We start from the raw sequence: 57,671 nt of genomic DNA on the forward strand, positions 1-57,671 counted from the left end.
TTTGTCCAACTATAGCTTGTATCCTACTAAAGTGGGTGGATATTTTATGCCCTAAATTTATTTAGGACGCTATTGGTTTGACACAATATATCGAAGAATTTTATCCCAATCACGAAAAATTTTTAATTGGTCATAGTATCGGTGGAATTATGATTGGTTTGACACGCGCTTACAAAGTTTATGATAAAATTGTAACAATTGGTTCTCAATATGGTTATATCAAAAATTTTCATCAAAAAGATAAACCAAAAGTAAATTTCTTTTTTCGTATTGCAATTCCTATTTTATCTGCTTTTTACGGATTTTTTCCTTCTCAAAAGGTTGGAATGGGTTAACCAGTTCCAATCGGAATTGCGAAAGATTGGCGAAAGTTAATTCTGAATGAAACTTCGATTTTAGGTTATGCAGATGAAACACAGAATTTATATGATGAGATTACAAAACCTGTTTTAATCATTAGTTTGGATGATGATTTTATGGCAACGCCAAAATCTGTAGATTTATTTGCTGAATTAGTTTTGAAAAATGTGAGGAAAAACGTTTGAATATCATTCCTAAAGAATATGGATTGGATGAAATTGGACATTTGGATTTCTTTCGAGAAAAAAATAAAACCGAAATTTGGCATATTCCTCTTGATTATATTGAAGAATAAAAAAAACTCGAGAAGTTCTCGAGCTTTTAGCTTTTTATAAACGAATTCCAACTCCGCCCAAAACATTAATTCCGGCTTGTGGAAAATAATATCCTCCTCCATAATAATAACCGTTTGATTCGTATTCTACATCAAATAAGTTATTAATCAAGAACGAAAATTCAAGGTTTTTAATTCCTTTTACTTTTGTCGAATATCGAATCAAAAGATCCGAAACCAAATAACTATCTAATTTACCATCTGCTGGTTCTGTATTTGATAAATATTGTTCACCAACATACTTATTCGTCAAATTAATCAATACATTTTTGAAAGGAACAGCTTCAAAACCGAAAGCAGAAATCACATCTGGTGAAAGCGAAATTTTTGTTTTTCCATAATTTTTTATAGAAGAAATTCCTTTTTCATCCCAAACCTCCTCTTCGTAATTTATATTTCTATTTTGACTTAAAGTTAAATTTCCAAAAATATTCAAGTGATTCGGAATAACTTTATAATTCGCATCCAACTCTATTCCTCTTCTATAGCTATTTCCAGAGTTAACACGCTTTCTTGCACCTACTTCATTTAACTCTCCTGTTGCAACCAACTGATTCTGGTAGTCCATATAATACAAATTTGCATTCAAAGAAAGTTGTCCTACTTTTCTATAACCAAATTCATAATCTTGTAGAAATTCTTCTTTTGGTTTAGATTTAGAATCTACATAATCATTTCTCAAAGGCTCACGATGTGAAATACCATAAGAAGCATACAATACATTTGAAGAATTGATTTTAAAATTTATTCCAGCTTTTGGATTCACAAAATTGAATGTATCCGAAAATGGTCTGAAATCTTCCTCATCATTTTTCCCATTTGGCAAATATTTCGCATCATATTCAACATAACGGTATTGCAAATCACCAAACAATTCAAATTTATTCAATTGATACAATACTTTTGCATAAGCAGCCAATTGCTTTTTCACAGAACGATTGTTGTAATATTTGAAATCTTTATCCTTAAAATCTGTGCCTTTTACCCATAAGACATTTCCATAATGATCGCCATCATATTCGTTTGCAGATAATCCGAAAAATACTTTAAAATCATTTAGACGTTGATTTTCAACTTCAAGATTAAAACCATAAAAATCATTATCAAGATATTCACGATTAATTAAATTTCTTTTTTCTGAAGTTAAATAATCCAATTTATAACGTTTCAAACTGCGATTATTTTTATAGCTCTCGTAATAACCTTTACCTTTTGTGTAATGAAGTGTTAAATTTGATTTCCAATTATTCCCAAAATCTTGTAACCACGAAAGAAAATAATGATTTTGACGGTAATTATCGGTGTGATTTTTATAAAAACCTTCAACTTTTCCATTTTCGTCTAAAATTTCTCCTTCAAAATTATATGTTCTATCTTTTTTTAAAGTTTCAGCATCTACACCACTCCATGCCTGATACGTTTGTTCTTTTCCAAACATATTCTGAAATCTAAACTTTGTTTTTTCATTCAATTCATATAAGGCAGTAAAATCATAAGAGATTAAATCTGACCAAGATCTGTCTACATATCCATCCGAATTTATCTTAGAAAAACGTCCATCAATACTCAACTTATTATTTAGTATTTTTCCCGTACCAGCCTGAACTGTATATTTTTGCGTTTTATAATTTCCGAAAGAAACATTTGCTTCTGCAAAAGGAACGGTAGACGGATTTTGAGATTCGATATTAACACTTGCTCCAAAAGAAGCCATTCCGTTTGATGAAGTTCCAACTCCTCTCTGAATTATCATAGAGCTTGTAGATGAAGCCAAGTCTGGCATATTCACCCAAAAAACACCTTGAGACTCAGGATTATTAAGCGGAATTCCATTTAATGTAACGTTGATTGATTGTTCATTAAGTCCACGAATTTTGATAGACGAATAACCAATTCCTGTTCCTGTATCGGAAGTTATAGAAACAGACGTAGCAGAATTTAACAAAGTTGGAACATCTTGTCCCAAATTCTTCTTTTGTAACATTTTATCAGTTACCTTTTCAACTGTAATCGGAAGTTTTTCGACAATTGAAACTTCTCCTAATTGAATTTCTTCTTTTTGAATAGAATCTTTTTCTTGTGCATAAAGAATAGATGCACCAAAAAATGACAATAAAAAAATCGACCTTTTCATAATTAATTTTAAAAAATATTATGAAAGGAGCCATCTTACACTTTTATAATTTACGCGCGAATGTAATTTGGTGAAGTACCAGTTCCCTTAGCAGCATTACCTGCCCAGGTTCTTTGGGTATAATCTCAGCCTCTTAAAGAAGCACCCCTTTCGATTGAACTTCAAAGGTAATCTTTTTTTTGAAATTTAAAAATTAACCCAAATTCTTAATCTATTTTCAGTTCTGCAACAATCGGAAAATGATCTGATTTTATGTCATCTCCACGATAAAAATTGGTCACTTTTATTTTCTTTGAAACCCAACATTGGTCAATATTTGTACGGAAAATTGGAATAAAAGCATTCCAAGAATTATTCAATCCAAAACCAGAGCGCGCATCTTTCATTTTATCTGATTGCACCAATTTGAAATTCGGTGAATAAACTGTTGAATTCAAATCTCCAACTAAAATGATATTTTCATTCGGTAAAGCATCAATTTCCTGCTTCATCAATTCGTATTGTTTATTTCGTCTTTCAAAACGCGCCTGATTTGGTAAAGGCGGAACAGGATGCGTTACCAAAATGCTTAATGGTTTAGCGTCTACAATAATTTCCGCTAAAATAGAAGGATGCATTTCATCAATATAATTTTTTGTTGATACTTTAGAGAATGGAATTTTAGAATAAATCGCAATTCCAAAATTGTTACTTCTCACCTCTTCTTTATAATATGGATATTCTTTTCGGATAAACTCTACATGTTTTTGCCAAGCAGGCGTTAATTCTTGTAAAACAATTACATCACTTTTATCTTTACTTAAATATTTTTTCAAGTGTTGAAACTCTTCATTTTGAGAAAAAATATTGATTGACGTAATTTTAAAATTCGATTTTTCTCCTTTTGCATTTTCTCCAAAATAGAAATTCCCTATGTTTTTGTACGTAATAATTGGAATCGCAACCAAAGGAATCAACCATAAAATATTTTTCTTTTCTTCTTTACGAATCGAATAATTGTAAATCATACACAAGAAAAAGGCAATAATCAACGCATAAATAGAATATTGTGCCAACATATCGAAGACGAAATATTGATAAAAACTTTTACTTGTTAAATAAATTCCTAAAAATACAAAGAATAAAACTCTGCTCCATTTTGTTAACATCTCGTCAATACTTTTTTTGTTCTCGTAAAAATAGAAATTATATTATTCATTAACTTCGCAATATGATAAAAATCGGAATTTTAGGAGGAGGACAATTGGGGTATATGTTTTTGCAAAATGCATTGCAATATCCTTGCGAGATTAGTATTTTAGATCCAGCTGCTGATGCACCTTGCGGGCCACATGCGCATCATTTTGTACAAGGCGATTTCAAAGATTATGAAACGGTTGTTGCATTTGGAAAAGATTTAGATGCAATCGGGATTGAAATTGAACACGTAAATGTTGAAGCATTACGTTATCTAAAATCAATCGGAAAACGCATTGTTCCAGATCCTGAAGCTTTAGCTATTATTCAAGACAAAGGAATTCAAAAAGAATTTTATGTCAATAATAATATTCCGACTGCGCCTTATTTTGGATTAGATAATTGGGAAGATTTAAAATCAAAACAAGATATCAATTATCCGATTTTTCAAAAATCTCGAAAAGATGGTTATGATGGAAAAGGTGTACAATTCTTAAAATCTGAAGCTGATTTGGATAAAATGCTTCAATCTCCTTCAATTTTCGAAACGCCCGCCGATTTAGATCGTGAAATTGCGGTTGTTACGGTTGCCGATCATTTAGGAAATATTGTCACCTATCCAACCGTAGAATTTGTCATCAACGAAGAATATAATTTATTAGATTATTTATTGATGCCTTCTACACTTTCGAAAGAAATCACTGATCGAGCGGAACAAATTGCGCGTGATGTTGTAAAAGCATTGAAATCTCCAGGAGTTTTCGCAGTTGAATTATTCTTGAACAAAGATCAATCGATTTGGGTAAACGAAACCGCTTCTCGTGTTCACAATTCTGGACATTCAACAATTGAAGCTGCTTATTCATCACAATTCGATCAAATGTTAAGAACGTTAATGCAATTACCACTTGGTTCTACAAAATTGTTTACTACTTCTGCTATGGTTAACTTAATTGGTGCTGAAGGACAAACTGGACAAGCAGAAATCGAAAATATTGAAGAATTATTGACGATTCCAGGAACATTTTTGCATTGGTACGCAAAAACTATCACAAAACCAGGTCGAAAAATGGGACACGTTACATTGGTGAATGATGATTTAGAACAATTAAAACAAAACATAAAACAAGTTAATGCAACGGTTAAAGTCGTGGCAAAAAAGTAACAACTATGGTAGGAATTATAATGGGAAGTGATAGCGATTTGCCTATCATGAAACAAGCTGCTGATCTATTAACAGAATTAAATATCCCTTTCGAATTGACAATTGTTTCGGCGCATCGTACGCCAAAACGTATGTTTGATTATGCAAAAACAGCGCACGAACGTGGAATAAATGTTATTATTGCTGGTGCAGGAGGTGCTGCGCATTTACCAGGAATGGTTGCATCTATTACGCCTCTTCCTGTTGTTGGTGTTCCTATTAAATCGTCAAATTCTATTGACGGTTGGGATTCTATTTTATCTATTTTACAAATGCCAAATGGTATTCCAGTTGCTACAGTTGCAGTGAATGCGGCGAAGAATGCAGGGATTTTGGCAGCGCGTATTTTAGGTGCGACTAATCCTACTTTACAAGAAAGATTAATCAAATATCAAGAAGATTTACAAAAAGCTGTAGAAGCGAAAATTGAAATCGTGAAAGGCGAATATCCGAATGAGTTTGATAGGTAAGTTAATTTATTAAAAAATATGGAAGAAAATAATTTTTGGATATATTCAACTTATTTTAGTGAATTTATCAAACTCCTTATACAAGAATTTTATTTTCAAAAGGATTTAGATTTAATAAAATATAATCTTTTTCAAACTAATTTTGATAAAGATATATGGTTTGAATTATCGGAACCCGAATCTTATCATAAAATTGAAATTTCTAAAGACAATGATGATCGCGATATTATTTTCTTCAAAATCATAACAACTAAAGATAAAATGGATTTCGTTCAATCTTTTTTATCAGAAATTGAAAAAGAATAAATAATTATTTCCATAAACAAAAACTCCCAAACTATACAACTTGGGAGTTTTTTTTATAAAAAGAAATTTTTTAAATCTTAACGTAAAGCTCTATCGCGGTTATCAACCACATCAGCAGCTTGAATCAATGATTGTAACAATGTTTGTTGAAATTTACCTTGTAATTGACGGTTTAAATTATCCAAAATCATTGAACCTTTTTGATTCTTTTGAATTTGTTGGTTTGAAGGAATAATGTAGAAAACTCCAGCATTTCCTGCAATCGCCTTAGAAGATTGATTTGGTTTTACACCAAACGCAGCTCCTACAACTTTAGGTTCTAAACCAATTCCAGTTAAATTAGAATTAGAGAAGTTAACCGTAGCATTTCCTTTTTTCGCTCCGAATTTAGATGCAAAAGCATTCAATCCACCGTTTGCAACTTGCTCATCAACCAATTTAGCAACTTTTTCGTGCATCAAAACTGGCTCTACATATTGACGAACAACACTTGGATGTGCTAAACCTTTGTCAAATTTTTCAACTAAATGAACAACAATGTAATCTCCTGTAGAAGATGTAAACAAGTTTGTTGCTCCTTTATCTGTTTTCTTGTCAAAAGCCCATTTTAAGATATCTCCGTCCTGATCGTTTGGAATATCTTGACCAATCGCAGCATAACGCTCAATTCCTTCTGTTGTATTATTTAAATAACCACCTTTTTTCGCAGTATTTTTGAAATCATTCAATGATTTTCCTTCAACATTCTGAACATACGTTCTTGCATTTGTAAATGCTTTTTCTGTTGTCGCTTTAGAAGGCTCAATTGTTTTTACAATATTTGCAACTTGATAAGCTGTTTTGTTTTTCGCGTCATCAACTTTGATGATATGAAACCCAAATTGAGATTCTACCAAATCAACTGTACCAACTGGTTTTGTAAAAATAAATCCGTTGTAAGTTTGATCTAATTGATTGTTTTTTCCAACCCAACCAATGCTTCCTTTTTGTACAGCAGATGATTTATCATCCGATTTTGTTGAAGCAACTTCTCCAAAAGAAGCTGGATTAGCTTTTACCTCAGCTAAAATTTGTTCAGCTAATTTTTTTGCTTCGTCTTTTGTACGTTTTACTCCGTTTCCAGCAGCGCTTCCTGTATAAGAAACTAAGATGTGACTAGATTTTACAGAATCTTTTACTTCTTTCGATTTCGAAAGTTTGTATAATTGGTATGTATTTCCAATTTTGAAAGGTCCACCAATTTGTCCAACTGTAGCAGTTTTCAAGAAGTTTGTTGCTTCTGGTCCTAATTGAGCTTGTTCCAATTCTGCTTTTGTAAAATAATTTGGAATAAATGGTTTCTCAGAATTTTGAGTCACATAAACCGAATCACTTTTTGCAGAACCAAATGCTGCAATTGTATCTGTAACATTGTTTACTTCGTCATGAACAATTTGAGTTGACAAATACTTTTTGATGTTTGCTAAAGCAACAGCGTCATCAGCAGTCGAAGCTCCAGCAGGGAAATAAGTGTAGCTTAATTTTACTAAACCTTCTGCTTTGAACAATTTTGGATATTTCGCTTCGTAAGCAGAAATTTCTTCGTCTGTTACTTTTACATTTAATTTTTTAGCCAAAGTTGCGTAATCTACAAATGCATACTGAATATTTGCATTCGAAATATTGTATCCTTGTTGAATATCCGCTTCTTTACTTGTAACCGCTGTACCAGCCATTACATAACCAAAATATTTTTGAGATAAAATCTGTAATTTTATTTGTTCAGCAGTTTGCAACCAACCTCTATATTGTTGTTGCGCTTCTGGGCTTGATGCCGCATTCGCTTCTAATTGAGCAATCTGTTGTTGTGCTTCTGCACCAGATGCCATTCCGAAGTTTTGAGCTGTATAGCTCCAAAATTCATCATCAGAAACTTTTAAACCTAATTTTTCAGCATGTTGTTTCAACACTTTCTGACTAACTAAGCTGTTCCAAGTTTGTTGAGCAATTTGATTTGGAGTTGCAGTTTGACCTTGATTTTCGTACATCTTTTGTGTTTGATCGTACGCACTCTGATATTCTGCAATACCAATAGGTTCTCCGTTCACTGTACCAACTACAGACGGATCTCCAGTAAATAATTGTTTTATTTTTGAATTCTCTCCGAATAAATCTCCTGCAACGAAAGCTAACATTGCAACTCCGATTACCACGAAGATCAGCCAAGTTTTTTTACGAATTTCTCCTAAAACTGCCATTGTTTTATTTTAATGTTATTTCTATAATAGGTGGCGAAAATACGACAATACATTGAATAATAAAATAGAAGAAGCGACAAGTATGCGCTTTTTTGTTAATTTTTTTAACGCTCTTTAGAATTTTTGATTATCATCAACATACTTAAATCCTTGATTATTGAATAAAGTATAGGTTTCTAAATCGTCAGTAGCTTGCAAACCGTTTTTCGCTGTTAACGAATCGCCTTCCTTGCTAATTAAGTAAACTTCTTTCGATGTATAAACTGTTTTATTTTTCTTATTCCAAAATAATTGCTCGCTTTTCAACGAATCACCTTTCTCATTTACGATAATTACATTTCCTCTACCTTCGTAGATTCCTGTTACATCACTTAATCTTCCCCAATCTGCTTGAAAATAACCTGGTTTTACGCTTCCTTTTTGATAAAAATCAAGGTTTAAACCTTTTCTAAAAATCGTGTAAGGAGAATCTACCGTTTCGTATATTTCAATCAAAGGAGAACGCAAATTACCCGAAATTCTTCCAGAATCTTTGTTGATAATATTTGCATTGATAAGTGTTCGTGTTGGGAATTCTACCTTCTTTTTACTGATAGGTGGAAGTTCTTTTTTACAAGAAAAAAGCAAAACGAAAACGCTAATCAGACCAAATACAATACTCGGTTTAATTAAAAATTTTTCGTTTGCTTTTTTATACAATTTTTGTTTGTCCAAAATTAGTCAATAACTCTTTTTCTAAACCAAATATCGTTAATATCAAATCCAACTTTAACTCCGAAATAATTTTCTTTGATTAAGTTGTTTGTTGTTTTTCCTTTTTGTCCGTACTCTAACGAAATATTCATCATAGAACCATCATTTTGTTTTCCAATTGGAAATCCAAAACCTAAAGTTGCTCCATAAGCATTAATATCTGTTCCGTGAATAGAATACTGAGCTGATTGATAATACATACCAGCGCGATACGTTACACGATTAAAATAACTTTTGTAACTGTTATAATCTGGAATCCAATATCCTCCAACTGCCAAACGTACATTATTTTTGTAATCTACTGCAGAAGACATTGTAGTATTTTGACCTTCTAATGGTTGAGAGAAATCGTTCCAATTATTATATTTCGCTTCTACAGCTAACGACCACGTATTATCTTTAGAATATGATGCTCCTAAAGTAAATTGTTGTGGAATCTTAGTTTTTCCTTTATCAATTCTAATAATAGAAATTGTATCTACAGAAGATTGTGTTGTTCCGATATATGTGTAAGAAGTTGTAAGATCTGTAACATCTGTTCTTAACTCAGTTCCTAATGTATAAGTAGCACCAATGTTTAAATTGTTATTTTTTCCAATTTTCTTCGTATACATAGATCCTAACGTAAATTGAGCACCACGATAGTTCGATTTATCGCTATAATCTACAGCTAAACTTGCTCCATCTACAGCTAAAATCTCGTTACGTTGCAACTCTCCGAAAAGATAATTAACACGCAAACCTAAAGAAAATCCTTTTGAAAGATTTCTTGAATAAAAAGCATGAAGACTATTTAACCCTCCATCACCTTTCATCTGTACAGTTTGTTTGATATTATTTATCTCAGAAGTATTCATAATATCATATCCCAACGCTGTGTAAGGTTGAAAACCAACTCCGAAACTTCCTTTTTCACCAACTGGAAAAGCCAATGAAATATTAGAAACATTGAAACGACCTGCATTTTCTTTATCTGTTCCAGATTTGAAATTATAATTAGTTCCACTTCCACTTGCATTGAAAGTTGTCATACGCAAGTTTTGGTTTGCCGCCGGATTCGAAAAATTCGCACTTTGTCCAAAAGGATTCGTAGGAACCGTTGAGATACCGCCCATACCAGCTTGTTCAGTATTATTATCAAACAATTGCTCCCCTACTCCGTATGCCGAATAAGGTGAAACTGATATTGACTGAGCTTTTATTGTTACCACGCTAAATAGTGATAAACTACAAATAATCCACTTCATTATGAATGTATAATAGAATTCTAAGACGCAAATATGATGATTTGTTGCGAATTGTAAAAATTAGATTGCAAAAATGAGTTGTTAAATCTCTATTAAAATATTAAAACCGCTCTTTTTTTGCAAAGATAAAAATATTTTAAAATTTATTTCTCGGTAAATGAACAAGATAGCTTTTTCGTCTAAAAAATATTTTAAATAATGTTTGGTAGAACAGATTTTCGCTCTATATTTGCATCACAATTAAGGCGGTGCCTTAGCTCAGTTGGTAGAGCAAAGGACTGAAAATCCTTGTGTCCCTGGTTCGATTCCTGGAGGCACCACTGCTTAAAACCTCAATCATTTGATTGAGGTTTTTTTAGTTTTAATTTTTAAATGTTAATAATATATTAAAAAATATTTTCAATTAAAAAAAGCCGATGTAGAAATACATCGGCTTTTACTTTTTATGTTGAAATAATTATTACGCTTGTTGCGCTTTAATTAAATTTAATGCTGAACCAGCTTTGAACCATTCAATTTGTTGTGTATTGTATGTATGATTTGCTACAACTAAATCTTTAGATCCATCTGCATGAACAAACTCGATTGTTAAAGGTTTTTCTGGCGCAAATTCCGTTAAATCAATAAAGTTGATTGTATCATCTTCTTGTACTTTATCATAATCTGCTTTGTCAGCAAATGTCAACGCTAACATTCCTTGCTTTTTAAGATTTGTTTCGTGGATACGTGCAAAAGAACGTACTAAAACTGCAACAGCTCCTAAATGACGTGGTTGCATCGCCGCATGCTCACGAGAAGAACCTTCTCCATAGTTTTCGTCACCAACAATTACAGAAGGTACACCTGCCGCTTTATATGCACGTGCAGTATCTGGAACTGGTCCGTATTCTCCTGTTAATTGATTTTTAACTGAATTTGTTTCTTGGTTGAATGCATTTACGGCACCAATCAATGTATTATTCGAAATATTATCTAAGTGTCCACGGAAACGTAACCAAGGTCCAGCCATAGAAATATGGTCAGTTGTACATTTACCAAATGCTTTGATTAATAATTTAGCTCCAGTAATATTTTCACCATTCCAAGGTTTGAAACCTTCTAATAATTGTAAACGCTCAGAATTTGGATTTACGATCACTTCTACACGAGAACCATCTTCTACAGGTGCTTGATATCCATTATCTTCATAAGCATAACCTTTTGTTGGTAATTCCTCTCCTTTTGGAGCATCTAACATTACTTCTTCACCAAATTTATTGATTAATTTATCTGTTAATGGATTAAAATCTAAACGTCCAGAAATTGCAATCGCCGCAACCATTTCAGGCGATGTTACGAAAGCATATGTATTTGGATTTCCGTCCGCACGTTTTTTGAAATTACGGTTGAATGAATGAACGATTGTATTTTTTTCTTCTTTATCCGCACCTTCACGATCCCATTGACCAATACAAGGTCCACAAGCATTTGTAAAGATAACCGCATCTAAATCCTCGAAAGTTTTTAATAAACCATCACGATCCGCAGTATAACGAACTACCTCAGAACCAGGATTAATTCCAAAAGATGATTTCACTTCTAAACCTTTATCTAAAGCTTGTTGCGCAATCGAAGCTGCACGTGTTAAATCTTCGTAAGAAGAGTTTGTACAAGACCCTATTAATCCCCATTCTACATCTAAAGGCCAACCATTAGCTGCAGCAGTTTCTTTCATTTTAGAAACTGGTGTCATTAAATCTGGCGTAAAAGGACCATTCAAACGAGGCTCTAATTCAGATAAGTTAATTTCAATTAATTGATCATAGAAGTTTTCTGGATTTGCATAAACTTCATCATCAGAACGTAAATAAGATTTGTGAGCATTTGCAGCATCAGCAACATCATTACGATCAGTCGCTCTTAAATATCTTTCTGAAGCATCATCATAAGCGAAGATTGAAGTTGTTGCTCCAATTTCTGCACCCATATTACAAATTGTTCCTTTACCTGTTGCAGATAAAGACTCTGCTCCTTCTCCAAAATACTCTACAATTGCTCCTGTTCCACCTTTTACAGTTAAACGTCCAGCAACTTCTAAAATAACGTCTTTTGGAGCAGCCCAACCAGATAATTTACCCGTTAATTTAACTCCGATTAATTTTGGCATTTTTAATTCCCAAGCCATTCCAGACATTACATCAACAGCATCAGCACCACCAACACCAATTGCTACCATTCCTAATCCACCTGCATTTGGCGTGTGAGAATCGGTACCAATCATCATTCCTCCTGGAAATGCATAGTTTTCTAAAACTACTTGGTGAATAATTCCTGCTCCTGGTTTCCAGAATCCAATTCCATATTTATTAGAAACTGATTCTAAGAAATTAAATACTTCTGAAGATTTATTGATTGCCTCTTGTAGATCGGTTTTTGCACCAACTTTAGCTTGAATCAAGTGATCACAGTGAACCGTAGAAGGAACAGCCGTTTTGGTTTTTCCAGCTTGCATAAATTGCAACAAAGCCATTTGAGCAGTTGCATCTTGCATTGCTACACGATCTGGCGCAAAATCTACATAAGATTCTCCTCTTGTATACGCTTGTGTAGGTTTTCCGTCAAACAAGTGAGCATATAAAATTTTCTCTGAATAAGTCAAAGGGCGACCTACGATGGCTTTCGCAGCATCTACACGTTCTTGCATTTTTGCATAAACGCCTTTAATCATATTTATATCAAATGCCATAATAATTGATTTATTTAATTGGTTTTAATTTATCAAAAAACATACCCCAATATACTGAATTATTTGTAAACTACTAACTCTTTACCGTGCTAATAATCTTATTTAAAACAATTCTAACTTATTTATTTGCAATATTATATATTTATCACAAAAAAAGGCTAACACCGAAATGTTAGCCTTTATTATATCATTTTCTACAAACAATTAGTTCATTGAAATTGGTTTAAACTTTGTTAAGTTAATACCTTCAACTGCAGTTTTGTACTCTTCGATAGAAGGAATACGTCCTAAAATCGCTGATAAAACAACTACTGGAGTTGATGCTAATAAAGATTCTCCTTTTTTACCATCACGGTCCTCAACCACACGACCTTGGAATAAACGTGTAGATGTAGCCATTACTGTATCTCCTTTTTCTGCTTTTTCTTGGTTCCCCATACAAAGGTTACAACCAGGACGCTCTAAGTACATAATGTTTTCGTATTCTGTACGTGCAGTAGATTTTGGCAATAAGTCGCTAAACTCAAATCCTGAGTATTTTTGTAACATTTCCCAATCACCTTCTGCTTTTAATTCGTCGATGATGTTGTAAGTAGGTGCCGCAACAACTAAAGGAGCTTTAAACTCAACTTTACCATTTGCTTTTTCTACATTACGTAACATTTGAGAAACGATTTTTAAATCGTCTTTGTGTACCATACAAGACCCTACGAAACCTAAATCTACGTGTTTATCACCACCATAGTAAGTTAAATCGCGGATTGTATCGTGTGTATAACGTTTAGAAACATCAGCATTATTCACGTCTGGATCGGCAATCATTGGCTCTTCGATAATATCTAAGTCAATTACTACTTCAGCGTAATATTTAGCGTTAGCATCTGGTTGTAAAGCTGGTTTTTCACAAGATTTAATTTCCTCGATACGTTTGTTTGCTTTGTTGATTAAACCTTGTAAAACTGCATTTTTGTTATCCATACCTTTATCAATCATGATTTGGATACGAGATTTAGCAATTTCTAAAGATTCAATTAAGGTATCATCTTGAGAAATACAGATAGAAGCTTTCGCTTTCATTTCTGCAGTCCAGTCAGTAAATGTGAAGGCTTGGTCAGCTAATAAAGTTCCGATATGAACCTCGATTACACGTCCTTGGAATACGTTTTCACCGTCAAATTGTTTTAACATTTGAGCTTGAGTAGCGTGAACCACATCACGGAAATCCATAAATGGTTTCATTTCACCTTTGAATGTTACTTTAACAGATTCTGGAATTGGCATAGACGCTTCACCAGTTGCTAAAGCTAAAGCTACCGTACCTGAATCGGCACCGAAAGCAACACCTTTTGACATACGTGTGTGTGAGTCACCACCAATAATGATAGCCCATTCGTCAATCGTGATATCATTTAAAACTTTGTGAATAACGTCAGTCATTGCATGATATTCACCTTTAGGGTCACGTGCTGTGATTACCCCAAATTCGTTCATGAATTTCATTAATTTAGGGATGTTAGCTTGCGCTTTTTTATCCCATACAGAAGCAGTATGACAACCAGATTGGTAAGCACCATCAAGAATTGGAGAAATAACTGTAGCAGCCATAGACTCTAATTCTTGCACAGTCATTAAACCAGTTGTATCTTGAGAACCAACGATATTAACTTCAACACGAACGTCTGAACCTGCGTGTAATACTTTTCCATCTGCAACACCAACTGCATTTTTGTTGAAGATTTTTTCAACAGCAGTTAATCCTTGTCCTTCGATAGAAACTTCTTTTGAAGGAGCGAAAACTACAGGAGCTTCAATTCCTAAAGTTTTAGCTGCGAAAGTTTGGATTTTTTTACCAAATACGATAGCGTAAGAACCACCAGCCTTGATAAATTCCATTTTTTGTGGAGTTAAAGCTTTAGAGATATCAATTAATTCTTGATCTCCGTTGTATAACTTTTTCTCTCTTGTATTGATAGTTAATACAGTACCTGTTGCTACTGAATAAACTTCTTCTAAAATTGGGTCACCGTTTTCGTTACGAACAACTTCTCCGTTAGCGTCAACTTTTTTAGTCCAGTTTTTTAAATCGATACCGATACCACCAGTTACATCAACAGTAGTTAAGAAGATAGGAGAAATACCATTTGTACCCGCTACAATTGGAGCAATATTTACGAATGGAATATATGGAGATGCTTGTTTACCTGTCCATAAAGCCACGTTATTTACACCCGACATACGAGAAGACCCAACTCCCATTGTACCTTTTTCAGCGATTAACATTACTGAAGCGTCTGGATGTTTCGCTTGTAAAGCTTTAATTTCAGCTTGAGCTTCAGGAGTAATCATACATTTCCCGTGTAATTCTCTATCAGAACGAGAGTGTGCTTGGTTACCTGGAGATAATAAATCTGTAGAAATATCACCCTCAGCAGCAATGTAAGTCACAACTTTTATTTCTTCAGCAACAGCTGGCAATTCTGTAAAGAACTCTGCTTTTGCATAACTTTCTAAAATATCTTTTGCAATTGCATTTCCTGCTTTGTAAGCATCAGCTAAACGAGCTGTATCTGCATCGTATAAGAAAACTTGTGTTTTTAAAACTTCAGCAGCTTGTTTTGCAATTGCTTCATCATTTCCTAAAGCTAAGTCTAAAAGAACCTCAATAGATGGTCCTCCTTTCATGTGAGATAACAATTCGAATGCAAATGTTGGTGTAATTTCAGCAACTGTTGCTTCTCCTAAAATAATCTCTTTTAAAAATTTTGCTTTTACACCTGCAGCAGAAGTTGTTCCTGGCAACGTGTTATAGATAAAGAATTTAACAGAATCCTCGCGGTATTCGTTGTTAACATCTTTAATTTGATTAATGATTTCACTTAGTAATTCTGCACCATCAATTGGTTTTGGATGTAAACCTTGACCTTTTCTTTCTTCAATCTCGTTAAGATACTCTTGGTAAAGACTCATAATTATCTATCTTTTCTTTTTAATATTAAAGATTGTTTAAAACCAAGCTACTTACACCTGATTTCATCCAATCAAAATGAATTATATAATAACACTTCGCTGTATCGTCACATCTTATGCAAAAATTATTTTCAACAAAAATCATTTTTGGCATAGGTAACCACTGTTATCAGAATACAAACTAAGTATGTAATTTTTTCGAAGGGTAATTTTTAATAATTTAACTCACACAAACTCAACACTCATAAGCATTTGAGTCAGAGTTTTATTCTAAAACTTACATTAACAATCATCTAAACAAATACGCGTTTAGCTATAAATTGGTACACAAAATTACGTTTATAGTAAAGATTTTTCATCAAAGAATGATATATTTTAGTTATATTTCAATAATTTAGAATTATTATAAAAAAGGTCTAAATTTCACTTTAACAATGTTTTAAACGTAAATAAATAGAAGTTAAAAATTAAAAGGTTCTTAAAATATCAACTCCATAATTTTTGGGTCATTTTTTTACGAAATTGAATTATTTCGAAATATTAATAAACATTCAATAATCAATCTTTCAAAATGCTATCAATCGTCTAAACATTCTCAAAAAACAATCAAAAATATTCAATATGAATAAATATTTATGATTATTAATAATTATACAAGTTTAATGAGATATTATGCAACTTTTTACTAACTTTGCGCCCTTAATTCATTATTATAGATATGAAACTTTGGGATAAAGGTTTTACCATTAATGATAAAATCGAAAAATTTACTGTTGGAAAAGACAGAGAATTAGATGCTCATCTTGCGAAATACGATGCATTAGCGTCGAAAGCGCAGGCAAATATGCTGGCAAAAACAGGTTTGATTACCAATGAAGAAAATGATGCGTTGCAAATTGCTTTGGATGAAGTTTTGGTTCTGATTGCGGAAAATAATTTCGAAGTCGACGAAAATTTCGAAGATATACATTCAAAAATTGAAGCTTATTTAATTGAAAAAACTGGCGATGCTGGAAAAAAAATTCACGTTGCACGTTCTCGAAATGATCAAGTTTTGGTTGCAATTCAACTTTTTAAGAAAGAGTATTTAAAACATACAACTGAAAAAATTGTCAATTTAATTGAGATTTTCTTACAAAAAGCAGACGAATTCAAGAATCATCAATTACCAGGATACACACATTTTCAGGCGGCAATGCCAAGTAGTTTTGGAATGTGGTTTTCGGCATATGCAGAAAGTTTGTTGACGGATTTATACTTTTTTGAGGCTGCATATAAAATTTCTGATCAAAATCCTTTGGGTTCTGGTGCAGGTTTCGGAACAAGTTTCCCAATTGATCGTTTGCAAACAACACAAGAATTAGGTTTTTCAGAAATCTTAGTTTCTTCTGTTGGTGCACAAATGCTTCGTGGAAAAACAGAAAAATCTGTCGCAACAGCTTTGGCAATGATTTGTGGAACGTTGTCTAAAATGTCGTACGATTTGGTTTTATACAATTCACAAGATTTAGCTTTTGTGAAGTTGCCAAACGAAATGACAACAGGTTCATCGATTATGCCGCACAAGAAAAACCCAGATGTGTTTGAGTTAACTCGTGCGCATTGCAATAGAATTCAGGCGTTGCCGAATGATATTATGATGACGATCAATAATCTTCCAAGTGGATATCACCGTGATTATCAAATATTGAAAGAAATATTATTCGAACCAATGATGCAATTTGATAATATTATTGACATCTTAACATTTGCGATTCCTCAACTTCAGATTAAAGATAACTATATGAATCAGGATAAATATGATCCGATTTATACCGTTGAAAATATTAATGAAGCGATTAAGAATGGAACACCTTTCCGTGATGCTTACAAAGAAGTTGGTTTATCTGTAGAAAATGGAACATATATACCACACAAAGAATTTCAGACTTCGCATATCGGAAGTATTCATAATTTGAGATTGGATTTAATTTCAAATAAAATCGAAAAATTCAAATTAGAAGCACAAGTTTTAAAATAAACACTTGTAATAAGTCAAAAATCATCCTCAAAATTATAGAATTTGAGGATTTTTTTGTCTTATAAATTTTATAATTTCGGAAAATATAAACGTTTAAATAATTGTAATTCTATATTTTGTAAAATAAAAAATGTTTTACAAAATAATTACAATCATTTTTTATTATATCAGGTCAAAATCATTCTAACTTTGACATATCAAATTAATCGATTAAAATTTAAAAAGATGAAAAAATTTTTCGCAGTAGTTGCAGTAGCAGCTTTATCATTAGGAGCAGTATCTTGTGGAGAGAAAACTGAAGAAGCACCAGTAGAAGAAGCACCAGCAGTTGATTCTTTAGCTACAGCAGCTAACGATTCTACAGCAGTTGATTCTACAGCAGTTGCTCCAACTGATTCTACAGCAGTTGCTCCAGTAGCTGATTCTACAGCAGTTGCTAAATAATTTATAGCGAAGCTAAAATATAAATGCGCTCAACTAGGTTGAGCGCATTTTTTATGTTATAAATTCATCATGAATCTTAAAGTAGATTTCCGTCAAATTTTCCTGATTGTATTTTTTTATCAAGTTCTGCTTGAATATCCTCTAAAACAGGGCGAACAGTAGATTCTGGAATATCAGAAACTCTAATATACATTAAGCCATCAATTGCATCATTAAATTTTGGATCAACATTGAAAGCAATCACTTTTGCGTTTTGTTTGATGTATTTCTTAATCAAAACAGGTAATCTCAACATATTTGGCTCAAGCTCATCAATTAACTTATCAAATTTATTCAAATCAGCTTCAGATTCATCGAAAATAAATTCTTTATCTTCCTCTTTCAGCTTAACCTTAAACTCATTTTTTGCTCTCACATACTGCGCTACAGTAGAATCGTAATAATGAGATTTCATAAATTCGATCATCAAAGATTTTGAGAAATCAGAAAACTGATTACTAATACTCACTCCTCCAATAATAAATTTCTGATTTGGATTTCTCAACGTTACATGCACAATTCCTCTCCATAATAAGAACAATGGCATCGGCTTTTGTTGATATTCAGCTGAAACGAAAGCACGTCCCATTTCGATACATTTCTTGAAAAATGGATGAATTTCTGGATCAAAATTGAATAATTCATGAACATAAAATCCATTAATTCCATATTTTTCATACACTTCCGAACCAATCGCCATACGATATGCTCCAACAATTTTATTCGTATCCTTATCCCACAAAAATAAATGGTGATAATGATTATCAAATCGATCAAGGTCAATTTCATCATTTGTACCTTCACCTATCGCACGGAATGTTATCTCGCGTAAACGACCAATTTCCCTTAATATATTTGGAATTTGTTGAGCTGTAGAAAAGAAACATTCGTAATTATTATTTGTAAACAATAATGCTTGTTCATCTTTTCGTAAAGTTTCAATATCTTGAATTAATAAGTCTAAAGCTGTTTCCGAAATAATCGGCTTAACCTTTTTACTAGAAGAAGATAAGCTTGGTAAATTCGGCATTTTCAACTCAATATTCGAAGGGTTTTTCAATACTTGAGTTAAACTTCTTTTTTGTTTGTAATAAGACGAAAGCATGTATGTTTTCTTTCTCAAAAACTCAGAATAATCTTCTATAGACACATGCTCGTCTTGTTGTTTTTGTAAAATTGGTTTTCCAATACGAATCTGAATTGGTCGTGTTCTTTTCTTCATCATTTCAGCTGGCAACATTGCCGTTTGAAAATCTGGATGAATCTTCGCTACACGGTAAAAAATATTACTATTTCGCGCTCTAAAAAACATTGGAACAACAGGAACTTTCGCTTTTTTGATCAACTTCATCGCTGATTCTTGCCATTCTCTGTCAATAATTCTACTTTCGTCATCTCGATAAGAAACTTCTCCCGCAGGAAAAATCCCTAAACAACCTCCAGCTCTTAACAATTTTAATGCATCGCGCATTCCTGAAAGGCTACTGTATGCATCTTTACGTGTTTCGAAAGGATTAACTGGAATAATCATAGGTTCTAATGGTTTAATTTTTTGCAATAAAAAATTACCCATTACCTTGAAATCAGGACGAATTTTTGACATAAAATGCATCAAAATAATTCCATCCAACGCTCCAAGCGGATGATTAGAAATAATAATAAAAGGTCCTTCTTTTGGAATACGTTTTAAATCTTCTTCATGGATTTCGTAATCCATTCCCAAATCATCAATCAAATAATCCAAAAAAGGTTCGCATTGCAAATGCTTTCCACGATTGTACAAATCGTTTAACTGATCTATACTGAAAATTTTTTTCAATGCCCAAGCCACAGGTTTTCCTAAAACACCAATTTTAGAAAGACCCGAAGCTGAATAGATATCTTGTGTCGTGATTAAACTCATTTAAGCTTTAACAACTATTTGTAATGTTTCGCGCACTGTTTGTCGCAATAATTCTTTTTCTTTTGAAACAACTTTGTCAGAATCTGCATCGAAATGGCGAATTGTGTACAATAAAACATTGTTTTCTTCCTGCACTTTATACTCTTCGTTCATATCTGCAACAAACTTTTCTAAGTTGTCATATTTATCCTCCAAACATAAAGATAATGAAATTGCTGAATTTTGCATCAAATTTACTTTGATTTGATAATCATATAGTTTATTGAAAATTCCGCTCAATTTATCTTCTGTAATAAAAGAGAAATCTTTACTTGATAAACGAATCAAATGTTGCTCTCTTTTTAGGATAAAACAAGGTACTTTTGGATCTAATGGTTGACCTTTCGCTACCTCTGTTCCTGCTTCTGTAGGATTAATAAATGATTTTACGAAGAAAGGAATTTCTTTTTGTTGAAGCGGCTGTAACGTTTTCGGGTGAATAACAGATGCACCATAATACGCCAACTCTATTGCTTCTTCATATGAAATATGATTTAACAGCTCAGCATTATCAAAATAACGTGGATCAGCATTCAAAACTCCAGGAACATCTTTCCAAATCGTCATGTTATCCGCATTTAAACAATAAGCAAAAATCGCCGCAGAATAATCTGAACCTTCACGCCCTAAAGTTGTTGTGAAAAAGTTAGGATCAGAACCTAAGAAACCTTGGGTAATAAACAAACCTGTGTTTGGTAAACGTTTAATACTTTCTTCTGTTAATGCCCAATTTACTTTTCCTTCACGATATGTATTATCTGTTTTGATATAATCGCGAACATCTAACCATTCGTTATTAATTTGTATCGAATTAAGATACATACTGATGATTTTTGTCGAAATTAATTCTCCACAACAAACCACTTGATCATACACATAGCTATAATTTGGTGATTTGTTACGTCTTAAAAACGAAACAATATCATCAAAAAATTGCGAAATTTCGTTAGAAACCTCAGCTGGATTATCAAATAATTCTGTCGCTAAAGCAATGTGCTGTTCTTTTACTTCGTTAATTGTTTTTTCGAAATCTTGTTTTTCAAAATAGCGTTTGACTACCTCTTCCAATGCATTTGTTGTCTTGCCCATAGCAGAAACAATGATACATGTATTTTCGTAACCAACAGATTGCAATAAACTCGCAACATTTCTAACGCCGGCTGCATCTTTCACCGAAGCACCACCGAATTTGAAAACTTTCATTTCTATAAAAACTTTTTTTTGTAAATATTTAACTTGCAAATATAACCAAACTACACTTTATATGTTGACCGATTTTAATTAAAATAAAAAATAAATTTGAATGATGATTTTCACGTATTTAGATTAATTTCAAACGTTTGAAATGATATAAAATTGAGTTATTATTCCGATATTTGACCAGCAAAACATAATTATGAATACTAATTCTCATCAAACTCTTGGAGAGTTTATCATAGAAAATCAAGCAGATTTTATTTACTCATCCGGAGAATTATCTAGATTACTGAGTTCTATTAAATTAGCTACAAAAGTTGTTAATTATAAAGTAAACAAAGCAGGACTTGTAAATATCTTAGGCGAATTCGGAAATGAAAATGTCCAAGGAGAAAAACAACAAAAATTAGATGTTTTCGCAAACGATACGTTTATCGAAACGTTGTCGCAACGCGAAGTTGTTTGTGGTATTGCTTCGGAAGAAAACGAAGATTTTATCGCGATTCAACCTTCAAAAAATTCAAAAAACAGTAAATATGTTGTGTTGATTGATCCACTTGATGGCTCATCAAACATCGACGTAAATGTTTCTGTTGGAACAATTTTCTCAATCTACCACCGTGTTTCTGAACCTGGAACACCTGTTACAAAAGCAGATTTCTTACAACCAGGAAATAAGCAAGTTGCTGCGGGATATGTAATTTATGGAACATCGACAATGTTAGTTTATACAACAGGAAATGGTGTAAATGGATTTACATTGAACCCAGGAATCGGAACGTTCTATTTATCTCATCCAAATATGTGTATTCCAGAAGATGGACACATTTATTCAGTTAACGAAGGTAATTATGTAAAATTCCCTCAAGGGGTTAAAAATTACATCAAATACTGTCAGGCAGATGAGGAAGATCGTCCGTACACTTCTCGTTACATTGGTTCTTTATGCTCAGATTTTCACCGAAACATGCTGAAAGGAGGAATTTATATTTATCCTTCTGGAACAAATAATCCGAACGGAAAATTACGTTTATTGTACGAATGCAACCCGATGGCTTTTATCGCGGAACAAGCAGGAGGAAAAGCTTCTGACGGTTTCCAACGCATTATGGATATTGAACCTACAGAATTACACCAACGTATTCCTTTCTTTTGCGGATCGAAAAATATGGTCGAAAAAGCAGAAGAATTTATGCGAAATGAAGAATTGAAATAATCATTTCAAAAAACATAAATAATAAAAAATCCGCTCGATGAGCGGATTTTTTTGTTATCTAAACATTCAATTAAGGAATTGCAATACCTGGATAATTTCCTGGGTAAACGTGTCTTAAAGTTGAATGATATTTTTGGTTGATTGCATCAGCAAACATATTTGCGACAATTGCATATCCAGTTCCAGTTAAGTGAACTCCATCTAATGAGAACGCTCCACCAGAAACGAAAGTTGTTGTATATGTTTGTCCGTAATATTTAATCCCTGATTGAGAACTTAATTTTTTCATTTCAGAATATGCATCAACTAAAGCTAAATTATAAGCAGTTGCTAACTCCGCAATTGCTGCATTGTATTTAACTACAGCTGCTTCTGCTTTCGCAGTTTCTTTTGCTGTTAATACATAATTATCTGTCATTGGATAACTAACACCTACTACTGATAATTTACCAGCTTTCTCTTGAGTTAACCCTAACTTCATTAATTCTGCAACTCTATTTGTGTCAACTTTTCCAATTACAGATGAAGAAGTCAAAACCAATAAATCTTTTGCTGTTGCTTGACGAGCTTGTCCATAAGTAATTCCAAACAAAGTTGCAGTACCAGTATCATATCCTGCTTTAATTAATGCAGCAGTAATCGTTGTTGATAAATCCGCTAAATCTTTATCTTTAATTACTACAGCACTTGCAGCAGTCTTAGAAAAAGAAATTTTTCTTTCTGAAGCACCAACTGCATCAAATACTTGATTTAATCCTGCATAAGTTGCATTCAATTCATCAATCATTGGTGCAAAACTTGGATTTGCTGGTGATAAAGGTGCGTATGGAACCGTTGTAAAATATGGAATAGATGTTACAGAAGGAATATTTGCAATAACTCCTTTTGCTCCTACCGATGTTAATGCTTTTAATCCATCATTAATTGTAGATTTTACCACATTTACATTAGAAATATCATTACTTCCATAAGTTCTTGGATCAACATTATTTGTTTCATTATGATCTACTCCAACTCCTCCAGATGTTGCATAACCTAATACATCATTGTTCCCAATCCAATAAGAGAAAAATGTTGGCTTTTGAGCAACTGCATCTGCAACTACAGAAGTTGTCGCACCACTTGCAAAACGTACAAAATAAGGATTCGCTGTTGCTGGATCAGTTTTTAAGCCTGCTGGATTTCCATAACCTGGCGCAACTAAATGATAAGACTTAGCACCTGGAACTCCCATATTTTGAAACTTTCCTTTATCTGCTAAGATATCTAAAGCTCCACCCGCAGCACTTGGAACTGGTGTTAAAGCTCCATTTACAATTTGTAAATTCAATTTACCTGGAAAACCTGGTAAATCAGTAAATCCACCTGTATCATTTGACATATATGGAATTTTAAATTCTCCTCCTCCTGCAGCTTTCATCAATCCAGCTAACATGTTTGGGTAAGAATTTTCTTGTCCAGATTTGTACAATGCATTATCTCTATAACCAGAAGTTAACGAGTTTCCTAATGCGATATATGTAGAAAAGTTTGCTTCACCAGCAGAAACTTGAATATCTTCAATTGGATGTTCGAAATCTTCGCTACAGTTAAACATCGTAGCAGCTAATGCAACTAATACTATTTTATTTAAGTGTTTCATTTTTGTCTTATTTTAAGTTGTACGATACGCCTAAACCAAAGTTTATAGCACGCATTTTAACATCTCCAGAGAAGTTTTGTTGAATATTATCAATATGTCTTTCGTCTCCTTTTACATATGATCCAAATAAATCAACATTAAATCCTGACTCGAATCTAAATCCTAATCCAGCTGAAACTGAATTTAAGTTAGAACTTGGTGTTTCTGATGACCAATAAGCTGATGGCACTGGTGATTTATCGTGATAATAACCAACACGTCCAACAATCATCTCGCTGAAAGTATACTCAGCTCCAAAACGGAATAATGTATTGTCTTTCCAGTTTTTCGTAGAAGATGATGTGTAGAAAGTATTAGAAGCATCATTATATAAATTGATATCTAAACTTTTGTAACGTGTCCAGTTTTGCCAAACTACATCTCCAAAAAGTTCTAATTGTGGTAAAACTTTGTATGACATCCCAAATGTAAACTCTGATGGTAATGGTAAAGTTGTATTCCATTTATCTGTATTAAAAGGTACATTAGATGCAATTCCAGAAGGAACATTCGACCATGTAACATCACCTTTGTTTGCAGAAACATCTACATTAGAACGGTACGCAATTCCAACTCCAAATTTATCTGTTGGCTTGAACATTGCTCCAACATTAAATCCTAAACCATGGGCATCTTTATCCTCTAATTTAAGTTTAATATCATTTCCAGCAACTGTTTGTACTTTCTCTAATTTAGCTGTTCCGTGTGTATAAATGAAACCTACACCCAAACTAAACCAGTCAGAAAAACGATATGCAACCGTTGGCTGAATATTGAATGCTTTCAAGTCAATATGTGTAATATTTGCTTTGTTTTGCCAATCTTCTGGCCACGTAACCGAACTACCAAAAGGCGTCGTAACACTCAATCCAATTGCTAAATCATCTACAGGCTTGTAACTAACTGCCAAATACATTGGTGTTCCTAATTTACTATCTGTTTCTGCTTTTTGTAACGTCATTGGATCTTGCCATTTTACGTCAGTTTTTACACCAAAACCTCCGACAGCAATACTCAATTTACTATCAACAAAAGCTAAACCTGCAGGATTATAAAACGCAACACTCGCATCGTGAGTTTGTGTTGCAGAAGTTCCCCCCAATGCTGCTTGGCGAACTCCTTGTAAAGCAACTCGGTATCCACCTGCAAATGCAGAAGAAGATAAGCCGATTAATGCTAAGGTTAAGAAAATTTTCTTCATATTTTTTGTTCGTTTTTAATAATTCCTTTAAACAAAAATAACATAATTTTATAATAACGTTATGTTAACATAATAAATTTTGAAAAAATCTTTACTATTAAGGCTTTCAGCCAGAATAACATTCGTGTAAAATATACACTATTGATAAATTTCTTTGATTTTTTCAGATATAATATAACCTTCAGACCAACATGCCTGAAAATTGAATCCACCTGTTATAGCATCAATATTTAAAACCTCTCCAGCCATAAACAATTGTGGGATTTTTTTTGCTTGCATCGAATGAAAATCAATTTCTTTCAAATCGACACCGCCTGCCGTTACAAACTCATCTTTGAACGTACTTTTTCCATTAATTTGGTATTTTCCTTGCGTCAATTCTATTGCAATTGCTTCGATGTGTTTTTTCGATAAATCTGCATAAACCTTGTTTTCATCTATATTACAATAGCTCAGAATACTAAACCAAAAACGCTTCGGAAAATCGAATGGATTATTTTTATGCACATTTTTCTTAGCATCAACTTGTTTTTTATCATTCAAAAATGAAATGATTTCGTCTTTAGATTGATTTACAAAATTGATTTCAGTTTCGAATTTATAATTGCTTTCATTCAATTTTAAAGCACCCCAAGCCGATAATCTCAAAATCGCTGGTCCACTAAATCCCCAATGCGTAATTAGTAACGGACCTTCTTCTTCTAATTTTTGTTGATTGATTTTGACTTCAGCATTATCGAAAGAAATTCCCATCAATCCTTCAATTCGAGGATCTTTGCAATTAAACGTGAATAAAGAAGGAACTGGTTGAACGATTTTCAAACCTATATTTTTCAAACTTTTCCAAAATTTAGGCGTACTTCCTGTTGTCACAATCACCGTTTCGAAAAAATGTTTTCCTGATTTTGTTATCAATTCATAACCACCATCAACTTTATTAATTTCTTGCACACCGTCTGAGAAATTAAGCTGAACTTTATTTTTATCAACCGCTTTTGTCAAAGCCTCTATAATCGAAAGTGAAGAATCGCTAACTGGAAAAATACGGTTATCGTCTTCTATTTTCAATTCTACTCCGCGCTCATCAAACCAAGCCATTGTATCACCCGGTTGAAACGTGTAAAAAACACTTAATAATTCCTTTCTTCCACGCGGATAAAACTCGACCAAATCAAGCGGATCAAAACATGCATGCGTAACATTACATCTTCCTCCGCCCGAAATGCGTACTTTTTGAAGCGGTAAATTTGCTTGTTCAAACAATATAGTTTGTTGTCCTACAGTTTTTCCAAGGTTTGCAGCAACAAAATATCCTGCGGCACCACCTCCTACTATGGCTATTCTTTTCACGAGACAAAGGTAAAGTTTTATTTTTAACAGAATTTTTGATAAAAAAAGGAAATGTTTTCACATCTCCTTCTAAACTTTTTGTTCATGAAAAACGAACAAAGGTGTAATATTTTTATTTGCAATTTTCTTTGTAAATCCTGGTGAAAAAATCTTATCAAAAAACCCTTTATTGCGGCTTACAACCGTCAACAAATCTATTTGTTTTTCCTTGATAAAATCCAACACCGCATTTACAGGATCTGCATCATGATAAACTTCAAATACAATTGGATCTCCAGCAAACTGATCTTGCCAATCTTTCATCGCTTGTTGATTAAATTTTCCGTCTTTCGAAACGTGCATGCAATGAATTTTTGCATGATGACGATTTGCAATTTCGATCAAATACTTCAATGCATCTTTATCTTTTTGATCAAAAACAGTAGTAAAACCAATATTCTTAAATCCTTTGAAAGACATTCCATGCGGAATACTAAGAATTGGAACTTCCATCGACGTAATCGCATTTATCGTATTCGAACCGAAAAGCATTTTTTCTATTCCTGAATTTCCGTCTGTTCCCATCACTACAAAATCAACGCTTTCTTCTCCAATAATTTCACGTAAAATATATAAGAAATTTCCTTCTTCTAAGATAAATTTGATTGGAATTTCATTCAAATCATTTTCAACAGCTATTTGTCTTAATTGCGGAATATTATCTTTGAAGTTGTCAAAACTTCCTAATTCTACCGTTTCATATACATTCTGAATCAATCCAGCACTCAAACTTCCTGTAATCATTGGCAATTCGTAAACATGCAACACATAAACTTGTGCATCGATACTTTTTGCAAGATTTAGTGCATATAAAAAGGCGTTATTAGCTGTTTCTGAGAAATCTGTCGGGAACAATATTTTTTTCATCTTTTCGTGTTTTGTACTCAAAAGTTACGAATAATTTTATTTCAACACGAAAAAAGCTCAATCTATTTCTACAGATTAAGCTTTTTGTATATTCAGTATAAATTATCTTATTCGTGGAAAACAAACAAAGGCACGTTGTGTTGTGTCAAAATTTTCTTTGTAAAACTTGGTGAAAATAATTTCTCGAAGAAGCCTTTGTTACGGCTAACTACTGTCAACAAATCAATTTTTTCTTCTTTAATAAATTCCAAAACTGCATCTACAGATTCATCCGCAGTATAAATAAAAAAATCTACAGGTTCATCTTTATAATATTCTTTCCAATGATTAAGCGTCGGAATATCGTAATTTCCATCTTTCGAAACGTGTAAGCAATGCACTTTTGCTTTATAGCGATAAGCAATTTCGGTTAAATAATCTAAGGCTTTGCGGTCTTTATCTTGGAAAATTGTCGTAAATCCAATATTATTTATTCCTTTGAATTCGTAACCATTTGGCACGCTCAATACCGGAATTTTAAGATGTTTTATTGCATTCATCGTATTCGAACCAAAAAGGACTTTATCAAATCCTGTATTTCCAGTCGTTCCCATTACTACAAAATCCACTTTTTCATCTTCGATAAATGTTGGCAATACAAACGAAAGCATTCCTTCTTTTACGAAAAATTTCAAATCAACATTTGCAAAACCATTATCCTCAGCCATTTTTCTCAAGAACGGAATATGATCTTTTAAATTCTCGAAATTATTTAATTCAATTGTATTATAAACATCTTGCAAAATACCAGCATCGATTCCTCCACTTACCATTGGATACTGAAAAGCATGCAAAACATATAATTCTGCATTTTGATTTTCGGCTAAATTTAACGCATACAAAAACGCATTATTTGCTGTTTCTGAAAAATCTGTTGGAAATAATATTTTTTTCATAATCTGTCTGTTTAATAGCTTTTTAAAGATACAAATTATTAAATATCTATATTTTAATTTGATGTTAAATCTTATTGTTTTTTATTATTTACGATGATTAAAAATATTATCATTTTCGTATAAATAGTAATCCGTAACTTTGTACCTTAAATAATTTTTCAATTCATGAATAATAAATATTTTCAAAAAACCATTATTCGATGGTCAGATTTGGATGCTAATCGCCATTTAGCGAACGCTTCGTATATGAATTTTACAAGTTTTGCACGTATTGCTTTTTTGAGAGATTATGGCATTTCGATGAAAAATTTGGAGGAATATGGAATTGGACCAGCTATTTTGCACGAACAATTTTCTTTTTTTAAGGAAGCTATGGAAGGTGAAGAAATTTATATTTCGGTAGAAATTGGTGGAATGTCGGAAGATGGAATGATTTATCAATTTATTCATAATTTATATAACCAAGATGGTGTACATCTTTGCCATTCTGAATTGACAGGTGTTTGGTTTTCGATGTCGAAAAGAAAAATGCAAGCACCACCAACAGAAATGTTAGAAAATATTAAAAAATCATTTGAAGGACAAATCGTGAAAACAATGTCGAAACAAGACATTATCAATTTACCTTTTCGTTCAGAAAATATAGATCCTTCAATCTTTACTCAAAAATAAAATCATGTTAGAAGATAAAAACGTTTCAAAAACAAGTTTAGCCGAAATTGGAGAATTTGGTTTAATTAACCAAATCAAAGAAGGTTTTCCAATCAAATTAGAAAGTTCTATCAAAGGAATTGGTGACGATGCGGCTGTTCTTGATTATAAAAAAGAGAAAATTGTGGTTTCTACTGATATGTTAGTAGAAGGCGTAAATTTTAGCTGGTCGTATATGCCTTTACGTCACTTGGGGTACAAAGCGGTTGTGACGGCAATTAGTGATATTTTGGCGATGAATGCTATTCCAAAACAATTGTTGATTTCGATGGCAATTTCGAATCGTTTTACGATAGAAGCTGTGGACGAAATTTACAACGGAATGAAATACGCTTGCGATAAATACAATATCGATATTGTGGGAGGCGATACAACTTCTTCTGTTAGCGGACTTGTTTTGAGTATGACTGCAATTGGCTCGGCTCCAGAAAAAGATTTGACTTATAGAAATGGTGCGAAGGAAAATGATTTGGTTGTTCTTTCTGGAGATTTAGGTGCTTCTTTTCTTGGTTTGCAAGTTTTGGAACGCGAAGCGCAAGTTTCAAAAGTGAATCCTAATAATCAACCAGATTTCGAAAATTATTCATATTTAATTGAACGTCAATTAAAACCTGAAGCGCGTTTGGATATTATCAATCTTTTGAAAGAGTTGAAAGTTAAACCAACTTCTATGATTGATATTTCGGACGGATTATCTTCTGAAATTATTCATATCTCAAAAGAAAGTGGTGTTGGAATTAATATATACGAAGAAAAAATCCCGTTAGATTCTGTTGTTATTCGCACAGCCGAAGAATTCAAAATCAATCCAATCACATGTGCTTTAAGCGGTGGAGAAGATTACGAATTATTGTTTACAATTGATCAAAAAGATTTTGAAAAAATCAAAGGAAATCCACATTTAACGGTAATTGGTCATGTAACTGGTAAAAACGAAGAAAACTATTTGATTACTCGTGGAAGTGAGCAAATGGTTCCATTAACTGCACAAGGTTGGGGAGTTGAAACGGAAGAAGAATAGGTTAATGAGATAATTCGCTAATTAAAAAATGTGATCCTTAAACGAGTTCAGATGACTTAACGAATTATCAAAACAAAACGTGTCAAGCTGATTTCATTTCAGCTTCTCTTCAAAATAATAAAATCAAAAAGCATTCAAGAAATTGGATGCTTTTTTAGTTGAAATAAGTTGTAATTTAGTTCTATTAATTAACCACTTATGAAATACTTTTTACTTTCATTTATTCTATTTTTTTGTTCATGTTCATCAACATTCAATTCTACTTATAAGAGCAAACAACTAAAAAAAACAGTTGATACTTTTATTGAATTAGGAGAAAAACATAATGAACGTATTAATCCTAATAATTCTTATTTAATTCTAGGTTTTGATAAATTAAAAAGTCCTGATAGAAAAGTTTTTTTTAATAATGCTGAATTTGGAGTTGGAATTACTTTTATGGCATACTTAGGATCTTGTAACACAAATGAGAAAACTCAACAATATGAGTATAAAAACTATACAATTGCTATTATAGATTCTGCTGACATTAATTTTAAAAGGTATAAATTTTTAAAACCAATAAATTCTAAGAAATTAAATTTAAACGAAAATACCTTCCAATGTAAACATGGTACGAGTAATCCATTGTATTATTCATTTTATTTTGATAAAAAAGGAATTATCCAATCTATTGATCCTTGGGGAAAAAGGAAATTAATTCGAGATAAGTTAATTGAAAAAGGATTCAACATAAACTTAAATTCTGATGAAGTATACTCTAAAGGAGCTGTAGACTTAGAAGAATAAAAATCATAAAAAAAGCTCGAAGTAATAAGTTCGAGCTTTTATATTGTTAGCATTTTCGCTGTCGAATTATCAATTAAGATAATGGTTCAACTGAAACGTAAGATCTATCGTTACGTTTTTTAGTGAAAACTACTTTTCCGTCAATTAAAGCGAATAATGTGTGATCTTTACCGATTCCTACATTATCACCAGGATGATGTTGAGTACCTCTTTGACGAACAATAATGTTACCAGCGATTGCTGCTTGTCCACCAAAAATTTTAACACCTAAACGTTTCGAATGTGATTCACGACCATTTTTCGAACTTCCGACCCCTTTCTTATGTGCCATTTCGTTTTGTTTTTAAGAGTTAATAATTAATCTCAGCTCAATCTTAACCGATTGAAGCTACTTCAATTTTAGTGAATTGTTGACGATGACCGTTAGACTTTTGGTAACCTTTTCTTCTTTTCTTTTTGAAAACGATTACTTTGTCTCCTTTCACGTGTTCAACGATTTTAGCTACTACGGTAACTCCGTCTATAACTGGGGCGCCGACAGTGATTGCTCCGTTATCTGTTAATAAAACACGGTCGAATTTTACTTCGTCACCTGCTTCACCAGCTAAACGGTTTACAAACAATTGTTGGTCTTTTTCAACTTTGTATTGAAGCCCTGCTATCTCTACAATTGCGTACATAAATTAATGTTTATAAATGAAAATTGAGTGCAAAGATAATCAAAATTTTGAATTTAGATACTTGAATTCATTGAAATTTAATTAGAAAGATAAAAAAACTATGACATATCTTCTATTTGGATTAATTAAAAATAAGTATCTTTGCCTTTGAGATAATTCATAGATAGATTGGTAGAAATGATTGAAAATTATTCTTTAAAAGATTTAAAAATTGGCGAACAAGCAGTTGTAACAGGGTTTAGTACCGAAGATATTCCTGCAAAGTTTTATGAAATGGGCTTTATTCCTGGAACAAGTTTATTGGTAAAAAATAAGGCTCCATTTGGTGGTCCTATTTGCATCAGTATCATCTCTAATAAGTCTGTTTTAGCTTTAAGAAGAAACGAAGCCGATAAAATTTTGATAACAAAAAAATAATGAATCATTATAAAATTGCCTTAATTGGTAACCCAAATGTTGGTAAAACTTCGTTATTTAATAAATTAACAAATCTTCGTCAAAAAGTTGGGAATTATCCTGGTGTGACGGTAGAAAAGCGCGAAGGTAAAATAGAACGAAATGGAAATAAATTCCAAATTACAGATTTTCCCGGAACGTATACAATTTATCCAAGTTCTTTGGATGAAGAAATTGTATTCAAAACTTTAGGAGACAAAACCAATAGTCATTACCCAAATTTAGCAGTTGTTATTGGTGAGCCATCTAATCTAAAACGATCGATTTTGTTGTATCAACAAGTTCGAGATTTAGACGTTCCTGCAATTTTTGTCATCAATATGAAAGATGAAATCAAAAGCAAGGGACTTAATATTGATTTGAAAAAGTTAGAAGATTTTCTTCAAACAAAAATATACTTAACAAACGCGCGTACAAGCGAAGGAATTGATGAATTAGTAGAAGCTTTTACAAAAGACGCAACTCCATATAATCGTCATTACGAAATTCCGAAAGAGTATCTTTCTATTGTAGAAAAAATCAAGAATGAATTTAATCTTAAATCTGATTATTTAGCTTGGCAATATCTTTCACAGAAAGAAGTTCCGTTCGAATCGAAAGAAAATCTAAGTAAATTAGATACAATTAAAAAAGAAAATTCTATTGTTTCGAAACGATTACAAGTCAAAGAAGCCTTAGATCGAAATAAAATTTTAGAGGAAAAATTAAACGATATTATTTCATATAATTTTGACGGAAATGAAACCTTAACCGATAAAATTGATAAAACATTGATTCATCCAGTTTTTGGATACATCATCTTTTTAGGAATTTTATTATTAATCTTTCAAGCTGTTTATGCGTGGTCTGCACCATTAATGACAATGGTCGAAGATTTATTTGGTTGGATCGACGAAAAAGCAATTAGTTTAATACCTGAAGGACCTATCAACGAAATCATTGGAGGTGCAATAATCCCAGGTATAGAAGGGATTGCCGTTTTCGTTCCGCAAATTGCCATTTTGTTTTTATTCATTTCAATAATGGAAGAAACGGGCTACATGAGCCGCGTGGTTTATTTAATGGACAGATGGTTAAAACCATTTGGATTAAGCGGAAAAAGTGTTGTTCCGTTAATTTCTGGAGTTGCCTGTGCCGTTCCTGCAATCATGTCTGCACGTAATATCGAAAATGACAAAGAGCGTCTATTAACGATACTTGTAACGCCTTTTATGACGTGTTCGGCTCGTTTACCAATTTACATCGTTTTAATTGCTTTAGTAATTCCCGACGAACATATTTTTGGATTAAGTTACCAAGCTTTGGCGTTATTTGTGATGTACATTTTAGGTGTTTTAGGCGCATTAGGAAGTGCTATTTTATTGGATTTAATCATTAAAGCAAAACATAAAAGTTACCTAATTTTAGAAATGCCAACGTACAAACTTCCTGATTGGAAAAATGTTGGAATTAATGTTTGGGAAAAAACGTTAGGATTTTTAGTTGATGCGGGTAAAATCATATTTGCAATTTCGATTATTCTTTGGGTTTTAGGAACTTTCGGACCTGGAGAACAATTCAGAAATGCAGAAGAAATTGTAACTGCTCATCATCCAAAAATGAATGAAGAAGATTTAGCAAATGAAATTGCTTCTTATAAATTAGAACATTCTTATTTGGGTAGATTAGGTTCAGTTATAGAGCCAGTTGTAGAGCCATTAGGATACGATTGGAAGATGGGAATTGGTTTGATTTCGTCATTCGCTGCGCGTGAAGTTTTTGTCGGAACAATGTCAACGGTTTACAGTTTAGGAGAAGTTGATGTAGAGGACAATGGTCAAAAAGATCGTTTACTTCATCGTATGAAAAATGAGATCAACCAAAACACAGGAGAACCAGCATATAACCTCGCTACAGGAGTTTCATTGTTGTTATTTTATGCATTCGCAATGCAATGTATGAGTACAATTGCGATCGTAAAACGCGAAACAAATTCTTGGAAATGGACATTGATTCAGACAGGGTTTATGACAGGTTTGGCATATGTAGTTGCATTTATTGCATATCATTTTTTAAAATAATAGTATGGACAATATTTGGATACAATATATTTTTATCGCTTTCCTTTTCGGATTTGCAGTTTGGTATGTTGTAAAATTAATTAGAAACTCATTTAGTTCAAAAGGAGGCGGATGCTCAAAAGGCTGTGGTTGTTCTCCAAGCAAAGATGAATTTCAAAAAAAAGGCTAACTCTTAAAAGTTAGCCTTTTTTATTTCAAAATTTCGGAGTATTTTTACAAATAGTATAATCATTGAAAATCAATTATTTTAATGATTATCAATTGGTTTTATTTTATTAATTCGGAATATAAATTTTACAAAAAATGGAAACTTGGTTAATCATTTTATTATTAATTTCAGCGATAATTATCTTAGGATTAATTATTTACTTTGTTTCCAAAAAAACTAAACAATCAACTGAGATTTCTGTCGAAGAAATAAGTTCTGTAAAAGAGATTAAAGAAATTCCTTCTGAACCAATCAAAGAAGAGGTTACAAATAAAATCATTTCTCCAACTCCACCAACAGAGGTTATGATTGAAGAAAAACCAACGAATAACCTTAGCATTTCATCTAAAACCGAGAATGACTTACTTCGAAAATTAGAGTTATTTGAGAAGAATAAAGGCTTTACTAAGAAAGATATTAACCTTGCTTCATTATCAAAACAATTTGAAACGAATACAAAATATCTTTCTGAAATCATTAAAACTCATCGTCAAAAGCAATTTAATTCTTATTTGAATGAATTGAGAGTAAATTATATCGTCAATCGACTTCAAAATGAGCCGAAATACATTAACACGAAAGTAAGCTATTTAGCAAGTGATTGCGGATTTGCTTCTCATAGTACTTTTACAACAACTTTTACTCAAATCATGAATGAATCTCCTTCTGCTTTTATAAAAAGAATTAAAGAGGAACAAAAAAATTCATAATTACGAATTAATGAAGTTTATATAATTGAATTTAAAATATATAAACAATTATATTTGTTTTATTTTTTATACCAATCAATGCAAGAGCTATATAAAATACATTCACAAATTTCGATTGTATTTTTTTATTCTTAATTAAGACTTTATCTTTAATCTAAGATTGTGTCTTATGCGAAAAATTGACCCCGAAATACTTGCTCAAAAAATAAAAGAAGGCGATCGTTTTGCCTTATCAAGAGCTATTACACTAGCCGAAAGCAATCGTTTAGACGATTTGAAATTAGCGCAACATATCATTAGTTTATTACCTGTTTCCAAAACTTCAAAAAGAATTGCCATTACAGGAATTCCCGGTGTTGGTAAAAGTACTTTTATCGAATCTTTGGGGAAATATATTCTAAGTAAAGGTGAAAAAGTAGCGATTTTAGCAATTGATCCAAGTAGTTCCCTTTCAAAAGGAAGTATTTTAGGCGACAAAACACGCATGGAGGACTTATCGCGAGAAGAGAATGCTTATATACGTCCAAGCGCTTCTAACGGTTCTTTAGGTGGTGTTACCTCACGTACATATGAAGCAATTTTATTATGCGAAGCAGCAGGGTTTGAAAATATTTTGATTGAAACTGTCGGTGTTGGACAATCTGAAACCTTAGTAAATGAAATTTCAGATCTCTTCTTATTTCTTCAACTTCCGGGTTCTGGAGATGATTTACAAGGAATAAAACGAGGAATTATGGAAATGGCTGATTTAATTTTTGTCAATAAATCAGATTCGTTTCAAGAAAAATTAGTGAAAGATGCAAAATTGGATATTGTTCGTTCATTGCAATTTTTACCAACCAAATCTTCTCAATGGAAAAGAAAATCAATTATCGGTTCTGGATTAATCGGAAAAGGAATTCCTGAACTTTGGGAATTGGTCAATGATTATTTCAATTTTATTAATGAAAATAATTATTACGCATCAAACCGAGAAAAACAACAGCTTAATCAAGCGGAACGCTACACAATTGATTTGATTAATCAACAATTTTTAAAATTACTTAAGGAACACCCACTAGAATTAAGCAAAAATTTATCTGCATTCGAAATGGCAAAAGATTGGTTGAATAACCACACTGAAATTGATGAATTTCTTAATAAGTAAGTTTACGATTATTGAATCAAAATAACAAAAAAACGGCTCAAAATTGAGCCGTTTTTTTGTTAATCATCTTTATCAACTCCTGTTTTTTTGTTGATATTTTCTTGTATTTTTTGATAATATTCTTTCTCAATTTTATCAAATTCTGGTGTCGAAATTACTTTTCCTTTCGTTGGTTTTTGTAGTTTCAGCTTATCGTCAATCGAAATTGATTCTAACTTATAAGTTGTATACTGATTTTCATCTTTCAAAGAAGTTTTCTTCAGTTCTAATAATAATCCTGGCAAACCATTGTATTCATCTGGTCCACATTTTGATTTTATCGAAGGAACATACCACGCTTCTATGTTGAAATTAGCGTCAACAGCTACTGCTTTTCGTACATCATAACCTTTTATTTTTTTGGATTCTCGCGTAATACTCCATTTATAAGTTGCAATGGAATCAGAGATATTATACAATTTGGAATCCATTTCTCTCATGATTATTTTTGAATTCGTATCGAAATCATAAAAGCTTTCCAAATCTTTAAAACCACCTAAAACTTTCATCGAATATTTTGGTCCTTGCGAATTATCAATTCGTTCTATTTCTTGTGAAAGACATTGATTTGCATCGACAGAAAGAGCAATATATTTTGGTTTCGAAAACATTTCCTCTCTTAATCTTTTCGATTCTGGATTCGGATCATTCAAATTAATAAAATTCCGTCTTTCATATTCTACTTTAAATTTTTCTTGACCAAAAACTGAAACTGAAAACAACAACAATAAGATATACTTCATTTTAATGCAATTAGAAATTTAAAGATAACAAAAAAAGCTTCACCATTTCTGATAAAGCTTTTTGATTAAATATCCCTCTTGTTTTTAGAAAACTCTTACCAACAATTCTTGTTCTATTTTATCGTGACAATTTTCTAATGCATTTTTCTCTGCTTTTCCTGCTTTCCAATGCGATGTACAATAAAATTCGTCTTTTTTCCATTCTAAATCATCTTTAAAAAATGATTTTATTTCCTTTACAGATTTAGATTCCCCCGCAACATAAGCAAATCGTTTTCCGTCTTTGCGTTTCGGAAATTTCTGATTTTTTGTCAAACTATATAAAGCTATTCCGCTTCCTACATTTTGATTCACAATCCATTTAAATTCTAAATTTGCTTTTGTTTCAATTTGGTGAATATCATCTTCTGTTGGCACTTCCACACAAACAATTCCGTTTGTTTTAGCAGGAAGAGACTCTATAATTGCCGAAATTACAGGCAAACCTGTTAAATCTGCAGCTAAGAAAATGAAATCTGTTTTTGGAGCCAAGTCTTTCTTTTTCGACTTCATCGAAACCCCAATCATATCTCCAACTTTCGCCTCATTTGCCCAACGCGATCCTGGACCGTTCAATCCATGATTTGCAATATCAATCACAATCACATTGTTTTTTGCATCAATATCACGCAACGTATAGGTACGAGAAACTGGTTTAAATTTTTCTGATGGCGAAATCCATTTTTGATTTTCTTCATCATACTCAGCGTAGTGAATATCACGGATTCCAAGCGGTGGAAAAAGTAATTTACATGTTCCGCCCAACGTTGTATCCTTAAAAAAAGAAACATCATCATTCTCCAAATGAACGCGAATAAGATGTGGTGTCACAAATTCTTTCTTTTTTAAGATGAACTTCTCCTTCGCAATTTTCACTTTATCTCCCATCAGATTATTTAGATTTATTCTAATTCTATGCGAATATAAAATAAATTTAGATTGAATAAAAATAATAAAATGTTAAAGTAAAAAGTTATACTTTTTTTAATATCATTTTAATATGATAACTAAATAATTAGCCTTAACTTTTACATATCAAAAAATAACCTAAAAAACGAACAGAAAATGGAAAATACTTTTTGCGAAATCTCGCTCGAACAAAGAACTCTTCCACTTGAAGGCGGATTTAATTGCAGAGATTTAGGTGGAATAATTAACACAAAAAATGAAGTCATTAGAAAAGGATTGTTAATTCGATCTGATGATTTAGCAAATTTGACAGATGATGACTTGGAGATTTTAAACGATTTTCCAATTCGAACAATTATTGATTTACGCACGACTTACGAACGTTTAAAAAATCAAGATCACATTCCAAATAGTTGTAATCACGAAGTTCATTTGGATATTTCTTCTGGACATTTCGAAAATTTAGTGAAACAATTCAAAGCTGGAATTTCAAATCCGAAAGAATTTATGTGCAAAATTTACGAGGATTTTGTTTTAGATAAGACGTGTCAAACGCAATACAAAAGCTTTTTTGATATTATTCAACACAAAAATAGAACGCCAATTTTATTTCATTGTACAGCTGGAAAAGATCGAACTGGATTTGCAACAGCAATGATTTTATCTGCTTTGAAAGTCGATTTAGATACAATTATGGATGATTATTTGGCTTCTAATATCTTTTTGGAACAAAAATATGCTCACATCTTAAAAATCGATCCAAATTATAAATATCTAATTGATGTTTTACCTGAATATTTAGAAAGTTCTTATGAAGCGATTAATAAGAATTTTGGTTCAGTCGAAAATTATTTAACTGATATTTTAAAGGTTGATTTAGATTTGATGAAAGATTTATACATAAAAAAATAAGCGATCAATTGATCGCTTTATTTTTTATCTAAAATTTCATTCGTTGAATTCGTACCGCATTCAAAATTGCTAATAAAGCAACCCCAACATCAGCAAAAACAGCTTCCCACATATTGGCGATTCCTTCTGCACCAAGGAAAAGCACGATAATTTTAACGCCCATTGCTAAAATGATATTCTGAATCACAATCTTTTTTGTTTCACGACCAATTTTTATCGCCGTTGCAATTTTAGAAGGTTGATCGGTTTGGATTACAACATCTGCAGTTTCTATCGCAGCATCGCTTCCAAGTCCACCCATCGCAATTCCGACATCAGAAAGCGCTAGAACAGGCGCATCATTGATTCCATCACCTACGAAAGCCACCACTTGATTTTGATCTTTTTTCAATGCTTCAACTTTCTCTACTTTTCCTTCTGGTAACAATCCACCAAAAGCTTCATCAACACCAACTTCTTTTGCAACTTTTTGCGTAATGGTATTTTTATCTCCACTCAACATAATCGTTTTCGAAACACCTAAAGCTTTCATTTTCTGAATTGCTTGTTGCGCATCTTCCTTGATTTTATCAGCAATTGTAATATATCCTGCATATTTTTCATCAACTGCAACCACCACAATACTTTCTACAATATCATGAATTTCTTGTGGATATTGAATCGAGAAATGATCTAATAATTTAGTATTTCCAGCTAAAACTATTTTTCCATCAACTTTTCCTTTCAAACCTTTTCCAGAAATTTCTTCCACTTCTATCGCTTTCAATTCTGAAGGATGACTTGCCACAATCGCTTTCGCAATTGGATGCGTAGATTGCTTTTCTAAAGCCGAAACAAGATTTAAAAAATCGTTTTCAGGAAGATTAGTTTCAATTTTTTGAACTTCGAAAACCCCTTCCGTCATTGTTCCTGTTTTATCCATCACAACTGTGTTTACTTTCGCCATTAAATCTAAAAAGTTAGAACCTTTTACTAAAATTCCGTTGCGTGAAGCTGCCCCAATTCCTCCGAAATAACCCAATGGAACCGAAATTACTAATGCACAAGGACAAGAAACAACCAAGAAAACTAAACCTCTGTATAACCAATCATTAAAATCGTAATTATCAACAAAGAAATAAGGAATAATCACCAAAGCAGCCGCTAAAAAGAAAACAATTGGCGTATATATTTTTGCAAATTTTCGGATAAATAATTCAGTTGGAGCTTTGCGAGAAGCTGCATCTTGAACCATTTGTAAAATTTTTGCAATCGAACTATCTTCAAATTTTTTAGTCGTTTGAATTTCGATTACATTTTCAAGATTTAACATTCCTGCCAAAGCAGTTTCTCCAGTTTTATACGTTGAAGGTTTACTTTCTCCTGTCAAAGCCGCAGTATTAAAACTTCCTTTATCTGAAATCATAATTCCATCTAACGGAACTTTTTCCCCAACTTTTACCTGAATTGTTTCTCCAATTGCCACATCTTGTGGTTTTATTGTTTCGAAATTACCATTTCGTAAAACATGCGCTGTATCTGGACGAACATCTAATAAGGCTTTAATATTTCCTTTTGCCTTATTAACCGCCGCTTCCTGAAACATTTCGCCAATTGTATAAAACAACATTACCGCTACACCTTCTGGATATTCGCCAATAATGAAAGCACCTAAAGTCGCAATTCCCATCAACGAAAATTCATTGAAGAAATCTATTTTTTTTGCTAATTTAAACGCTTCTCCCCAAACAGGAAATGCTACTAAAATATAAGAAATGCCAAACCATATCAAACGAATAGTTTGATTATCAACAAACCAAGTTGGTTTTAAAACATATTGAACAAAAATTCCGGCAAAGAAAATAGCTAAACTGGCACCTAATAAAATTTTACTATTATTGTGTTCGTGGTCATGACCTTCGTGATTATGATCATGAGTATCTTTATGTTTGTCATTTGACGTACTACAACAAGCTTTAGACATAATTCAAAAATTTATATTTCAAAATTATAAAGTTATTGCTGCAATCTGGTTGCAAAGTTTAGGATTTACATTGATCGCAAATTCCTTTCAGAATAAATGAAGATTGTTCCGCCTTGAAATTTTTGGGTAGATTGATTTCTGGCACATGAATATTTCGCAAACAAAACGTTTGATTACAATTATTACAATGAAAATGAGCATGTGTAAATTCGGGCGTACATTTGCAACTCGACTCGCAAAGCGCATATTTTATAGAGCCCGTTCCGTCCTCGATTGAATGAATTAATTTATTTTCTTCGAAAGTTTTTAAGGTTCTATAAATTGTTACTCGATCTGCCTGATCCATTTCAATTTCTAAATCAGCCAAGCTCAGCGCAACTTCTGCATTCATCAATTTATCCAAGACCAACAATCTCATCGCAGTCGGATTAATAGAACGATTTTGTAATGTTTTGTTTAAAATTTCTGTTTGCATTTTCTTTAATTTCGAATATAAAGTTACGAAAAAAGAGGCAAATCGTATTGATTTACCTCTTTATATAAGTTTAAAAATTATCTTATTTAATCATAATCTCATCAACAAAAATATAGGATTTTCCTTGAAAAGGTTCTGCTAAATGACCTTTCGGGAAAGCACCATAATTTGTCGCTTTTACATTGATATAACGTGCTTTTTCTGCTTTGAACTGAACTTTCCATGAATCAGAAAACACATTATTATCAAATGCATCAACTTGTTTTTCTAACATTCCAACCAATTTAAAATTCTGATTATCTTTCGATGTATAGACTTCTAATTTTGTAGGTAAGACAATCCAAGAACGAGAATCTTGCAAGAAATTCATGACAACCGAAGAAACGGATTTCGTTTTTTTCATGTCAACAATTGCATCAAAATTTTGATCATATCCACCTGCATGATATTGCGGTGTGTAGGTAGAATTCAACTGAATTGTATAATCATTTGGTTTCTTAGTAAATGTTCCAGAAATTGTTTTACTTTTCTTTCCATTCACTTCCACAAAAGAAGAAATTGTAGTTGTTTCTTTGATTGAAATTGGTTTTTTATAGATTTCTGCTTTTTTACCATTCACAGAAACATAGATTTTCGCATTTGGTTCAGAAGATTTTACTTCAACATTCATTTTATTTTGAAATGATCTGTCTTCAGCAACCAAAACTGGAATTGTTACAATTTTTTCACTTTCAGAAATAGGTTTAATCTCTCTATCTTTCAAAAATTCAAATCCTAAAAATTGATTTTCTTTGTAATTATTTTTCGTGATTATACGCTTCGTTCCATCTTCTAGATTAATCGTGATTTCATCAAAATACGGCTCAACAGTCGTCCACATTCCCGAACCTGGCGTAACGCTATAAATTCCCATCGAAGCCAAAACGTACCACGCGCTCATCTGCCCACAATCTTCATTTCCAATCAATCCATCTGGCGAGTTTTTGTAATGTTCATTCAAAATTTTATGAACCAATTCTTTTGTTTTTTTTGGCTTATCAATGTAATTGTACAAAAAAGCCACGTGATGACTCGGCTCATTTCCTTGCGCATATTGCCCGATAAGTCCCGTAACATCCACTTGCTCCCGACCTGTTGTTTCTGATGGTGCATTAAATAATTCATCTAATTTTGCATCAAAACCATCTTTTCCACCATAAAAATCAATCATTCCATTAATATCTTGCGGTGCAAAAAACGTGTATTGACAACCATTCGCCTCTGTGTAATTATTGTTTACTTCACGCGGATCAAAAGGTTTTAGCCAACCTCCATTTTTCTTTGGCTGAATAAATTTTGTCTCATGATTGAATAAATTTTTCCAATATTGAGAACGTTCGATAAAGTAATTATAATCGTCGTGTTTATTTAAAATCAATGCCATTTGCGCAATACACCAATCATCGTACGCATATTCTAATGTTTTAGAAACTGATTCGTGTTCATCGTCAATCGAAATAAATCCGTTTTGTTTGTAAGCTTTCAATCCCAAATGATCTAACATTGCCGAATGTTTTGCTGCTTCATAAGCTTTCTCATAATCAAAGCCTTTGAAACCTTTTACCATTGCATCAGCAATCACAGAAACCGAGTGATAACCAATCATACAATCGGTTTCGTTACTCGCTAATTCCCAAACAGGTAAACGTCCACCTTGTTCGTAATGCTTGATAAATGTGTTAATAAAATCAATCGTTCTTCTCTTCTCAATCAAGGTATACAAAGGATGCGCAGCACGAAAAGTATCCCAAAGTGAAAAAACCGAATAATAATCGAAATTATTTGCCAAATGAATTTGATCGTCCATTCCACGATAATTTCCATTCAAATCTTGCGAAATATTTGGTTGCATCATCGTGTGATACATCGCTGTATAAAAAATAGTTAGTTTATTCTTATCTGAAGATTTCACTTCAATCTTCGATAATTCTTTGTCCCAAGCCTTTTCAGCAGCGGCTTTCGTTTTAGAAAAATCAAAAGTTGTTAATTCTTTGCTATTAACATCCGTTCCATTATATCCAGTTGTAGATAAGGTCACTTTTACCATAATCTTCTCACCTTTCTTTACTTTTTTACCAAAAGCCAAGGCAATTTCATTTCCTTTAAATGTTTTAGATATTATATTTCCGTCTTTTGAAGCAGTTAATTTCAATGGAACATTAAATTCTATCTTGGCAAAAATCTTTTGATTCTTCGCCCATTCTTCCGAATTTCTGTAAACATAAAGTGTTTTAGCGTCTACAATTTTCACTTCTCCGTCAACTAATTTATCACGATGATTAAGATCTAAAATGATATTTGCGTCACCAGCTTTATTAAAAGTATATTCATGCAAACCAACGTGAGTTGTTGCCGTTAATCGAACATTGACATTATATTTATCTAACAAAACTTGATAATATCCTGCTGTTGCTTTTTCATTTTTATGCGAAAATTTAGAACCATAATCAGTCTGATTAAATCCTTTCTGATTAAGCGTTGGCATCAACATAATGTCACCATAATCAGAAACTCCTGTTCCATTTAGATGTGTATGTGAAAAACCATAAATAAAATCATCAGAATAATGATAACCACCACAACCATCCCAACTTCCATCAATTCGAGTATCTGGAGAAAGTTGAACCATTCCGAATGGTAAAGTCGCTCCAGGAAATGTATGTCCATGTCCACCTGTTCCAATAAACGGATTAACATATTGTGCATAATTATTTTTCTGAGCAAAAATTAATGATGAAAACATCATCAGAATAAATGATAGTAAAGTTGATCTCATTAGTTTTTAGTGTTTTGATTGACAGAAATTCTGTTATACAATAATATGGATTATATTTGTTTTAACACAATTTAGAAATCGATTAACACATGAGTAATAGAAGAAATTTCATAAAAAATCTTGGAGCTTTAGGCTTACTTTTAGGTACAACAAAACTTGATCTTAATGCGCAAACTACATCTAAAAGATCAACTACTTCAACAAAAATCAATAAACCAATTGTTCTTTCTACTTGGCGTTTTGGAATTGAAGCTAATGCCGAAGCTTGGAAAGTTTTAGGTAATAATGGAACAGCTTTAGATGCTGTAGAGCAAGGCGTAAAATTGGTCGAAGCTGATCCAAATGAACGAAGTGTTGGTTATGGTGGACGTCCTGATCGCGATGGAAAAGTAACTTTAGATGCATGTATTATGGACGATCAAGCAAATATTGGTTCTGTTGCTAGTTTAGAGTATATCAAACATCCAATTTCTGTTGCGCGAAAGGTAATGGAAGATACACCACACGTGATGTTAGTTGGAAATGGTGCACTTCAATTTGCGTTGGAAAAAGGCTTCAAAAAAGAGAATTTATTAACTGATGTTTCCGAAAAAGAGTGGAAAGAATGGTTGAAAGATACTAATTATCAGATGCCTATCAATATCGAAAATCATGATACAATTGGAATGATTGCCTTAGATTCCTATGGAAATCTTTCTGGAGCTTGTACTACGAGCGGAATGGCGTACAAAATGCACGGACGTGTTGGTGATTCACCAATTATCGGCGCAGGTTTATATGTTGATAACGAAATTGGTGCAGCAACCGCTACTGGTCATGGTGAAGAAGTGATTCGTATTGCGGGAAGTCATTTGGTTGTGGAGTTGATGCGTCAAGGTTATTCGCCAGAAAATGCATGTAAGGAGGCTGTTCATCGAATCATTAAATTAACAAAATCGCGTAAAAAAGATTTATCGGCGATTCAAGTTGGTTTTATTGCAATTAACAAACAAGGCGAATATGGTTCATATTGTATTCATCCTGGCTTTAACTTTGCGGTTTATGATGAAACTGGAAATCGTTTAATTGACGGAAAATCTATTACAAAATGAAAAAAATAGAAATTGCTTGCTTTAATTTAGAATCAGCTTTAGTTGCAGCAAAATCAAATGCAGATAGAATCGAGTTATGTGCTGATGTTTCAACAGGCGGAATTACACCTAGTTTTGAAGATATCAAAACATTAAGAAAAGAAACAGATAAAGAAATTATGGTGATGATTCGCCCTCGTGATGGAGACTTTTGTTATTCTGATGAAGAATTTGAACAAATGAAATCTGAAATCATCATGATTAAAAATTTTAGAATTGATGGTTTTGTTTTTGGAATTTTGAATGAAGACAACGAAATCGATTTTGAACGAAATCATGAATTAATTGAACTTGCAAAACCTTTTCCTTGTACTTTTCATCGCGCTTTTGACAGAACTTCTGATGCCGAAAATTCACTTCAAATCGTGATTGATTTAGGATTCAAAACTATTTTAACTTCTGGTTTAGATAGTAATGTTGATGATGGAAAACGTGAATTAAAAAACCTTGTTAAAAAAGCAGAAAATCAAATTACAATTATGCCAGGAGGTGGTTTGCGCTCAACAAATATTGAAGAAATTGATTCATATACAAACGCTACTTACTTTCATTCATCAGCGATGATTGATAATTCTGGAATTGCTAATTTAGAAGAAATCAATCATTTAAAAAGTTTGATTAATTCTGAAAAATAAAAATAGTAACTTTGGCTTATGCTTTGGAAAAATATAATTGGACAACAGGAGATTAAAAACAAGCTTCAACAATCTATAAAAGATGGTCGTATAAGTCATGCTCAGCTTTTTTCTGGTCCAGAAGGTTCGGGAACTTTGGCTTTGGCAATTGCTTATGCACGTGAGGTTTTGTGTGGTTTGAATAACGAACAATGCAATCTGAAAGTTGATAAATTACAACATCCCGATTTACATTTTTCTTTTCCTTATTCAGCAACAGAAAGTGTAAAAAAGCCACTTGCTAAGTATTTATTAAACGATTGGCGAACTTTTGTAGACGAAAATGTCTATGGAAATTTAACGGATTGGATGTCTCATCTTGGAATTGAGAAAAAACAAGGCGTTATTCCTGTTGATGAAGCGGATGAAATCGTCAAAACATTAGCGCTAAATAGTTACGAAGGAGGCTATAAAATCATGATTATTTGGCAAGCTGAGGAAATGACAACTGCAGCTGCGAATAAATTGTTGAAAATAATTGAAGAACCGCCTCAAAAAACACTTTTTTTATTGGTAACAGAACGCGAGGATTTAATTTTACAAACCATTATTTCTCGTTGTCAATTAGTAAAAATCCCACGTTTATCACAATCGGATGTAAAGAACTATTTGGTTGAGAAGAAAAATATTAATCCAGAAAAAGCGCAACATATTGCTTTTCTATCGCAAGGAAATGTACGAGAAGCATTGCATCAATTAAATGATGATGAGTATTTATTTGATAAATATTTTGTGACTTGGGTTCGAAAAGCGTTTATGGCAGCCAAAACTCCAACCGTTTTAAAGGATTTGATTGATTGGTCGAATCAAATTGCAAGTTGGTCGAGAAGTGAACAAAAAGATTTTTTAAATTATTGTTCCGAGATTTTTCGTCAAGCTTTATTAAAAACGTATCAATCTGATGATTTAGTTTTCTTGCAAATTAATGCAGAAGGTTTTAAATGGCAAGGTTTTGCACCTTTTATACATGGAGCAAATATCGAAGATATTTTAAATGAAATTAATGAAGCATCGTATCATATTGAGCGAAATGGTAATTCTAAAATTATACTTTTAGATTTATCTATCAAGTTAACTCGCTATTTACATCGCAAAACAGCATAAAAAAAACCACTTATCTAACAAGTGGTTTCTTTATATGATTTGAATGTTATTTCAAATTATTTTGCTGGAGCTACTTCTTTAGCTGCACCTTCAACTTCAGTTGCTGCTGAATCAACTTTAGCTGCTGCTGAGTCAACTACTGCTGCTGCTGAATCAACTACTGCTGCTGCTGAATCAACTGTTACTGCTGCTGAATCAACGTTAGCTGGTGCTTCTTCTGCTTTTTTCTCACCACAAGATACTGCTCCTAAAGATAAAGCTGCTACTGCAACTACTGCGAAAAATTTTTTCATTGTTTTATTGTTTTATTGTTTTAATTATTAATAATTTTCGATTAATTTTCTTTGACAAATGTATTTCGAAACGTAAACAACAGCATGTAAAATCAATGTAATATAATTGTATTAATCAATTCTCAATAAATAAAATTTAAAAAATTGATTTTAAATATATTATAAATTATTTTACAATTTTTGAATATTTTTTGTAAAAAACATTGTGTTAATTATTTATCTAATGAAGACAGTTAAATTTAAAAATTAATTGATTTTGATTAATTTTTGATCCTAAATCATTTAATCTTTATTTAAAAAAATTAATTATTTATACATTTGTATAAATTTAATAAAAGTATGCTAGTAGTTTCTTACATTCAAGAAAACAAAGATCGTGTAATTGAAGGACTTAAAAAACGTAACTTCAAACAATTAGATCTTGTTGATGAAGTTTTAAATGTGGATGAACTTCGTCGTAAAACACAATTTGAATTAGATAATGTATTAGCTGAATCCAACAAATTAGCAAAAGAAATTGGTAATTTGTTTAAAGATGGAAGATCGGAAGAGGCTAATGAATTAAAAATCAAAACGGTTGATTTAAAAACTCAATCAAAAGAGTTACAAGATTTATTATCGTCTTACGAAACCTCCGTTAAAGATATTTTGTATCAAATCCCGAATATTCCGAACGAAATCGTAAAAGCAGGAAAAGATGCTGATGATAATGAAATCGTTTTTGAACACGGAGATGCAACTGCAAAACCAAACAATTTGCCACACTGGGAAGTTGCTAAGAAATTTGACATCATTGATTTTGAATTAGGTGTTAAAATTACTGGTGCTGGTTTCCCTGTTTACAAAGGAAAAGGTGCTCGTTTGCAACGTGCTTTAACACAATTTTTCTTAGATAAAAATTCTGATGCTGGCTATACAGAAATTGTTCCTCCTTTCGTTGTGAATGAGGCTTCTGGTTATGGAACTGGACAGTTACCAGACAAAGAAGGACAAATGTATTATATTGGAGAAGATGATTTGTACTTGATTCCTACTGCGGAAGTTCCTGTGACGAATATTTACCGTGATACAATTGTAAAAGCAGAAGATTTACCAATTACGTTGACTGCATATTCACCATGTTTCCGTCGTGAAGCGGGTTCTTATGGAAAAGATGTTAGAGGATTGAATCGTTTACACCAATTTGAAAAAGTTGAGATTGTACGTATCGAAAAACCAGAAAATTCTTACGCTGCTTTAGAAGGAATGATTGAGCACGTAAAAGGAATTTTAGAAAATTTAGAATTGCCATACCGTATTTTAAGACTTTGTGGTGGTGATACAGGATTTACATCTGCAATTACATACGATTTTGAAGTTTTCTCTGAGGCGCAAGAAAAATGGTTAGAAGTTTCTTCTGTTTCTAATTTTGAGACTTTCCAAGCAAATCGTTTGAAATTACGTTACAAAGATGAAAACGGAACTCAATTAGCACATAGTTTAAATGGTTCTGCTTTGGCTTTACCACGTATTTTAGCCTCAATTTTAGAGAATCACCAACAAGCTGATGGAACAGTAAAAATTCCGAAAGCATTGCAACCTTATACTCGTTTTGAGATTTTAGATTAATTAATAATCTTTCAGATAAATAAAAAGCTCGAGAATTCTCGAGCTTTTTTTATGTTATTAAAACTGAAACTAAATCAAATACTTCAATTCTTCTTTCAAACTATCTTCCCAAGTCGGAATATTAAATTGATACACTTCTTTTATTTTTGATTTATCCAATAAACTATACGCAGGACGCTTCGCTTTTGTTGGATAAGCTGAAGTAGGAACAGGATTAATTTCGATTGTCGAATTAGAAAATTCTTTAATCTTTTGTGCAAATCCAAACCAAGAACATTCTCCTTCATTCGAATAATTAAAAATTCCATACGTTAAATCATCTTTCGAAATAATCGTTAAGATTGCATCAGCCAAATCTATTGCATTTGTTGGCGAACCAATTTGATCTGCCACAACAGATATTGAATCTTTGTCATTAAACAACCTAAGCATCGTTTTAACGAAGTTATTTCCAAATCGAGAATAAACCCAAGCTGTACGTAAAATAATCGTTTTAGGATTGTTTTCTAATGCTAAATTCTCTCCATCTAATTTTGTTTGACCATACACCCCTATAGGATTTGTTTGATCAGTTTCTAAACGAGGTTGAGCTTCAGTCCCATCAAACACATAATCTGTCGAAACGTGAATAAAAGGAATTCCTTTTTGATTCGTGATTTTTGCTAAAAATTCTGTTGCTTTTGCGTTTACTAAATAAGCATTCTCTTGATCATCTTCAGCTTTATCAACCGCTGTATAAGCTGCACAATTGACAACAAAATCGAATGATTTATCTTCGAAATAATGATTAATTAATTCTTCATTCGTAATATCTAATTCATTTCGAGTGACAAAAAAACATTCAATTTCCTTGTAGTTTTTTGATTGCTCTAAAATCGATTGACCTAACTGACCATTCGCTCCGGTAACTAAAATTCTTTTCATATATAAAAAAAGCCACTAAAATAGTGGCTTGAAGGTATTATTAATATCTTAAAATTATAATCCTAATTCTTTTTTAACGTCATTTAATAAGTCGTATCCTCCAGCTTTGTAAACTAAAACACCTGCAGGTAAAACATATTTAACTCCTTTTTTTGCAGCAGCAGCATTAATTGCATCCATTACTCTTTTCTCGATTGGATCCATTAAAGCTTTCTCTTTTGCTTGCATTTCATCTTGAGCAGCTTTTGCATACGTTTCGTATTTCTTTTGCATTTCTTGCTCTTTCTCTTGGTATTTGTTCGCTGCAATTAATTTTTGAGCCTCTTCTTGAGATTTACCAGCTAAATCTTTTTGAGCAGTTTCCATAAAAGTTTTATAGTCTGCTTGTAATTTTGCGATAGCATCTTCGTGTTTTTTACCTAATGCTTGTAAATCAGCCTCTGCTTTTTTGTAAGCTGGCATTGATTCAATTACTGCTTGCGTATCAATATGTGCAATTTCTTGAGCGAAAGATAAAACGCTTCCGAAAACCATCATTGTAAATACTGCTATCAATCTAATTTGTTTCATTTCTAGTCTAATTTGTTTTTTAAAATTTATTTTCTTGTTTTATTGCTACTATTACTAGTTTTATTATTTCCAGAAGTTGATGTTTTTGAATTATTTGGTTTCAACTCTGGTCTTAAAGTCATTAATACTTCTCTACTTATGTCAAACTTTGGATCTGTATAAATCATGATTAAATCACTTCCTTTATCAAATACAAAACCATATCCTCTTTTATCTGCAACTTCTTTTGTCGCATTATAAATTTGATCTTGTAAAGGCTTTACCATTGATCTTCTCAGATTAACTAAATCACCATTTGGTCCATAACGTTTATCTTGCAAAATTCTTACAGCCGCTACTTCATCAGCTAGCTTTTTCTCTTGCTCTTTCACCTGTTCTGCCGTTAATAAAATCTTTTCGGCTTCGAATTCGGCTTGTAATTTAGCTAAATTTTCTTGTTTTTGCTCAATTTCTTTTTGCCAAGACTCTGTTTGAGATTTTAATTTGTTTTGAGACGATGTATATTCTGGTAAATTTTCTAAAATATACTGACTGTCTACATAACAAAATCTTTGCGCAAAAGAGAAACTTGCTAATCCAAAGAACAACGCTATAAAACTAATCCATTTTTTCATATTTGTGGTGTGTTAATTCTAAAATTATGCCAAAATGTTCTAAGCAAATTTATTCAATTTATTAGAATTGTTGTCCAATAATAAAGTGAGTTTGCCATCCTGAGCGTTCTGTTTGTCCAAATCCTTTATCAAATCCATATCCGAAATCGAATCCTAATAAACCAAATGCTGGCATGTAAATACGAACACCTGCCCCTGCAGAACGTTTTAATTCAAACGGTTTAAATTCACTTGTATTGTTCCAAACGTTACCTCCTTCCGCAAAAGTTAATGCATAAATTTTAGCTGTTTGGCTCATTGTGATTGGATAACGCAATTCTAATGAATATTTATTATAAATCGTACCACCTCCTTCTGGCGTAATATCTCCTGTTTGTCCACCAGAATTTGTTGCATCTTCGTAACCTCTTAATGAAATAATCTCACGTCCATCGAAACGATTTTGTGTAAGACCTGTTCCTCCTAAGTAAAAACGTTCGAAAGGAATTGTTCCAATTTTACGGTTATATGTTCCTAAAACTCCAAACTCTCCACCGGCTTTTAAAACTAATTTACCAGTTAATTCTTTGTAGAAATATGCTTTAGCTTTGAATTTATAATATTCTAACCATTTGAATTTTTCTACATCAGACATGTTTGTATAGTCTTTGTTATTAAAAGCTGAATAAGGAAATGTTGTCGTAAACGATAAACTAATTTCTGATCCTGATTGTGGGAAAATAGGGTCTGGTCCAGCAGAATTACGTGTTAAACCTAATGTGTAGTTTAAGTTGTTTGACGAACCATTTTCATATTGCATATTACCAACAGACATCGCATAATTATCGAAGTTATATAACTGATAAGAAATTGAGTTTGATAAACGGAAATAATCATCTGGCCAAGTTAATAACTTAGTTAACCCAACTGAAGCTCCTAAGATATCCAATTTCGCTTTTTCTCCATAATTATCACGGTAATCATATTGCGAATAATAAAAAGACGTTGATAAAGCTGTAGGGCGTTTTCCTCCAATCCAAGGTTCAACAAATGATAAACTATAATTTTTATATCCGTTACCAGCTTGTGCTCTTAATGATAATTGTTGTCCATCTCCCATTGGAATTGGTTTCCAAGCTTTTTTATTGAAAAAATTCTTTAATGAGAAATTCCCGAAAGTTAATCCTAATGTACCAATGAAAGTCCCTGCACCATATCCTCCTTGTAATTCTACTTGAGAAGATGATTTTGGCGCAACTTTCCACTCCACATCAACTGTATTATTATCTTGATTTGGTTGAATATCTGGAACTATTTGCGTTGGTTCTAAGTATCCCAAAGAAGCTAACTCCATCATCGTACGCTTAATGTCCGATTTAGAGAATAAATCTCCTGGTTTAGTTCTTAACTCACGGTATAAAATATGATCGTGTGCTTCTGTATTACCGTTAATCGTTACTTTATTAAGTGTAGCTTGTGTACCTTCGAAAACTTTAATTTCAAGATCGATTGTATCATTTTTTACACTTTTTTCTACAGGAATAGCACGAGCAAACAAATACCCTCTATCCATATATAACGTAGAAATATCATCGTCTTTTTCTGATCCAGAAATCTTTTTGTTGATACCTACTGCGTCATAACGATCTCCTGTTTTGTAACCAAAAATTCGCTGTAACTGTTCAGAAGTATAAATTGAGTTTCCAGAAAACGTTACATCTCCTAAGAAATATGGTTTTCCTTCGTTAACTTTAATCTTAACCAATAAGTTTTTATCATCAACTTTTTCGATATTGTATGACTCAACTTTAGCATCTCTAAAACCAACAGATTTGTATTCTTCAACCAATGTTTTTAAATCTTCCTGGAATTTTTCAGGAATCATTTTAGATGACTTGAAGATATTGATAGATTTCTGTTTGGTATTTTTCATCCCTTTTTTACGTAAACGAGCAGCAGTTAAGTTTTCATTTCCTTCGAAAATGATTTTCTTAATCTTTACACGCTCTCCACGATTCACATTTAATGTAATGTTTTCTTCGTCTTCTTTACCAACAATTGGCTGACGTTCTACATTAATTGTTGTGTTAGGATAACCTTTTCCAGTATAATAATCTTTGATTTTATTATTTGTCGTATTGATTAAACTTTGTGTAATCTTAACACCTGGATTTAATTTATTTTGTTTGATTAAATCTTCGCGTTGCGATTTTTTCACACCATTAATCTTAATTTCTCCTAAACTAGGAACTGAAACCAAGGCAAGTTCTAATGTAACTTCGTTACCTTCTATTTTATCTACATACAAGTCGATGTCAGAGAAAATATTAGATCTCCATAATTTTTTTACAGCATTATTTACCTTCGTACCTGGTAATTCTATCTCTTCACCGATAGCAAAACCTGCATAACGGATAATTTGATTCTTAGAATATTTAGAGTCACCTGTTACAACGATATCTTTCAATTTGAAAGTTCGTGCATTGTTATAATCTAAGACAAAATTATCTTGTTGTGTTGAATCAATGGTTTTCGTAGAATCTACGACTTGCGCTTGTGCCATGTAAGCTCCAAGCATACACATTGTCCAAAAAATTTTCTTCATAATCCTCTATTTCAGTTCGATTAGTTCGTTAGTTGCTCGCTTATCTTACCAAATCTACGTTCTCGATTTTGGTAATTTAAAATTGCTTTATAAAATTCTTCCTCGTTAAAATCAGGCCACAAAACCTCTGTAAAATATAATTCTGCGTAAGCAATTTGCCACAACAAGAAATTACTAATTCTGGTTTCGCCACTTGTTCTAATCATAAGATCTACCATAGGTAAATCGTGTGTATATAAGTTTTGATGAACTAATTCTTCATTAAAATCATTGTCGGATATTTCTCCGTCTTTATATTTTTGCGCAATAGATTTCATCGCGTGTAATAGTTCTTCTTTCGAACCATAACTTAATGCTAATGTCAAAACACAAGCTGTGTTGTCTTTCGTTTTTTCTATTGCTTGAGTCAAATCTTTGAATGCTTTTTTTGGTAATTTTGATAAATCTCCAATCACATTCAAGCGAACTCCATTTTTGTGTAATTCATTTATTTCGTCCTTAATTGCAGAACTTAATAAAGTCATTAAAACATTGACTTCTAATTTTGGACGGTTCCAATTTTCAGTAGAAAATGCGTAAAGTGTAAGATGTTTTATACCTAATTTTCGACAAGTTTCGATTGAAGATCGTACAGCTCCCAAAGCACTTTTGTGACCAAAAGTTCTTTCTTTACCGTTCTTCTTAGCCCATCTTCCATTACCATCCATAATGATTGCAACGTGATTAGGTATATTATTTTTATCTATTTGTTCTACTAAACTAATTTCCATTCTTTTTAATCACAATAACAAGCAGGTCGACCAAAACTGTACGTTAAGGAAATTCCTGTTAAAACATACCAATCTTTGTTTGATGTGTTTCCATATATACGTTTATCATATTCAGATTGAGACAAAGTACCTGTTTCTACAGCATCTACAAAATTTTGAGTAAATTTTCCAGTGTTATAATCTAAATAATCAACATTTGTATATCGAACACCTGTCTCAAAAGATAAAATCCAATTGTAATTGAATCTTACTTTATATCCAACTCCAAAAGGAATTGTTAAATCGGTATTATATTTTGTTTTTTCGATAATTACGTTGTTTGTTCCATCGTAATCATATTCTTTTCCTTTTGCAGAAAAAGCTCCAACTCCTACAAAAATATAAGGTGATTGCGCTTTTTCTTGATCATCATTGATGTTAAAGAAATTATACTCAAACATCAAAGATCCTTCTACAATATTATTTCGAAAATTTTTATTTCTTTTTAATTTATAATATTCTTTCGAACGATGATCACTTGCTCCAACTTTTGAATAAGATATATTTGCTCTAAAACCCATTTGTGGATTTATATTAAAACGATATAATCCTCCTATTGAAATTGGTAAATATATTTTACCTCCTGCTTCAGTTTTAGTAGGAAATGGATTGATATAACTGGCTTTACCAACATCTCCAATCACATTTGCTCCACCAGCAAAAATTCCGAGTTCATGTCTTTGCGCAAAAGTTAATTGCGAAAAACATAATATAAAAACAAACAAAAATAATCTCCTCATAAGTTGTGTTATTTTTTCGGCTTTTGCTTTTTATCTTCTTTTAAATTCGAACAAATATAAACAAAAGTCAATTCAACGTAACTGATTTAACAAAAATTAAGAAGTTTTATTGTAAATTTTAATTCCTTTTATCTGAACCCCAAAGCATTTTTTCTCTCAAAGTTGTGAAATAAGTCGCGTCAATAGCTTCAACGATTAAGATTTTGAAGTCAGCTTTTTGTATTGTCAATTCGACGTCAGTTGTTAAAGGAAAGTTACGAGAATCTAACGAAAGGAAATATTCATTAGCTCTACTGCGTATTTTTAAGTCAATTTTTTCGTTTTCTGACACAACTAATGGACGCACATTTAGATTATGTGGCGCAACAGGTGTAATGACAAAATTTTGATTAGACGGATGAACAATTGGTCCACCACAACTTAACGAATATCCTGTAGAACCTGTTGGCGTAGAAATAATCAAACCATCAGACCAAAAAGAATTTAAAAATTCATTGTTTAAATAAGCATCAACCGTAATCATACTCGTTGTTTCACGGCGAACTACAGTCACTTCGTTAATCGCAAAATTATTTTCAATTTCTACACCATCACTTCTTTTAACGGTTAATAAAGTTCGTGGAATAATGTTATAATCATCATTGAAAAAACTATCCATTTGCTCCAATAACACACTTTTATTAATTGTTGCTAAAAAGCCTAAACGTCCCGTATTTACACCAATAATTGGAATATTAGAATCCCTAACAATTGTAGTTGCTGATAAAATTGTTCCGTCTCCACCAAAACTGAATAAGAATTTAACCGATTTGTCTAAATCATCATGAGAAGTATAGGTTTCTACATTATCAGTATCAAAATCAGTTGTTTCTTTTAAGATTTGAAGAAAATTTTGCTCAACACAAAAAGCAATTTCGTTCTGAATTAAATAATTAATAAATGGTGGAATAATATCCGTTAAAGACGTACTTGTTTTTTGTCCAAAAAGTGCAACTTTTATCATTAGGTATTCATGTATTTTAACAATTGTGCATAACGACTTTGCAGAAGTTCTTGTTTTTCGTCGTTATAAAATTTTTGAATCACTTGATATCCATATCGCTCAAATGTTTCACCAATTGTTAACAAGTTTGATGAACTAAATTTCAGCAAAACATAAACGCTATCTTCTTTATTTCCAACAATCATCATTCCCAATATTTTTCCGTTATTCACTTCTATAATATTAGAAATCGCCGTCATCGACAAGTCTTTTTCCGCAATCGAAACTAACATCGAAACGCCTTGTGCAGCGACAAAAGGGAAATTTGCAAACGTGTTGATAATATCCGTTTCCGTAATAAAACCAACATAACGCGATTGTTCATTAATAATCGGTAAGATATTCGCCTGATTCGTATACATCATCTGAATTGCATCTAAAAGCGTACTCGATTCAGAAAGATAAAAACTCTCCAAATACGAAGTATAATCTACTTTTTCATCATCAATTGATAATTCAATCAAATCTTCTTCCGAGATATTTCCAATAAAATCCAACCCTTTAAACAAAGGTAAATGCGTCAATTTATTCTCTTGCACAACTTCTAAAAGCTGACTTGGAGAAGAATTAACTTTCCCTGGTTTTATCTCATTCGATAGATATTCGGTGATATACATGGCACAAATTTATATATTTTAATACATTAATTCTCTATTTTTAATGCTAATTCGGTTAAAATCATTGATTATTAATTGAAATTTAACCAATTTATTCTAAATTATTTAGTCAAAATATATTCCAAAATCTACTAATAATCAAAAAATAATGTGATTTACAATTTTTTAAAGCAAAACTCTTCCTCAAATTCAAAAAAGAATGGCTTAAATTTTGTAGATTTGCAGTACCAATTTTAGCATTGAATGAAGAACCCATTATTTTATGCCAAAATCTTACTTTTTGGCGAATATGGAATTATTGAGAACTCGAAAGGATTAACAATTCCTTATAATTTTTACCAAGGTGCATTAAAATTTGAGCCTTCTGAAATTGCAGAAGAGTCAAATGCTCACTTGAAAAATTATGCGAAATTTTTAGAAGAGAATTTTGCGGACACTTTT

At 32.2% G+C, this 57,671-nt stretch carries 50 protein-coding genes and 1 tRNA gene (1 of these 51 running past the window's edge); 22 read left to right on the forward strand and 29 right to left on the reverse strand.

The genetic code is table 11. The annotated features are described in order from the left end of the window. Nucleotides 1–77 precede the first annotated feature (77 nt). On the forward strand, nucleotides 78–335 hold the full coding sequence (locus HXZ69_RS06720) for a hypothetical protein (RefSeq protein WP_286495438.1): 258 nt from the start codon (nucleotides 78–80) through the stop codon (nucleotides 333–335). 354 nt (nucleotides 336–689) lie between these two features. Here the strand turns inward: HXZ69_RS06720 and HXZ69_RS06725 are convergent, their stop codons facing one another. Together HXZ69_RS06725 and HXZ69_RS06730 are read right to left on the reverse strand one after the other, a co-directional pair. After that, complete coding sequence (locus HXZ69_RS06725) at nucleotides 690–2,828, reverse strand: TonB-dependent receptor (RefSeq protein ID WP_286495439.1); 2,139 nt, start codon at nucleotides 2,826–2,828, stop codon at nucleotides 690–692. Nucleotides 2,829–3,034: 206 nt separating this feature from the next. Next, nucleotides 3,035–3,976 carry an endonuclease/exonuclease/phosphatase family protein gene (locus HXZ69_RS06730; protein ID WP_286495440.1) on the reverse strand — a complete coding sequence of 314 codons (942 nt, stop codon included), beginning with the start codon at nucleotides 3,974–3,976 and terminating at the stop codon, nucleotides 3,035–3,037. Nucleotides 3,977–4,038: 62 nt separating this feature from the next. Here HXZ69_RS06730 and HXZ69_RS06735 point away from each other — a divergent pair, with 62 nt between their 5' ends. Genes HXZ69_RS06735 through HXZ69_RS06745 form a run of 3 tightly spaced genes read left to right on the forward strand, consistent with a single transcriptional unit; the run spans nucleotide 4,039 to nucleotide 5,984 of the window. Continuing rightward, the gene (locus HXZ69_RS06735; RefSeq protein ID WP_286495441.1) at nucleotides 4,039–5,169 is read left to right on the forward strand and encodes a 5-(carboxyamino)imidazole ribonucleotide synthase; all 1,131 of its coding nucleotides are present in this window, start codon (nucleotides 4,039–4,041) and stop codon (nucleotides 5,167–5,169) included. A gap of 5 nt (nucleotides 5,170–5,174) precedes the next feature. After that, nucleotides 5,175–5,678, forward strand: coding sequence for a 5-(carboxyamino)imidazole ribonucleotide mutase (gene purE / locus HXZ69_RS06740; RefSeq protein WP_286495442.1), 504 nt, complete (start codon nucleotides 5,175–5,177; stop codon nucleotides 5,676–5,678). Nucleotides 5,679–5,696: 18 nt separating this feature from the next. Further along, entirely contained in the window at nucleotides 5,697–5,984 is a 288-nt protein-coding gene (locus HXZ69_RS06745; protein WP_286495443.1) for a hypothetical protein, read from the forward strand. Nucleotides 5,985–6,061: 77 nt separating this feature from the next. Here the strand turns inward: HXZ69_RS06745 and HXZ69_RS06750 are convergent, their stop codons facing one another. From HXZ69_RS06750 to bamG, 3 genes are all read right to left on the reverse strand, one after another. Continuing rightward, nucleotides 6,062–8,221 carry a peptidylprolyl isomerase gene (locus HXZ69_RS06750; RefSeq protein ID WP_286495444.1) on the reverse strand — a complete coding sequence of 720 codons (2,160 nt, stop codon included), beginning with the start codon at nucleotides 8,219–8,221 and terminating at the stop codon, nucleotides 6,062–6,064. 114 nt (nucleotides 8,222–8,335) lie between these two features. Further along, a complete protein-coding gene (gene lptC, locus HXZ69_RS06755; RefSeq protein WP_286495445.1) occupies nucleotides 8,336–8,920 on the reverse strand; it encodes an LPS export ABC transporter periplasmic protein LptC in 585 nt (194 codons plus the stop codon). 17 nt (nucleotides 8,921–8,937) lie between these two features. Continuing rightward, entirely contained in the window at nucleotides 8,938–10,221 is a 1,284-nt protein-coding gene (gene bamG / locus HXZ69_RS06760; protein ID WP_286495446.1) for a BamG family beta-barrel-assembly machinery protein, read from the reverse strand. Nucleotides 10,222–10,468: 247 nt separating this feature from the next. Here bamG and HXZ69_RS06765 point away from each other — a divergent pair. Beyond that, nucleotides 10,469–10,541, forward strand: a tRNA-Phe gene (locus tag HXZ69_RS06765). 140 nt (nucleotides 10,542–10,681) lie between these two features. Here HXZ69_RS06765 and HXZ69_RS06770 read toward each other — a convergent pair. Then, nucleotides 10,682–12,946 (reverse strand): aconitate hydratase, encoded by a 2,265-nt coding sequence (locus tag HXZ69_RS06770; protein ID WP_125349916.1) that lies wholly within the window; start codon nucleotides 12,944–12,946, stop codon nucleotides 10,682–10,684. 204 nt (nucleotides 12,947–13,150) lie between these two features. After that, nucleotides 13,151–15,913 carry a bifunctional aconitate hydratase 2/2-methylisocitrate dehydratase gene (locus HXZ69_RS06775; RefSeq protein WP_286495447.1) on the reverse strand — a complete coding sequence of 921 codons (2,763 nt, stop codon included), beginning with the start codon at nucleotides 15,911–15,913 and terminating at the stop codon, nucleotides 13,151–13,153. Nucleotides 15,914–16,631: 718 nt separating this feature from the next. Between HXZ69_RS06775 and argH the strand changes: the two genes are divergently transcribed. Both argH and HXZ69_RS06785 read left to right on the forward strand, forming a co-directional pair. Then, the gene (gene argH / locus HXZ69_RS06780) at nucleotides 16,632–17,933 is read left to right on the forward strand and encodes an argininosuccinate lyase (RefSeq protein ID WP_219034266.1); all 1,302 of its coding nucleotides are present in this window, start codon (nucleotides 16,632–16,634) and stop codon (nucleotides 17,931–17,933) included. A 225-nt stretch (nucleotides 17,934–18,158) separates the two neighbouring features. After that, a complete protein-coding gene (locus HXZ69_RS06785) occupies nucleotides 18,159–18,377 on the forward strand; it encodes a hypothetical protein (RefSeq protein WP_219034267.1) in 219 nt (72 codons plus the stop codon). A gap of 76 nt (nucleotides 18,378–18,453) precedes the next feature. Here HXZ69_RS06785 and HXZ69_RS06790 read toward each other — a convergent pair whose 3' ends face one another. Both HXZ69_RS06790 and HXZ69_RS06795 read right to left on the reverse strand, forming a co-directional pair. Further along, nucleotides 18,454–20,319, reverse strand: a complete 1,866-nt coding sequence (locus tag HXZ69_RS06790) for a GNAT family N-acyltransferase (RefSeq protein ID WP_219034268.1) — start codon at nucleotides 20,317–20,319, stop codon at nucleotides 18,454–18,456. After that, nucleotides 20,320–21,561 (reverse strand): aspartate kinase, encoded by a 1,242-nt coding sequence (locus tag HXZ69_RS06795; RefSeq protein ID WP_219034269.1) that lies wholly within the window; start codon nucleotides 21,559–21,561, stop codon nucleotides 20,320–20,322. A 193-nt stretch (nucleotides 21,562–21,754) separates the two neighbouring features. Between HXZ69_RS06795 and fbp the strand changes: the two genes are divergently transcribed. Then, nucleotides 21,755–22,771 carry a class 1 fructose-bisphosphatase gene (gene fbp, locus HXZ69_RS06800; protein WP_114998305.1) on the forward strand — a complete coding sequence of 339 codons (1,017 nt, stop codon included), beginning with the start codon at nucleotides 21,755–21,757 and terminating at the stop codon, nucleotides 22,769–22,771. Nucleotides 22,772–22,841: 70 nt separating this feature from the next. On the opposite strand, the gene HXZ69_RS06805 is transcribed toward fbp, so the two are convergent. The 5 genes from HXZ69_RS06805 to HXZ69_RS06825 form a co-directional block, all read right to left on the reverse strand. Beyond that, the gene (locus HXZ69_RS06805; protein WP_286495448.1) at nucleotides 22,842–24,413 is read right to left on the reverse strand and encodes an SGNH/GDSL hydrolase family protein; all 1,572 of its coding nucleotides are present in this window, start codon (nucleotides 24,411–24,413) and stop codon (nucleotides 22,842–22,844) included. 7 nt (nucleotides 24,414–24,420) lie between these two features. Beyond that, nucleotides 24,421–25,653, reverse strand: coding sequence for an OmpP1/FadL family transporter (locus HXZ69_RS06810; protein WP_221854422.1), 1,233 nt, complete (start codon nucleotides 25,651–25,653; stop codon nucleotides 24,421–24,423). A 138-nt stretch (nucleotides 25,654–25,791) separates the two neighbouring features. Then, the gene (locus tag HXZ69_RS06815) at nucleotides 25,792–27,003 is read right to left on the reverse strand and encodes a BaiN/RdsA family NAD(P)/FAD-dependent oxidoreductase (protein WP_286495449.1); all 1,212 of its coding nucleotides are present in this window, start codon (nucleotides 27,001–27,003) and stop codon (nucleotides 25,792–25,794) included. Between the two features lie 69 nt (nucleotides 27,004–27,072). Then, nucleotides 27,073–27,909, reverse strand: coding sequence for a universal stress protein (locus tag HXZ69_RS06820; protein WP_286495450.1), 837 nt, complete (start codon nucleotides 27,907–27,909; stop codon nucleotides 27,073–27,075). Nucleotides 27,910–28,016: 107 nt separating this feature from the next. Further along, a complete protein-coding gene (locus HXZ69_RS06825; protein ID WP_114998314.1) occupies nucleotides 28,017–28,844 on the reverse strand; it encodes a universal stress protein in 828 nt (275 codons plus the stop codon). A gap of 165 nt (nucleotides 28,845–29,009) precedes the next feature. On the opposite strand from HXZ69_RS06825, the gene HXZ69_RS06830 reads away from it, so the two are divergent. From HXZ69_RS06830 to HXZ69_RS06840, 3 genes are all read left to right on the forward strand, one after another. Next, complete coding sequence (locus HXZ69_RS06830) at nucleotides 29,010–29,516, forward strand: acyl-CoA thioesterase (RefSeq protein WP_286495451.1); 507 nt, start codon at nucleotides 29,010–29,012, stop codon at nucleotides 29,514–29,516. 4 nt (nucleotides 29,517–29,520) lie between these two features. Next, nucleotides 29,521–30,576 carry a thiamine-phosphate kinase gene (thiL, locus tag HXZ69_RS06835; protein ID WP_125349928.1) on the forward strand — a complete coding sequence of 352 codons (1,056 nt, stop codon included), beginning with the start codon at nucleotides 29,521–29,523 and terminating at the stop codon, nucleotides 30,574–30,576. Nucleotides 30,577–30,774: 198 nt separating this feature from the next. Next, nucleotides 30,775–31,365, forward strand: coding sequence for a hypothetical protein (locus tag HXZ69_RS06840; RefSeq protein ID WP_038334889.1), 591 nt, complete (start codon nucleotides 30,775–30,777; stop codon nucleotides 31,363–31,365). Nucleotides 31,366–31,438: 73 nt separating this feature from the next. On the opposite strand, the gene rpmA is transcribed toward HXZ69_RS06840, so the two are convergent. Both rpmA and rplU read right to left on the reverse strand, forming a co-directional pair. Continuing rightward, nucleotides 31,439–31,696, reverse strand: coding sequence for a 50S ribosomal protein L27 (gene rpmA / locus HXZ69_RS06845; RefSeq protein WP_038334883.1), 258 nt, complete (start codon nucleotides 31,694–31,696; stop codon nucleotides 31,439–31,441). 43 nt (nucleotides 31,697–31,739) lie between these two features. After that, nucleotides 31,740–32,045 carry a 50S ribosomal protein L21 gene (gene rplU, locus HXZ69_RS06850; protein WP_019975660.1) on the reverse strand — a complete coding sequence of 102 codons (306 nt, stop codon included), beginning with the start codon at nucleotides 32,043–32,045 and terminating at the stop codon, nucleotides 31,740–31,742. Nucleotides 32,046–32,222: 177 nt separating this feature from the next. On the opposite strand from rplU, the gene HXZ69_RS06855 reads away from it, so the two are divergent. From HXZ69_RS06855 to meaB, 4 genes are all read left to right on the forward strand, one after another. Next, a complete protein-coding gene (locus HXZ69_RS06855) occupies nucleotides 32,223–32,462 on the forward strand; it encodes a FeoA family protein (protein WP_114998322.1) in 240 nt (79 codons plus the stop codon). Further along, nucleotides 32,462–34,561 carry a ferrous iron transport protein B gene (feoB, locus tag HXZ69_RS06860; RefSeq protein ID WP_286495452.1) on the forward strand — a complete coding sequence of 700 codons (2,100 nt, stop codon included), beginning with the start codon at nucleotides 32,462–32,464 and terminating at the stop codon, nucleotides 34,559–34,561. The genes HXZ69_RS06855 and feoB overlap by 1 nt, the downstream gene beginning before the upstream one ends. 303 nt (nucleotides 34,562–34,864) lie before the next feature. After that, nucleotides 34,865–35,479, forward strand: a complete 615-nt coding sequence (locus HXZ69_RS06865) for a helix-turn-helix domain-containing protein (protein ID WP_114998328.1) — start codon at nucleotides 34,865–34,867, stop codon at nucleotides 35,477–35,479. 169 nt (nucleotides 35,480–35,648) lie between these two features. Next, nucleotides 35,649–36,626: a methylmalonyl Co-A mutase-associated GTPase MeaB gene (gene meaB, locus HXZ69_RS06870; protein ID WP_125349934.1), complete on the forward strand. Its 978-nt coding sequence runs from the start codon at nucleotides 35,649–35,651 to the stop codon at nucleotides 36,624–36,626. A gap of 59 nt (nucleotides 36,627–36,685) precedes the next feature. On the opposite strand, the gene HXZ69_RS06875 is transcribed toward meaB, so the two are convergent. Together HXZ69_RS06875 and HXZ69_RS06880 are read right to left on the reverse strand one after the other, a co-directional pair. Beyond that, complete coding sequence (locus HXZ69_RS06875; protein WP_125349935.1) at nucleotides 36,686–37,408, reverse strand: GLPGLI family protein; 723 nt, start codon at nucleotides 37,406–37,408, stop codon at nucleotides 36,686–36,688. Nucleotides 37,409–37,492: 84 nt separating this feature from the next. Further along, nucleotides 37,493–38,335: a siderophore-interacting protein gene (locus HXZ69_RS06880; RefSeq protein WP_125349936.1), complete on the reverse strand. Its 843-nt coding sequence runs from the start codon at nucleotides 38,333–38,335 to the stop codon at nucleotides 37,493–37,495. 177 nt (nucleotides 38,336–38,512) lie between these two features. Here HXZ69_RS06880 and HXZ69_RS06885 point away from each other — a divergent pair, with 177 nt between their 5' ends. Continuing rightward, nucleotides 38,513–39,268 (forward strand): tyrosine-protein phosphatase, encoded by a 756-nt coding sequence (locus HXZ69_RS06885; RefSeq protein WP_114998358.1) that lies wholly within the window; start codon nucleotides 38,513–38,515, stop codon nucleotides 39,266–39,268. A 28-nt stretch (nucleotides 39,269–39,296) separates the two neighbouring features. Here the strand turns inward: HXZ69_RS06885 and HXZ69_RS06890 are convergent, their stop codons facing one another. The 3 genes from HXZ69_RS06890 to HXZ69_RS06900 all read right to left on the reverse strand — a co-directional run bounded on the left by HXZ69_RS06890 (nucleotide 39,297) and on the right by HXZ69_RS06900 (nucleotide 44,521). Continuing rightward, a complete protein-coding gene (locus tag HXZ69_RS06890; protein ID WP_286495453.1) occupies nucleotides 39,297–41,231 on the reverse strand; it encodes a heavy metal translocating P-type ATPase in 1,935 nt (644 codons plus the stop codon). Between the two features lie 58 nt (nucleotides 41,232–41,289). Next, complete coding sequence (locus HXZ69_RS06895; RefSeq protein ID WP_286495454.1) at nucleotides 41,290–41,706, reverse strand: Fur family transcriptional regulator; 417 nt, start codon at nucleotides 41,704–41,706, stop codon at nucleotides 41,290–41,292. Nucleotides 41,707–41,788: 82 nt separating this feature from the next. After that, nucleotides 41,789–44,521: a GH92 family glycosyl hydrolase gene (locus HXZ69_RS06900; protein ID WP_286495456.1), complete on the reverse strand. Its 2,733-nt coding sequence runs from the start codon at nucleotides 44,519–44,521 to the stop codon at nucleotides 41,789–41,791. Nucleotides 44,522–44,610: 89 nt separating this feature from the next. Here HXZ69_RS06900 and HXZ69_RS06905 point away from each other — a divergent pair, with 89 nt between their 5' ends. The 5 genes from HXZ69_RS06905 to serS all read left to right on the forward strand — a co-directional run bounded on the left by HXZ69_RS06905 (nucleotide 44,611) and on the right by serS (nucleotide 49,330). After that, the gene (locus HXZ69_RS06905) at nucleotides 44,611–45,612 is read left to right on the forward strand and encodes an isoaspartyl peptidase/L-asparaginase family protein (RefSeq protein ID WP_114998363.1); all 1,002 of its coding nucleotides are present in this window, start codon (nucleotides 44,611–44,613) and stop codon (nucleotides 45,610–45,612) included. After that, nucleotides 45,609–46,286, forward strand: a complete 678-nt coding sequence (locus tag HXZ69_RS06910) for a copper homeostasis protein CutC (protein ID WP_286495458.1) — start codon at nucleotides 45,609–45,611, stop codon at nucleotides 46,284–46,286. The genes HXZ69_RS06905 and HXZ69_RS06910 overlap by 4 nt, the downstream gene beginning before the upstream one ends. An 18-nt stretch (nucleotides 46,287–46,304) precedes the next feature. Continuing rightward, a complete protein-coding gene (locus HXZ69_RS06915; RefSeq protein ID WP_286495459.1) occupies nucleotides 46,305–47,429 on the forward strand; it encodes a DNA polymerase III subunit in 1,125 nt (374 codons plus the stop codon). A 21-nt stretch (nucleotides 47,430–47,450) separates the two neighbouring features. Then, the gene (locus HXZ69_RS06920; protein ID WP_286495461.1) at nucleotides 47,451–47,753 is read left to right on the forward strand and encodes a hypothetical protein; all 303 of its coding nucleotides are present in this window, start codon (nucleotides 47,451–47,453) and stop codon (nucleotides 47,751–47,753) included. Nucleotides 47,754–48,061: 308 nt separating this feature from the next. Then, nucleotides 48,062–49,330, forward strand: a complete 1,269-nt coding sequence (gene serS / locus HXZ69_RS06925) for a serine--tRNA ligase (RefSeq protein WP_225539597.1) — start codon at nucleotides 48,062–48,064, stop codon at nucleotides 49,328–49,330. A 69-nt stretch (nucleotides 49,331–49,399) separates the two neighbouring features. On the opposite strand, the gene rfbD is transcribed toward serS, so the two are convergent. From rfbD to HXZ69_RS06965, 8 genes are all read right to left on the reverse strand, one after another. Continuing rightward, nucleotides 49,400–50,254, reverse strand: coding sequence for a dTDP-4-dehydrorhamnose reductase (gene rfbD / locus HXZ69_RS06930; RefSeq protein ID WP_286495462.1), 855 nt, complete (start codon nucleotides 50,252–50,254; stop codon nucleotides 49,400–49,402). Between the two features lie 54 nt (nucleotides 50,255–50,308). Then, entirely contained in the window at nucleotides 50,309–50,824 is a 516-nt protein-coding gene (locus tag HXZ69_RS06935) for an OmpH/Skp family outer membrane protein (RefSeq protein WP_114998374.1), read from the reverse strand. A gap of 26 nt (nucleotides 50,825–50,850) precedes the next feature. Further along, nucleotides 50,851–51,438: an OmpH/Skp family outer membrane protein gene (locus HXZ69_RS06940; protein ID WP_286495463.1), complete on the reverse strand. Its 588-nt coding sequence runs from the start codon at nucleotides 51,436–51,438 to the stop codon at nucleotides 50,851–50,853. Nucleotides 51,439–51,499: 61 nt separating this feature from the next. Then, entirely contained in the window at nucleotides 51,500–54,022 is a 2,523-nt protein-coding gene (gene bamA, locus HXZ69_RS06945; RefSeq protein WP_286495464.1) for an outer membrane protein assembly factor BamA, read from the reverse strand. A 20-nt stretch (nucleotides 54,023–54,042) separates the two neighbouring features. Next, the gene (gene uppS / locus HXZ69_RS06950) at nucleotides 54,043–54,786 is read right to left on the reverse strand and encodes an undecaprenyl pyrophosphate synthase (protein ID WP_221854130.1); all 744 of its coding nucleotides are present in this window, start codon (nucleotides 54,784–54,786) and stop codon (nucleotides 54,043–54,045) included. Nucleotides 54,787–54,797: 11 nt separating this feature from the next. Further along, on the reverse strand, nucleotides 54,798–55,571 hold the full coding sequence (gene porG, locus HXZ69_RS06955) for a type IX secretion system protein PorG (protein ID WP_221854116.1): 774 nt from the start codon (nucleotides 55,569–55,571) through the stop codon (nucleotides 54,798–54,800). Nucleotides 55,572–55,689: 118 nt separating this feature from the next. Beyond that, nucleotides 55,690–56,574 carry an NAD kinase gene (locus HXZ69_RS06960; RefSeq protein WP_280049239.1) on the reverse strand — a complete coding sequence of 295 codons (885 nt, stop codon included), beginning with the start codon at nucleotides 56,572–56,574 and terminating at the stop codon, nucleotides 55,690–55,692. Beyond that, nucleotides 56,574–57,230, reverse strand: a complete 657-nt coding sequence (locus tag HXZ69_RS06965) for a CBS domain-containing protein (protein ID WP_286495466.1) — start codon at nucleotides 57,228–57,230, stop codon at nucleotides 56,574–56,576. Before HXZ69_RS06965 ends, HXZ69_RS06960 begins: the two co-directional genes overlap by 1 nt. A gap of 243 nt (nucleotides 57,231–57,473) precedes the next feature. Here HXZ69_RS06965 and HXZ69_RS06970 point away from each other — a divergent pair, with 243 nt between their 5' ends. Further along, nucleotides 57,474–57,671 carry the 5' portion of a mevalonate kinase family protein gene (locus HXZ69_RS06970; RefSeq protein ID WP_280049240.1) on the forward strand. Its footprint extends 720 nt past the window's final position, so 198 of the gene's 918 nt are visible here — the first part of the coding sequence; its start codon is at nucleotides 57,474–57,476; its stop codon lies off the right edge, out of view.

The organism is Empedobacter sp. R132-2 (assembly GCF_030324375.1).
In the GTDB taxonomy this organism is placed as follows: domain Bacteria; phylum Bacteroidota; class Bacteroidia; order Flavobacteriales; family Weeksellaceae; genus Empedobacter; species Empedobacter falsenii_B.

Coding starts and splice junctions, on each gene's coding strand:
- HXZ69_RS06725 (WP_286495439.1), bottom strand. CDS start 2,828: ATGAAAAGGTCGATTTTTTTATTGTCATTTTTTGGTGCATCTATTCTT.
- HXZ69_RS06730 (WP_286495440.1), bottom strand. CDS start 3,976: ATGTTAACAAAATGGAGCAGAGTTTTATTCTTTGTATTTTTAGGAATT.
- HXZ69_RS06735 (WP_286495441.1), top strand. CDS start 4,039: ATGATAAAAATCGGAATTTTAGGAGGAGGACAATTGGGGTATATGTTT.
- purE (WP_286495442.1), top strand. CDS start 5,175: ATGGTAGGAATTATAATGGGAAGTGATAGCGATTTGCCTATCATGAAA.
- HXZ69_RS06745 (WP_286495443.1), top strand. CDS start 5,697: ATGGAAGAAAATAATTTTTGGATATATTCAACTTATTTTAGTGAATTT.
- HXZ69_RS06750 (WP_286495444.1), bottom strand. CDS start 8,221: ATGGCAGTTTTAGGAGAAATTCGTAAAAAAACTTGGCTGATCTTCGTG.
- bamG (WP_286495446.1), bottom strand. CDS start 10,221: ATGAAGTGGATTATTTGTAGTTTATCACTATTTAGCGTGGTAACAATA.
- HXZ69_RS06770 (WP_125349916.1), bottom strand. CDS start 12,946: ATGGCATTTGATATAAATATGATTAAAGGCGTTTATGCAAAAATGCAA.
- HXZ69_RS06775 (WP_286495447.1), bottom strand. CDS start 15,913: ATGAGTCTTTACCAAGAGTATCTTAACGAGATTGAAGAAAGAAAAGGT.
- argH (WP_219034266.1), top strand. CDS start 16,632: ATGAAACTTTGGGATAAAGGTTTTACCATTAATGATAAAATCGAAAAA.
- HXZ69_RS06785 (WP_219034267.1), top strand. CDS start 18,159: ATGAAAAAATTTTTCGCAGTAGTTGCAGTAGCAGCTTTATCATTAGGA.
- HXZ69_RS06790 (WP_219034268.1), bottom strand. CDS start 20,319: ATGAGTTTAATCACGACACAAGATATCTATTCAGCTTCGGGTCTTTCT.
- HXZ69_RS06795 (WP_219034269.1), bottom strand. CDS start 21,561: ATGAAAGTTTTCAAATTCGGTGGTGCTTCGGTGAAAGATGCAGCCGGC.
- fbp (WP_114998305.1), top strand. CDS start 21,755: ATGAATACTAATTCTCATCAAACTCTTGGAGAGTTTATCATAGAAAAT.
- HXZ69_RS06805 (WP_286495448.1), bottom strand. CDS start 24,413: ATGAAACACTTAAATAAAATAGTATTAGTTGCATTAGCTGCTACGATG.
- HXZ69_RS06810 (WP_221854422.1), bottom strand. CDS start 25,653: ATGAAGAAAATTTTCTTAACCTTAGCATTAATCGGCTTATCTTCTTCT.
- HXZ69_RS06820 (WP_286495450.1), bottom strand. CDS start 27,909: ATGAAAAAAATATTGTTCCCGACAGATTTCTCAGAAACAGCTAATAAC.
- HXZ69_RS06825 (WP_114998314.1), bottom strand. CDS start 28,844: ATGAAAAAAATATTATTTCCAACAGATTTTTCAGAAACAGCAAATAAT.
- HXZ69_RS06830 (WP_286495451.1), top strand. CDS start 29,010: ATGAATAATAAATATTTTCAAAAAACCATTATTCGATGGTCAGATTTG.
- thiL (WP_125349928.1), top strand. CDS start 29,521: ATGTTAGAAGATAAAAACGTTTCAAAAACAAGTTTAGCCGAAATTGGA.
- HXZ69_RS06840 (WP_038334889.1), top strand. CDS start 30,775: ATGAAATACTTTTTACTTTCATTTATTCTATTTTTTTGTTCATGTTCA.
- rpmA (WP_038334883.1), bottom strand. CDS start 31,696: ATGGCACATAAGAAAGGGGTCGGAAGTTCGAAAAATGGTCGTGAATCA.
- rplU (WP_019975660.1), bottom strand. CDS start 32,045: ATGTACGCAATTGTAGAGATAGCAGGGCTTCAATACAAAGTTGAAAAA.
- HXZ69_RS06855 (WP_114998322.1), top strand. CDS start 32,223: ATGATTGAAAATTATTCTTTAAAAGATTTAAAAATTGGCGAACAAGCA.
- feoB (WP_286495452.1), top strand. CDS start 32,462: ATGAATCATTATAAAATTGCCTTAATTGGTAACCCAAATGTTGGTAAA.
- HXZ69_RS06865 (WP_114998328.1), top strand. CDS start 34,865: ATGGAAACTTGGTTAATCATTTTATTATTAATTTCAGCGATAATTATC.
- meaB (WP_125349934.1), top strand. CDS start 35,649: ATGCGAAAAATTGACCCCGAAATACTTGCTCAAAAAATAAAAGAAGGC.
- HXZ69_RS06875 (WP_125349935.1), bottom strand. CDS start 37,408: ATGAAGTATATCTTATTGTTGTTGTTTTCAGTTTCAGTTTTTGGTCAA.
- HXZ69_RS06880 (WP_125349936.1), bottom strand. CDS start 38,335: ATGGGAGATAAAGTGAAAATTGCGAAGGAGAAGTTCATCTTAAAAAAG.
- HXZ69_RS06885 (WP_114998358.1), top strand. CDS start 38,513: ATGGAAAATACTTTTTGCGAAATCTCGCTCGAACAAAGAACTCTTCCA.
- HXZ69_RS06890 (WP_286495453.1), bottom strand. CDS start 41,231: ATGTCTAAAGCTTGTTGTAGTACGTCAAATGACAAACATAAAGATACT.
- HXZ69_RS06895 (WP_286495454.1), bottom strand. CDS start 41,706: ATGCAAACAGAAATTTTAAACAAAACATTACAAAATCGTTCTATTAAT.
- HXZ69_RS06900 (WP_286495456.1), bottom strand. CDS start 44,521: ATGAGATCAACTTTACTATCATTTATTCTGATGATGTTTTCATCATTA.
- HXZ69_RS06905 (WP_114998363.1), top strand. CDS start 44,611: ATGAGTAATAGAAGAAATTTCATAAAAAATCTTGGAGCTTTAGGCTTA.
- HXZ69_RS06910 (WP_286495458.1), top strand. CDS start 45,609: ATGAAAAAAATAGAAATTGCTTGCTTTAATTTAGAATCAGCTTTAGTT.
- HXZ69_RS06915 (WP_286495459.1), top strand. CDS start 46,305: ATGCTTTGGAAAAATATAATTGGACAACAGGAGATTAAAAACAAGCTT.
- serS (WP_225539597.1), top strand. CDS start 48,062: ATGCTAGTAGTTTCTTACATTCAAGAAAACAAAGATCGTGTAATTGAA.
- rfbD (WP_286495462.1), bottom strand. CDS start 50,254: ATGAAAAGAATTTTAGTTACCGGAGCGAATGGTCAGTTAGGTCAATCG.
- HXZ69_RS06935 (WP_114998374.1), bottom strand. CDS start 50,824: ATGAAACAAATTAGATTGATAGCAGTATTTACAATGATGGTTTTCGGA.
- HXZ69_RS06940 (WP_286495463.1), bottom strand. CDS start 51,438: ATGAAAAAATGGATTAGTTTTATAGCGTTGTTCTTTGGATTAGCAAGT.
- bamA (WP_286495464.1), bottom strand. CDS start 54,022: ATGAAGAAAATTTTTTGGACAATGTGTATGCTTGGAGCTTACATGGCA.
- porG (WP_221854116.1), bottom strand. CDS start 55,571: ATGAGGAGATTATTTTTGTTTGTTTTTATATTATGTTTTTCGCAATTA.
- HXZ69_RS06960 (WP_280049239.1), bottom strand. CDS start 56,574: ATGATAAAAGTTGCACTTTTTGGACAAAAAACAAGTACGTCTTTAACG.
- HXZ69_RS06965 (WP_286495466.1), bottom strand. CDS start 57,230: ATGTATATCACCGAATATCTATCGAATGAGATAAAACCAGGGAAAGTT.